Source organism: Amycolatopsis sp. NPDC051373 (assembly GCF_040689465.1).
Taxonomy (GTDB): Bacteria; Actinomycetota; Actinomycetes; order Mycobacteriales; family Pseudonocardiaceae; genus Amycolatopsis.
The window spans coordinates 114075-170275 of sequence record NZ_JBFBAE010000022.1 but is presented as its reverse complement, the minus strand read 5'-3'; the positions used below and the strand labels follow the sequence as shown (position 1 = coordinate 170275).

The 56201-nt window shown below is 67.3% G+C and carries 59 protein-coding genes and 6 pseudogenes (1 of these 65 only partly in view); 26 read left to right on the top strand and 39 right to left on the bottom strand.

All coding sequences use genetic code 11. From position 1 onward, the window contains the following. From AB0383_RS34835 to AB0383_RS34815, 5 genes are all read right to left on the bottom strand, one after another. Positions 1-86, bottom strand: partial view of a response regulator transcription factor gene (locus AB0383_RS34835; RefSeq protein ID WP_364188750.1) — the start only. It extends 586 nt beyond the left edge of the window; the window shows 86 of its 672 coding nt (coding positions 1-86); it begins with the start codon at positions 84-86; the stop codon falls past the left edge of the window. Further along, complete coding sequence (locus AB0383_RS34830) at positions 83-1309, bottom strand: GAF domain-containing protein (RefSeq protein ID WP_366189551.1); 1227 nt, start codon at positions 1307-1309, stop codon at positions 83-85. The genes AB0383_RS34835 and AB0383_RS34830 overlap by 4 nt, the downstream gene beginning before the upstream one ends. A 194-nt stretch (positions 1310-1503) precedes the next feature. After that, positions 1504-2463 (bottom strand): PDR/VanB family oxidoreductase, encoded by a 960-nt coding sequence (locus AB0383_RS34825; protein WP_366189564.1) that lies wholly within the window; start codon positions 2461-2463, stop codon positions 1504-1506. A gap of 92 nt (positions 2464-2555) precedes the next feature. Further along, positions 2556-3794 carry a Rieske 2Fe-2S domain-containing protein gene (locus AB0383_RS34820; RefSeq protein WP_366189550.1) on the bottom strand — a complete coding sequence of 413 codons (1239 nt, stop codon included), beginning with the start codon at positions 3792-3794 and terminating at the stop codon, positions 2556-2558. Then, positions 3788-4045, bottom strand: a complete 258-nt coding sequence (locus tag AB0383_RS34815) for a hypothetical protein (RefSeq protein WP_366189549.1) — start codon at positions 4043-4045, stop codon at positions 3788-3790. The genes AB0383_RS34820 and AB0383_RS34815 overlap by 7 nt, the downstream gene beginning before the upstream one ends. Before the next feature lie 406 nt (positions 4046-4451). On the opposite strand from AB0383_RS34815, the gene pcaD reads away from it, so the two are divergent. From pcaD to AB0383_RS34800, 3 genes are all read left to right on the top strand, one after another. Then, positions 4452-5621 carry a 3-oxoadipate enol-lactonase gene (pcaD, locus tag AB0383_RS34810; protein WP_366189548.1) on the top strand — a complete coding sequence of 390 codons (1170 nt, stop codon included), beginning with the start codon at positions 4452-4454 and terminating at the stop codon, positions 5619-5621. Positions 5622-5823: 202 nt separating this feature from the next. Further along, positions 5824-7206: an MFS transporter gene (locus AB0383_RS34805; RefSeq protein ID WP_366189547.1), complete on the top strand. Its 1383-nt coding sequence runs from the start codon at positions 5824-5826 to the stop codon at positions 7204-7206. A gap of 231 nt (positions 7207-7437) precedes the next feature. Continuing rightward, entirely contained in the window at positions 7438-8175 is a 738-nt protein-coding gene (locus AB0383_RS34800) for an alpha/beta hydrolase (protein WP_364188762.1), read from the top strand. Positions 8176-8206: 31 nt separating this feature from the next. On the opposite strand, the gene AB0383_RS34795 is transcribed toward AB0383_RS34800, so the two are convergent. Further along, complete coding sequence (locus AB0383_RS34795) at positions 8207-8707, bottom strand: hypothetical protein (protein ID WP_366189546.1); 501 nt, start codon at positions 8705-8707, stop codon at positions 8207-8209. A gap of 161 nt (positions 8708-8868) precedes the next feature. Further along, positions 8869-9462: a hypothetical protein gene (locus AB0383_RS34790; RefSeq protein ID WP_366189545.1), complete on the bottom strand. Its 594-nt coding sequence runs from the start codon at positions 9460-9462 to the stop codon at positions 8869-8871. Positions 9463-10071: 609 nt separating this feature from the next. On the opposite strand from AB0383_RS34790, the gene AB0383_RS34785 reads away from it, so the two are divergent. Further along, positions 10072-10542, top strand: coding sequence for a PHP domain-containing protein (locus AB0383_RS34785; protein ID WP_366189544.1), 471 nt, complete (start codon positions 10072-10074; stop codon positions 10540-10542). A gap of 456 nt (positions 10543-10998) precedes the next feature. On the opposite strand, the gene AB0383_RS34780 is transcribed toward AB0383_RS34785, so the two are convergent. The 4 genes from AB0383_RS34780 to AB0383_RS34765 form a co-directional block, all read right to left on the bottom strand. Continuing rightward, positions 10999-11931 (bottom strand): NAD-dependent epimerase/dehydratase family protein, encoded by a 933-nt coding sequence (locus AB0383_RS34780; RefSeq protein ID WP_366189543.1) that lies wholly within the window; start codon positions 11929-11931, stop codon positions 10999-11001. Positions 11932-12140: 209 nt separating this feature from the next. Further along, the gene (locus AB0383_RS34775; RefSeq protein WP_366189542.1) at positions 12141-13241 is read right to left on the bottom strand and encodes an esterase-like activity of phytase family protein; all 1101 of its coding nucleotides are present in this window, start codon (positions 13239-13241) and stop codon (positions 12141-12143) included. Positions 13242-13267: 26 nt separating this feature from the next. After that, a complete protein-coding gene (locus AB0383_RS34770; RefSeq protein WP_364188777.1) occupies positions 13268-13411 on the bottom strand; it encodes a hypothetical protein in 144 nt (47 codons plus the stop codon). Between the two features lie 144 nt (positions 13412-13555). Next, a complete protein-coding gene (locus tag AB0383_RS34765) occupies positions 13556-14074 on the bottom strand; it encodes a cupin domain-containing protein (RefSeq protein WP_366189541.1) in 519 nt (172 codons plus the stop codon). Positions 14075-14793: 719 nt separating this feature from the next. Between AB0383_RS34765 and AB0383_RS34760 the strand changes: the two are divergent. After that, positions 14794-15057, top strand: a pseudogene (locus tag AB0383_RS34760) (hypothetical protein); the annotation flags it as partial. Positions 15058-15129: 72 nt separating this feature from the next. Here the strand turns inward: AB0383_RS34760 and AB0383_RS34755 are convergent. The 3 genes from AB0383_RS34755 to AB0383_RS34745 all read right to left on the bottom strand — a co-directional run bounded on the left by AB0383_RS34755 (position 15130) and on the right by AB0383_RS34745 (position 18318). Then, positions 15130-15654 (bottom strand): general stress protein, encoded by a 525-nt coding sequence (locus AB0383_RS34755; protein ID WP_364188893.1) that lies wholly within the window; start codon positions 15652-15654, stop codon positions 15130-15132. A 266-nt stretch (positions 15655-15920) separates the two neighbouring features. Then, the gene (locus AB0383_RS34750; RefSeq protein WP_364188783.1) at positions 15921-16685 is read right to left on the bottom strand and encodes an oxidoreductase; all 765 of its coding nucleotides are present in this window, start codon (positions 16683-16685) and stop codon (positions 15921-15923) included. 67 nt (positions 16686-16752) lie between these two features. Beyond that, positions 16753-18318: an MFS transporter gene (locus tag AB0383_RS34745; RefSeq protein WP_364188785.1), complete on the bottom strand. Its 1566-nt coding sequence runs from the start codon at positions 18316-18318 to the stop codon at positions 16753-16755. 184 nt (positions 18319-18502) lie between these two features. Between AB0383_RS34745 and AB0383_RS34740 the strand changes: the two are divergent. Beyond that, a pseudogene (locus tag AB0383_RS34740) lies at positions 18503-18906 on the top strand (NAD(P)-binding domain-containing protein); the annotation flags it as partial. Between the two features lie 117 nt (positions 18907-19023). Further along, on the top strand, positions 19024-19395 hold the full coding sequence (locus AB0383_RS34735; RefSeq protein WP_364188895.1) for an NAD-binding protein: 372 nt from the start codon (positions 19024-19026) through the stop codon (positions 19393-19395). Here the strand turns inward: AB0383_RS34735 and AB0383_RS34730 are convergent, their stop codons facing one another. Then, a complete protein-coding gene (locus AB0383_RS34730) occupies positions 19396-20160 on the bottom strand; it encodes an SDR family oxidoreductase (RefSeq protein ID WP_364188788.1) in 765 nt (254 codons plus the stop codon). Between the two features lie 72 nt (positions 20161-20232). On the opposite strand from AB0383_RS34730, the gene AB0383_RS34725 reads away from it, so the two are divergent. After that, positions 20233-21591: an amidohydrolase family protein gene (locus AB0383_RS34725; protein ID WP_364188791.1), complete on the top strand. Its 1359-nt coding sequence runs from the start codon at positions 20233-20235 to the stop codon at positions 21589-21591. Then, complete coding sequence (locus AB0383_RS34720; protein WP_364188794.1) at positions 21588-22310, top strand: GntR family transcriptional regulator; 723 nt, start codon at positions 21588-21590, stop codon at positions 22308-22310. The genes AB0383_RS34725 and AB0383_RS34720 overlap by 4 nt, the downstream gene beginning before the upstream one ends. A gap of 61 nt (positions 22311-22371) precedes the next feature. Here AB0383_RS34720 and AB0383_RS34715 read toward each other — a convergent pair whose 3' ends face one another. Genes AB0383_RS34715 through AB0383_RS34685 form a run of 7 tightly spaced genes read right to left on the bottom strand, consistent with a single transcriptional unit; the run spans position 22372 to position 28227 of the window. Further along, entirely contained in the window at positions 22372-23133 is a 762-nt protein-coding gene (locus AB0383_RS34715; protein WP_364188797.1) for an SDR family oxidoreductase, read from the bottom strand. After that, positions 23130-23936: a sugar phosphate isomerase/epimerase gene (locus AB0383_RS34710; protein WP_364188800.1), complete on the bottom strand. Its 807-nt coding sequence runs from the start codon at positions 23934-23936 to the stop codon at positions 23130-23132. The genes AB0383_RS34715 and AB0383_RS34710 overlap by 4 nt, the downstream gene beginning before the upstream one ends. Further along, complete coding sequence (locus AB0383_RS34705) at positions 23933-24859, bottom strand: allantoinase (protein WP_364188803.1); 927 nt, start codon at positions 24857-24859, stop codon at positions 23933-23935. The genes AB0383_RS34710 and AB0383_RS34705 overlap by 4 nt, the downstream gene beginning before the upstream one ends. Positions 24860-24879: 20 nt before the next feature. Continuing rightward, positions 24880-25617 carry an SDR family oxidoreductase gene (locus AB0383_RS34700; protein WP_364188806.1) on the bottom strand — a complete coding sequence of 246 codons (738 nt, stop codon included), beginning with the start codon at positions 25615-25617 and terminating at the stop codon, positions 24880-24882. Continuing rightward, positions 25614-26174 carry a Gfo/Idh/MocA family oxidoreductase gene (locus AB0383_RS34695; RefSeq protein ID WP_366189540.1) on the bottom strand — a complete coding sequence of 187 codons (561 nt, stop codon included), beginning with the start codon at positions 26172-26174 and terminating at the stop codon, positions 25614-25616. Before AB0383_RS34695 ends, AB0383_RS34700 begins: the two co-directional genes overlap by 4 nt. Before the next feature lie 14 nt (positions 26175-26188). Continuing rightward, positions 26189-26593 carry a Gfo/Idh/MocA family oxidoreductase gene (locus AB0383_RS34690; protein ID WP_366189539.1) on the bottom strand — a complete coding sequence of 135 codons (405 nt, stop codon included), beginning with the start codon at positions 26591-26593 and terminating at the stop codon, positions 26189-26191. After that, positions 26590-28227: an ABC transporter substrate-binding protein gene (locus tag AB0383_RS34685; RefSeq protein ID WP_364188812.1), complete on the bottom strand. Its 1638-nt coding sequence runs from the start codon at positions 28225-28227 to the stop codon at positions 26590-26592. The genes AB0383_RS34690 and AB0383_RS34685 overlap by 4 nt, the downstream gene beginning before the upstream one ends. A 350-nt stretch (positions 28228-28577) precedes the next feature. Between AB0383_RS34685 and AB0383_RS34680 the strand changes: the two genes are divergently transcribed. The 6 genes and pseudogenes from AB0383_RS34680 (at position 28578) to AB0383_RS34655 (ending at position 33030) form a co-directional block, all read left to right on the top strand. Next, a complete protein-coding gene (locus AB0383_RS34680) occupies positions 28578-29525 on the top strand; it encodes an ABC transporter permease (protein ID WP_366189538.1) in 948 nt (315 codons plus the stop codon). A 25-nt stretch (positions 29526-29550) separates the two neighbouring features. Continuing rightward, entirely contained in the window at positions 29551-30447 is an 897-nt protein-coding gene (locus tag AB0383_RS34675; RefSeq protein ID WP_366189537.1) for an ABC transporter permease, read from the top strand. Between the two features lie 20 nt (positions 30448-30467). Beyond that, positions 30468-30974 carry an ATP-binding cassette domain-containing protein gene (locus tag AB0383_RS34670; RefSeq protein WP_366189536.1) on the top strand — a complete coding sequence of 169 codons (507 nt, stop codon included), beginning with the start codon at positions 30468-30470 and terminating at the stop codon, positions 30972-30974. Then, positions 30857-31429: pseudogene (locus tag AB0383_RS34665) on the top strand (ABC transporter ATP-binding protein); the annotation flags it as partial. The gene AB0383_RS34670 and the pseudogene AB0383_RS34665, both read left to right, overlap by 118 nt. A gap of 33 nt (positions 31430-31462) precedes the next feature. Next, complete coding sequence (locus tag AB0383_RS34660) at positions 31463-32485, top strand: ABC transporter ATP-binding protein (RefSeq protein ID WP_366189563.1); 1023 nt, start codon at positions 31463-31465, stop codon at positions 32483-32485. Beyond that, on the top strand, positions 32404-33030 hold the full coding sequence (locus tag AB0383_RS34655; protein WP_366189535.1) for an amino acid synthesis family protein: 627 nt from the start codon (positions 32404-32406) through the stop codon (positions 33028-33030). The genes AB0383_RS34660 and AB0383_RS34655 overlap by 82 nt, the downstream gene beginning before the upstream one ends. A gap of 536 nt (positions 33031-33566) precedes the next feature. Here the strand turns inward: AB0383_RS34655 and AB0383_RS34650 are convergent. The 11 genes from AB0383_RS34650 to AB0383_RS34600 form a co-directional block, all read right to left on the bottom strand. After that, entirely contained in the window at positions 33567-33812 is a 246-nt protein-coding gene (locus tag AB0383_RS34650; RefSeq protein ID WP_364188826.1) for a YrhB domain-containing protein, read from the bottom strand. 54 nt (positions 33813-33866) lie between these two features. Then, complete coding sequence (locus AB0383_RS34645; protein WP_366189534.1) at positions 33867-34571, bottom strand: hypothetical protein; 705 nt, start codon at positions 34569-34571, stop codon at positions 33867-33869. 102 nt (positions 34572-34673) lie between these two features. Then, positions 34674-36083 carry an allantoinase AllB gene (gene allB / locus AB0383_RS34640; protein ID WP_366189533.1) on the bottom strand — a complete coding sequence of 470 codons (1410 nt, stop codon included), beginning with the start codon at positions 36081-36083 and terminating at the stop codon, positions 34674-34676. 50 nt (positions 36084-36133) lie between these two features. After that, a complete protein-coding gene (locus AB0383_RS34635) occupies positions 36134-36928 on the bottom strand; it encodes an SDR family NAD(P)-dependent oxidoreductase (protein WP_366189532.1) in 795 nt (264 codons plus the stop codon). Further along, on the bottom strand, positions 36900-37799 hold the full coding sequence (locus AB0383_RS34630; protein WP_364188835.1) for an NAD(P)-dependent oxidoreductase: 900 nt from the start codon (positions 37797-37799) through the stop codon (positions 36900-36902). The genes AB0383_RS34635 and AB0383_RS34630 overlap by 29 nt, the downstream gene beginning before the upstream one ends. A 2-nt stretch (positions 37800-37801) precedes the next feature. Beyond that, complete coding sequence (locus tag AB0383_RS34625; protein WP_364188838.1) at positions 37802-38596, bottom strand: amino acid ABC transporter ATP-binding protein; 795 nt, start codon at positions 38594-38596, stop codon at positions 37802-37804. Positions 38597-38613: 17 nt separating this feature from the next. Beyond that, positions 38614-39273, bottom strand: a complete 660-nt coding sequence (locus tag AB0383_RS34620) for an amino acid ABC transporter permease (RefSeq protein WP_364188841.1) — start codon at positions 39271-39273, stop codon at positions 38614-38616. Between the two features lie 22 nt (positions 39274-39295). Continuing rightward, positions 39296-40096 carry a transporter substrate-binding domain-containing protein gene (locus AB0383_RS34615; protein WP_366189531.1) on the bottom strand — a complete coding sequence of 267 codons (801 nt, stop codon included), beginning with the start codon at positions 40094-40096 and terminating at the stop codon, positions 39296-39298. Between the two features lie 201 nt (positions 40097-40297). Next, positions 40298-40981: a GntR family transcriptional regulator gene (locus AB0383_RS34610; RefSeq protein ID WP_364188847.1), complete on the bottom strand. Its 684-nt coding sequence runs from the start codon at positions 40979-40981 to the stop codon at positions 40298-40300. 255 nt (positions 40982-41236) lie between these two features. After that, entirely contained in the window at positions 41237-41389 is a 153-nt protein-coding gene (locus AB0383_RS34605; RefSeq protein WP_366189562.1) for a LuxR C-terminal-related transcriptional regulator, read from the bottom strand. Positions 41390-41395: 6 nt separating this feature from the next. Then, entirely contained in the window at positions 41396-41707 is a 312-nt protein-coding gene (locus AB0383_RS34600; RefSeq protein ID WP_366189530.1) for a hypothetical protein, read from the bottom strand. Between the two features lie 446 nt (positions 41708-42153). Here AB0383_RS34600 and AB0383_RS34595 point away from each other — a divergent pair, with 446 nt between their 5' ends. Together AB0383_RS34595 and AB0383_RS34590 are read left to right on the top strand one after the other, a co-directional pair. Further along, on the top strand, positions 42154-42375 hold the full coding sequence (locus AB0383_RS34595; RefSeq protein WP_366189529.1) for a hypothetical protein: 222 nt from the start codon (positions 42154-42156) through the stop codon (positions 42373-42375). A gap of 103 nt (positions 42376-42478) precedes the next feature. Further along, a pseudogene (locus AB0383_RS34590) lies at positions 42479-43414 on the top strand (aldo/keto reductase). Here the strand turns inward: AB0383_RS34590 and AB0383_RS34585 are convergent. Further along, positions 43411-43875 carry a MarR family winged helix-turn-helix transcriptional regulator gene (locus tag AB0383_RS34585; protein ID WP_366189528.1) on the bottom strand — a complete coding sequence of 155 codons (465 nt, stop codon included), beginning with the start codon at positions 43873-43875 and terminating at the stop codon, positions 43411-43413. The pseudogene AB0383_RS34590 and the gene AB0383_RS34585 overlap by 4 nt on opposite strands. 266 nt (positions 43876-44141) lie before the next feature. On the opposite strand from AB0383_RS34585, the gene AB0383_RS34580 reads away from it, so the two are divergent. The 6 genes and pseudogenes from AB0383_RS34580 to AB0383_RS34555 all read left to right on the top strand — a co-directional run. Then, positions 44142-44369, top strand: a complete 228-nt coding sequence (locus AB0383_RS34580; RefSeq protein WP_366189527.1) for a hypothetical protein — start codon at positions 44142-44144, stop codon at positions 44367-44369. Between the two features lie 480 nt (positions 44370-44849). Next, a complete protein-coding gene (locus AB0383_RS34575) occupies positions 44850-45866 on the top strand; it encodes an alpha/beta fold hydrolase (RefSeq protein WP_366189526.1) in 1017 nt (338 codons plus the stop codon). Positions 45867-45937: 71 nt separating this feature from the next. Next, positions 45938-46639 (top strand): acetate uptake transporter, encoded by a 702-nt coding sequence (locus tag AB0383_RS34570; RefSeq protein WP_366189525.1) that lies wholly within the window; start codon positions 45938-45940, stop codon positions 46637-46639. 628 nt (positions 46640-47267) lie between these two features. Next, positions 47268-47657, top strand: a complete 390-nt coding sequence (locus AB0383_RS34565; RefSeq protein WP_366189524.1) for a VOC family protein — start codon at positions 47268-47270, stop codon at positions 47655-47657. 30 nt (positions 47658-47687) lie between these two features. Next, a pseudogene (locus tag AB0383_RS34560) lies at positions 47688-48027 on the top strand (amino acid permease); the annotation flags it as partial. Positions 48028-48227: 200 nt separating this feature from the next. Beyond that, positions 48228-48442: pseudogene (locus AB0383_RS34555) on the top strand (transcriptional regulator); the annotation flags it as partial. Positions 48443-49391: 949 nt separating this feature from the next. On the opposite strand, the gene AB0383_RS34550 reads toward AB0383_RS34555, so the two are convergent. The 3 genes from AB0383_RS34550 to AB0383_RS34540 form a co-directional block, all read right to left on the bottom strand. Continuing rightward, on the bottom strand, positions 49392-49571 hold the full coding sequence (locus AB0383_RS34550) for a hypothetical protein (RefSeq protein WP_366189523.1): 180 nt from the start codon (positions 49569-49571) through the stop codon (positions 49392-49394). 7 nt (positions 49572-49578) lie between these two features. Next, complete coding sequence (locus AB0383_RS34545; RefSeq protein WP_366189522.1) at positions 49579-49758, bottom strand: hypothetical protein; 180 nt, start codon at positions 49756-49758, stop codon at positions 49579-49581. Positions 49759-50038: 280 nt separating this feature from the next. Then, on the bottom strand, positions 50039-50341 hold the full coding sequence (locus tag AB0383_RS34540) for a hypothetical protein (RefSeq protein ID WP_366189521.1): 303 nt from the start codon (positions 50339-50341) through the stop codon (positions 50039-50041). Between the two features lie 142 nt (positions 50342-50483). Here AB0383_RS34540 and AB0383_RS34535 point away from each other — a divergent pair, with 142 nt between their 5' ends. From AB0383_RS34535 to AB0383_RS34525, 3 genes are all read left to right on the top strand, one after another. Further along, positions 50484-50819 (top strand): integrase core domain-containing protein, encoded by a 336-nt coding sequence (locus AB0383_RS34535; RefSeq protein WP_366189520.1) that lies wholly within the window; start codon positions 50484-50486, stop codon positions 50817-50819. A 1891-nt stretch (positions 50820-52710) separates the two neighbouring features. Then, positions 52711-53646, top strand: coding sequence for a hypothetical protein (locus tag AB0383_RS34530; RefSeq protein ID WP_366189519.1), 936 nt, complete (start codon positions 52711-52713; stop codon positions 53644-53646). Positions 53647-53668: 22 nt separating this feature from the next. Beyond that, positions 53669-54421, top strand: coding sequence for a sigma-70 family RNA polymerase sigma factor (locus AB0383_RS34525; protein ID WP_364189905.1), 753 nt, complete (start codon positions 53669-53671; stop codon positions 54419-54421). Here the strand turns inward: AB0383_RS34525 and AB0383_RS34520 are convergent. Together AB0383_RS34520 and AB0383_RS34515 are read right to left on the bottom strand one after the other, a co-directional pair. Then, on the bottom strand, positions 54395-54829 hold the full coding sequence (locus tag AB0383_RS34520) for a GNAT family N-acetyltransferase (RefSeq protein WP_366189518.1): 435 nt from the start codon (positions 54827-54829) through the stop codon (positions 54395-54397). The genes AB0383_RS34525 and AB0383_RS34520 overlap by 27 nt on opposite strands. Before the next feature lie 567 nt (positions 54830-55396). Then, a complete protein-coding gene (locus AB0383_RS34515; protein ID WP_366189517.1) occupies positions 55397-55762 on the bottom strand; it encodes a response regulator transcription factor in 366 nt (121 codons plus the stop codon). Between the last annotated feature and the right edge of the window lie 439 nt (positions 55763-56201).

Genomic DNA, 56201 nt, shown 5'->3' with positions numbered 1-56201 from the left:
TCAGCATACGAACGCAGGCCGGCCCTGACCACCGCGTGGTCGTCGACGAGCATCAGCCGGATCTGCTCGGAGGGCGGCTCGTTCACGGTTCCTCGCCCGTCGGGTCGCTCGGCTCCTGCCATTCGATCTCGGCGGCTCCCTCAGTGGGGCGTGCCCTGCTTCCGGTGTCGGCAGGGCAGAACTCGAGACGTACGAGGGTGCCGTTGCCGGGAGCTGTCACGATGGTGAGTTTCCCCCCGAGCCGCCCTGCGCGCTCGCTCAGCGAGATCAGACCCACATGGCCGGGGAGAGAACTGCGTTCTTGGAATCCCACCCCGTCATCCGATGTCTCGATGACCAGGAGCGTTCGAGATTCCTCGCGACGTTGCGCGAATCGAATCACCGCGTTCTTCGCCCGGGCATGCTTGGTGACGTTGTGGTACGCCTCACGAATGAAGTACCACAATTCCTCCTGTTGGTCGGGAAGCAGGTCCATCTCGCCGACTTCGTCGACGACCTTCACCGCGAGGTCGGTGTCGCGACTCGTCGCCGCGACCCACTCGCGGATCGACATCACCACGGACCTCTCCTTGGGCTGAGGTAGCCGCAATTCCGCGATCATCGCACGGAACGACTTCACCACCGACTGGGACAGATCTACCACCCGGGCGGCGTCGGCACGGATCTTGGCCACCGCCTCGGCCCCGGAGGCCTCGTTGGTGAGCCCGATGGCCCGGGCGTGCATCGACAACGAGAACATCTCTTGCACGATGGAGTCATGCAGATCACTGGCCAACTTACGGCGCTCTTCCATCGCCGCGCGGGCGCGGCTGTCGACGATCATCCCTGCGTGGTCGATGGTCACCGCGGCCTGGTCCGCGACGGCCGACAGGAAGTAGATCTCGTCGGGATCTGGGTTCCGCCCGGGCGGATAGAAGGCACTCAGGTAACCGAGCACGCCGTTGTGCGAGATCAAAGGCGCGGCCACGAAGCTCTCCCAGGAGATCGCCTGATGGATCGACATGATCGGCGCCCACGAAGGATCGTTGCGAAAGGTTTCCCAGCGACGGGATACGACGACGGGCCTGCGTTCCGCTATGGCATTAAGGGAGACCATTTCGGCGCCGAGAGCCTCGCACTGGATGAGCCGGTCGCGCAATTCATCCGCAGTTCCGGGTAGACCCGACAAGGCACCGATGGGCAGTGCGCTCCGGCCTGCGTCGCTGAGGCGGATATGAACGGCCGCAAGTCCGGCCAACTGCCGAACCTCGCTCGCCAATGCCGCGAGAGTGTCGGGCAGCGAACCCGATCCCGCCAGGGTCGCCGCCACCCGCGACATTGCATGAAAACCTCGATCAACAGCCATCATCGCCTGCCGCATTGACTGACAAGAGAGCCAAAGTTCCGATCTCCTCCCGCGGCAGGGCAACCTCACCACGCTGAGTGGACCTTGAAGGTTACCACGCCAAATGTCAGTGGACCCCGGAGACCAGATCGGATCTGTGACCGGCTGGTTGCGTGACGTCATAAATCGAGCACGAGCTTGGGACACGCGGCTCGAGAAACACAGATCATCATCGTCTTGCCTTCTTCGCGTTCCTCATCCGTGAGGATGGAATCGAGATGTTCCGGCGTCCCGGAAAGCACTTTCGTCTCACAGGTCCCGCACATACCCTGCTCGCACGAATAGGGAGGCCGGGCCCCGGCGCGTTCGACCGCCGCGAGAATGGTCTCGCCGGGCGATACCGTCACCGTACCGCCTGTCCGGGCCAGCTCGACCTCGAACGACTGGTGGTCTGCCGGATCGGGTACCGCCTTCGGGACAAACCGCTCCAGCCGCAGCGAGCCGGCCGCCCAGTTCGCACACCGGTCCTCGACGGCGAGCAGCAAGGGTTCTGGCCCACAGCAGTAGACGAGTACGTGGTCGGCCGGAGCCCCGAGCCACTCGTCCAGGTCGAGTCGGCCGGTCTCGTCTTCAGGGCAGACGACGACCTTGTCCCCGTACTTCGATACCAGCTCGGATCTGTACGCCATCGACGCGCGGGTGCGCCCGCCGTACACCAACCGCCACTGAGCGCCGGCCTCCTCGGCCGCGGCGACCATCGGCAGGATCGGCGTGATCCCGATACCGCCGGCGATGAACAGGTAGCGCGGCGAGGGCAGCAGCGGAAAGTTGTTCCTCGGCCCCCGAACTCGCACCGAGGCGCCTTCGGCCAGCCGATCATGGACGTACGCGGACCCGCCGCGCCCGTCGGGCTCGCGCAGCACCGCGACCCTCCACTCGTCGCGCGCCGGGCGACCGCAGAGGGAGTACTGCCGCACGAGCCCGTCATCGAGGAGAAGATCCACGTGGCTCCCGGCTTCCCACGCGGGAAGACCCTCTCCCGACCGGCTCGACAGCACCAGCTCTACGACACCCTGGGCGACGACGGTCCGCTTCCGCACCACAAGGTCGAGTTCGACCTCTCGCCGCGTCGTGTCCATCTCAGGCACCGTTCAACTCCACATCGTTGTCACTTCCGAAGGCCGGCCGACCAGCGAAGGTAGGACGGCCTTCGGAAGCGATGGTGGTTCGATCAATCAGTGACGTTCGTCGGGACCAGCGTCTGCCACGGGACCCCCTGGGCGATGATTCCCGATCCGGCGGTGAATTTGGCCCAGTCAACGGAACCGTCGAGGCCTTCGGGATCGCCGCCGGCCTCGACGCGGCGCGCCGCGTCGATCAGCAGGCGGCGCATGCGCACGACCGCGATGTCCGCCGCGACGAGGTGCTCTTTCGACCGGTCGACGATGGGTTCCATCGAATCGGTCACCAGTGCGTCCTGGGGAATGAGGCCGGCCACGCCCGAGAACGAGGTGCCCGCCACCATCGCCTCGCGATCCTGCTTAGGATTCAGGGTGTAGTCCGGCGCTTGGACATCCTCGAGGCTTCGCCACTTCAGCCATTCCGCCTTGTCGATCGGCTTGGCCGGATCGCCCGTCACCACGTACGTGCAGGTGTGCGTGTCGTCGATCGGGACGTACATGAAACCCAGGTTCATCGGGGGGATCAGCGCCTGGAACGGCATGATGAACGGCGTCACGCGAACGTAGGACTGACCTTCGTGCTCACCCTTGAGCTTCCGGATCGCCGCATAGTGGAAGCCGAACTTCGTGTCCTCGACCTCGAGTACCGGAGCGTCGTCGGTCGTCGGGAAGCGGTCCCGGCCAATACCCTCCGGGTCGTATTCACCCGTCCGGGCGAGGGCGATCTCGGTCTGATGGAGCAGGCCGACATGGGACGAGTCGATCTCTCCCTCGACCCCCTGGATGAAGTTGCCCTTGTGCACCATCTTCGTCGTCGCCAGGTGTCCCGGCGGCACGTTCATCCACACGTAGCTCGGCGGCGGAGGCTGCTTGTCCGCCGGGCCCAGGTACACCCACACAATCTGACCGGCCTCGTGCACCGGGTGAGCCGGCGCCCGCAGCCGGTTTCGGAACCGTGAGTCGGGGAGGTTGGGTGTCTCCTGGATCGACCCGTCCACCCCGAACTTCCACCCGTGGTACAGGCAACGGATACCGCAGTCCTCCACCCGGCCGATCGCCAGGGAAGCGCCGCGGTGCATGCATTTCTCATCCAGCACGCCGACGGTTCCAGAGGAATCACGGAACACCACGAAATCCTCGCCGACCAAGCGGAACTTCCTCGGGGGTCCGTCCGGCTCGGCCACGTCACTCGAGAGGCAGATCGGGAGCCAGTACCGGCGCAGCAGCGCACCCATCGGCGTGCCCGGCCCGACCCGGCAGAGATACGCGTTCTCCTCAGCACTCAGCATTGAGACTCCTGTTCCGGCGTTCCCGCCCACGTGATGGCCGTCTTGTCGCCCTCGAGCGAGCGATCGACGACAACATCGAGATCGAGCAGTACCAATGGATTTCCGCGGGACACTTCGAAGCGCTTCACCAGCGCAACGGATTCGTACCCGGAGGGACTGACGCGCAACTCCGACGGCTTCGTCCACCCGTCTCGGTAACCGTTGAGGATCGCAATGCACGCGTCATCCAGCAGATGGACGATCGATGTCAATTTGAGTCCCTCCTATCACCTACTGGATCGAACCTACGGCGCGCTCGTGGACGCAGCAATCGGTCTTTCCCCCCAGAGCGCACTAGGTCATTCGACATACTGCCTACGTCATCTGACGTAGACGATCGATTGTTCGCCCACCCCTTGCGGCAGCGCAGACCGCAGATCCCCCGGGAAATCTGAACCGTGCATTGACACCGACAGTCGTGACGCTTCAGAATCACGCAACTCGGCCGGTCCCACCAATGCGCCGGCCGAGTACGGCACTCTTGGGAAAGCCGGCTCCGGCGCGAGGAACGCCCTGGCTCTGCTGTGCAAATCGCACGGTGCCAAATATGTTCACGGTTCGTCAGTGGCCAGGTGCGTCCGGCACGCCACCCTGAAAACCCAGTCCGAGAGGCACAGCATGACCGTCCTGCACTATCGCGCAGCCGGCGCAGGCAGCGCGCCCCCATTGATACTCGGACCGTCCCTCGGCACCTCGCTGGCCGTGTGGGAGCCGCAGGCGGCAGCCCTGGCTCGTGGCCGCCAGGTGATCCGGTACGACCTACCAGGGCACGGCGGCTCCCTCGCCCGACTACTACCCGCCGTCCCCACTGTCGGTGACGTCGCCGGTCTCGTCCTCGCTCTCGCCGACCGACTCGGCATCGACCGCTTCGCGTACTCCGGGATCTCTTTCGGCGGCGCCGTCGGCATGTGGCTGGCCGTCAACCACCCCGAGCGCGTCACCTCGCTGATGCTCATCTGCACCTCGGCCCGATTCGGGGAGCCCGGCGGCTGGCGCGAACGGGCACACCTCGTCCGAACCGAGGGCATCGGTCCTGTTGCCGACACCGCAGCCGGCCGATGGTTCACCCCATCCTTCGTGGACGATCCCGCGGCCCGGAGGATGGTGGCCGACCTACGGGCCACCGACGCCACAGCCTACGCCGCGAGCTGCGACGCGCTGGCCTCGTTCGACCTCCGTGCCGAACTGGGCCGCATTACCGCGCCCACCCTGGTCGTAGCCGGTCGCGAAGACCTCGCGACACCGGTCGACCACTCCCGCCTCCTCGCCGACCGGATCCCTGGAGCGAGCCTCACCGAGGTGGCACACGCAGCGCACCTCATCACGGTCGAACGTCCCGGCTCCGTACTGACAGCGCTGCGCAGCCATCTCGACAACGACACCGAGGCACGCGACTGGGCTGCCCCCGGTGACGACGGCTCCCGCTATGCGGCCGGCATGGCTGTACGCAGGGTCGTCCTGGGCGACGCCCACGTGGATCGGGCGATCGCCCGGACCACCGAGTTCACCTCCGTCTTCCAGGACTTCATCACTCGCTACGCCTGGGGGGAAGTCTGGACCCGTCCCGGCCTCTCGCGAACAACCCGCCGGTGCATGACCCTGACAGCAATGATCGCCAACGGCCATCACGAGGAACTCGCCATGCACATCCGGGCCGGACTACAGGACGGACTCACTCCCGTCGACATCCAGGAAGTCCTGCTGCAGTCGGCCATCTACTGCGGAGTTCCCGCGGCGAACACCGCGTTTTCCATTGCCAATAAAATTATCCAGGAATACGACAACTGATCCGATCTGAGCCACTATAAGTTACGAACACGTCCATCCTGGGAAGATTTGCGGGCCGGCACAGCCACATTCACCTAAGAAGATCCACCAGGTATTTCACAAATGCTCGAACTGGCGCAAGCGGCGGTCGCGTAATTCAACGAAAGGCGATATCGCTATGTCTCAAGTAGCAGACCAGGGTCCCGAGGTACGCCTGGACGAAATGATCGACCATCGACCGGTGGGACGGTTCCATTACCTGGTCCTGGCGCTGACCGGTCTGGTCATGTTCCTCGACGGTCTCGACACCCAGATGATCAGCTTTGTCGCCCCGGCCGTGGCCAAGGAATGGTCTCTCCCGGTTGCCGCCCTCGGGCCGATATTCTCCGCGTCCATCGTCGGACTGATGATCGGTTACCTGGCCCTTTCACCACTGGCCAACCGCATCGGACACCGCCGACTGATCATCAGCTCCACCGTGGTGTTCGCCGTCTCCACCCTGCTGTGCGCAGCCGCCGTGAACGGGACCCAGCTGATCGCGCTGCGCACCTTGACCGGCGTCGGACTCGGCGCGACCATCCCCAGCGCCGTTGCCCTGGCCAGCGAGTTCGCCCCCACCCGTCGTCGCTCGTCATTCGTCATGCTGATCTACTGCTGGCTGGCCCTGGGATTCGTCGTCGCCAGCTTGATTTCCGGAGCGGTCATCCCGGAGTGGGGATGGCGCCCGATGTTCGTGCTCGGGGGCCTCCTGCCTCTGCTCCTGGTTCTGGTCCTGCTGTGGTTGCTGCCGGACTCCCCCAGCTACCTGTTGCCCCGTAACCCCTCCCGCGCCCGCTCCACCCTCCGCCGCCTCGACCCCGACCTCGCATCGAATATCCGGATTCTCCCCGCCGAACGCCGCGACGCCGGGGCGCAGACCACGACACGTTCCCCGATGGTCGAGCTGTTCCGCCGTCAATGGCTGGCCAGCACTGCACTCCTGTGGATCGCGTTCATGCTCAACCTCGGTGTCTTCTACGCCGTCCAGAGCTGGCTGCCTGCGATCTTGGGTCGACTCGGACACGCCCCTTCCACCGCCGTGCTCGCCACCGCCCTGACCACCATCGGTGGGATTGTCGCCGCCATCGTGATCGGGCCCTCGATGGACAGACGCGGCCCGTTCGGCACACTCGCGGTGGTCTACCTCCTCGGCGCACTGTTCGTCTCCGCGCTCGCGTTCGCCCTCACTGGAGCGAACTGGGTGGTGCTCGGCGCCGCGTTCCTCGCCGGTACCTGTATCACCGGCGGCCAGATGAGCGTCATCGCACTCGCCACCGTGCTCTACCCGCCACAGATTCGACCCACCGGCGTCGGTTGGGCGCTGGGCATCGGCCGAGTCGGAGGGATCGTGGGCCCATTACTGATCGGTTACGCCCTCGGCGACGGCGTAATCCCGCAAACCGTATTCCTGGTTATGGGCGCGGTGCTCCTCATCGCCGGCGTCGCCGTCCTTGCATTGGCCAGAATCTCCCGCGCCACCCGAACCCGCGCTCCACGAGCAGACCTCACCTCACCGGTCACGGCCGGCCCCGACGCACCGTCACCGGTGGCGAGCACCGAGGACTGACCGGCCACCCTTTCAGCACGTCACCTTCGCCGAGCAGCTTGACCCTTCGGCCATGAGGCCATGGCCACGGGCGCGATTGCCACCGTGTTCCGAGAAGGAAGAATCTCTCATCGAAGACGGATCCCACCCTGACGCGCCCGTTCCCGCGGCGGCAGATCCAATCACCAGGGTCCGGCCGGTCACCACGGTCTGACAAAAGTTCAGTCTGACTAAGATTCAAAGGGGAATCCCATGGCGAACTACTTGCTCGTGCACGCCGCCTGGTGCGACGGCTCGATGTGGCGGCACGTCGCCGCTGATCTGCGCCTCGCGGGCCACGATGCCCGCGTGATCGACCAGCTGCCCAGCGTCGGTGATGAACCCGGCGCACTCGGCGACCTTTACGCCGACGCCGCCTACCTCCGGTCCATTCTGGACTCGGCTACCGAGGACGTGGTGCTGGTCGGGCACTCCTACGGTGGCATGGTGATCACCGAGGTCGCCGACCATCCGCGGATCCAGCACAGTGTCTACCTCGCCGCGTTCTGGCCGAAAAAAGGCGAGACACTGCTCGACATCCGCTCGGCGCACCCACACGAATGGCTGGTGCCCCACGGCGAGGGCGCACTGCGGGTCACCGACGACATGGCGATCGCCCAGGAAATCATGGGCGCCGACCTCGGCGACGACTACGCCGAATTTCACCGGAACCTGCGACTCCAGTCGCGCGCGAGTTTCACTTGCACCAGCAACGCACCGGCACGCACACACCCGACCAGCTACGTCGTATGCGAGCAGGATCGGTCGATCTTCGTGGCTGACCAGGAACGCATGTCCACCGCCGCGAACATAGTCACCCGCATCGATGCCGCACACATGGCACCACTGTCCCGACCTGAGGCGGTCACCGCCGAGCTACTCCGATCCACGTCCTTCTCCGCCGCCACCCCGTCCGACAGCTCCGATAGGAGTGAGACCGGAATACGCTAGAAAGCTGCCGCGAAGGGTCGGTAGCCGCGGGTCAGCTGTCTGACGTCTGCGCCTCGGTGAGGTTGCGGTAGTGGGTGGCGCGGCTGACGCCGAACGCCGCCGCGACCTTGTCGACGGCCTGGCCGCCCTCCGTTGCAGGACAACGGGTTTCGTTACATTCGCCCCTGTTCTCGCTGCCCTCGTTGCGAAACTCGGTGAGGGTGGACAGGTCAGCCGTCGCGTCGTCTGTGTCGGTGGCCCGGAGTGGACGGTTGGACCAGAGAACCTCCGTGCGGTTGTGCCCAGGTTCCGCCCTAGCTGGTGGACGCAGGCAGTTCGTGCCGGTGCCACTCGCATACAGCTCGTGGTCGTCGAGGTCGCTGACATAGCGGCGCGCGCCACGGTCGCGGCGCAAACGTGCAGGGCCTCGGCCAGGGCGCGGTGTTCGGTGTCGGTGTTCATTCCGGCGAAGGAACGAATCGAGGGTGTCCTGGCGTACCGGCAGGATCGGCACCGGCAGCCGCCGCAGCGGCGTGGCCAGCTCCGGCCCCACCGCCCTCATGCGGCGCCGGTGCACGTCGACGCCCGGCGCTTCGCGAACTTCGCCGCGGGCGGGGGCGTGGACTGGGCGGCGTGGTCGAGGCGGATGGCGTCGAGGCGCCTTGGTGATCTTCTCGGTCCCGTCGAGGATCGCGTCGATCGCCGCACCACGGATCAGGTGCGGACCCGGCGCACGCGCACAATCCCGGCCGCATTCAGCCCGACGGCCCACAGCACCACTACGACACTCCATTGCGCCCACGCCAGCCCGTTCATCGAGCCCGACAGCAGGTTGCGCACGGACGGGTAAGGCGTGAGCCAGGCCTGCACAGGCGGGTAGACCACGCCGAGCACGAACCATAGGCCGAGCGGGAGCACGATGCTCGCCAAGCAAGCCGTAGCGCGGTGGCGGATCAGCAGACCCAGACCGGTACCGACGAGTTGCGCCACCACCTGCACCAGCACACCCCCGGCGACCACGGGTCCCGTGTCGTGCCAGACGAATGCAGCGGACGACGTCGTGGCGGCGAGAGCGCACACCACGGCGCCGAATACGCCGACGGCGGCGGCGAGCGCGGACGCCGCCAGGAGCCTGGGCAGGACGGGAAAACGCGACCGCAGCACGTCACCTGCTGTGAGGGCGCCCGTGAAGGGCACGAGCACCGACATGAGGCTCTGCACCGGATCCGACAGCGCGGCGAACGTCGGCGAGCCGTATACCGAAACGGCGACGGCGCCGAGCACACCGAGAAGAAGAGCGACAACCAAGATCCACCGCCGGACCGCGGTTCCAACGGTGCGGCGAAGCGCGCCCACGAACACTGTGAACCCCCTGCCCCAGATGCCGGAATTGTCGCAGGGGTCGGACTCAGCAGGAAGATTGATGGGTTCGACCCCAGTCCAGCGCCCGGCCACGGCGGTGTGACCTTGCACGGACTAGATGGCGGCCAGCGGCATTCCGATACCGGCAGATAGCGGCGGATCCCATTTCCCATTGAGACATCGTGACGGTCGGCCTGTTGCGATCAGCGCACGTCAGGCGGAGTACGCGAACACGCGTTCGATAGTCGCTGGTCGCTGGACTTCCCACGGCGAAGGAGTCGTTGTGGGAGTTCGTCGTGGCGTTCAACAACCCGCCGATGCCGTGGTCGGAGCTGGAACGGATCGCCTCCGGCCGCAACGCGCCGACGGTGCACGGGGATGGCGGGGATTCGCCGGCGTGGTCGCGCAAGCGCGACGACTACCGCCCGCCCGAGGGGCTGCGCCACCCCGCGGCAGAGGCCGGCACCGAGCGCGTCCTCAACGCGGAGCTGCACACCCACTCGTTCTTCTCCTTCCTCGACGGCGTCTCCTCCCCGAATCTCTGGTCGAGGAAGCGTGCGCCTCGACCTGGATGTGGTGGTGCTGACCGATCACGACGGCATGTCCGGCGCCGTGCGCTTCGCCGAAGCAGGCCGCGACCTCGGCATCCGCACCGGTCACAGTGTCGAGCTCTCCCTGGGCCTGCCGCAGCCGCAGGGCGACACCGCCGAGCCGGTCGGCACTCACCTGCTCGCCCTCGCCCGCGACCTGACCGGGTATCAGCGGTTGTGCCGGATGATCTCCCGCGCGCAGCTCGCCGGCGGGGAGGAAGGCCGCCCCCTCTACGGCCCCGACGAGACGGTGGAGGAGCTGCGCGGGCACGTGCTGGCGCTCACCGGTTGCCGCAAGGGCACCGTCCGCCAGGCCCTCGCCGACCGCGACACACCAGCTGCGACGACTGGTCGAGCAGTTCGGCCGCGAGCACGTCGCCTTCGAGCTGACCGACCACGGGCAGCCGCTGGACGACGCGAACAGCGGCCCTGCTGAACGCCCCAGCGGGTATGCCACAGTAACAATCGAACAGGCCCTGTCGTGTCCCGGTCTCGAGGCAGGACAGGGCTTCGCGTCGCGCACCACCGGAACATACAGCGAGCCACGAAACCCAAGGGATGTCTCGCGCAACCGCTCGGCCAGGTTGCTGTCACCAACGACGTTCAGTACGCGATCCGGTCGTACACACTCCCCGTGCCACGGCGGGGGTGAAGCCTTCCAGCCCCACAGCGAAAGAACCCACTCACGCCCACCGGCCCCCCATCAGCGCCGCACGGAGGGCGTGCTCGACATCGTTAACATCGTCGGCACGCCATGGCTGCTGCACCATGCCTGGCCCGGCCGGGGGCCTGGTGATGCTGGACAACGTCGGACACACGACGTCCGCCGCCTCGATGCAAGACGTGCTGGTCTGCGCAACGGTTCGCCCAGTGACAGACGGGCGCGGGTCTCTCAGAAGTCCGTATGCGCGATGTCGTCGAGGACCAACGGTCCCACGGGAGACCAGCCCAGTACACGCCGGGCCGTGTCGCCCGAAGCCTGCTGGTCGAGGAGAAGGGCCTTGCCGAGCAGCCCGAGCCGGTCGAGCGTCTGCATGACGGGTTCGGGCTCGACGCGTCCGGCCAGGCCGAGAGAGCGGCTTACCGCTTCGGTGATCTGCCGTACGGTCGGGTTCGCGCCGCTGGCGCCGATGAAGTACGAACCGCGTGGGGCCTTCTCCACCGCGAGCACGTATAGCTCGGCCAGGTCGTCCACGTGCACGGTGCTCCAGTGCTGGTCACCCAGACCGATCATGGTGAGCGCCGGGGCGTTTCCGGCGGTTCGAGGGCCAGCGGCGACGCGGTTCAGCAAACCACCGCCGTGGCCGTACACCACTGCCGGCGCAATAACCGAGGTCCGGACGCTCTGCGCTGCGCGCACGAGCTTGCCGAGCGGCACGCGCCAGGCGATCAGCCGCGGGGCGTTCATGCCGGTCGACTCAGTGATTCCCGAACCGCTGCCGTGCAGCCAGACGCCGGTGGTGTACACGAACGGCCGGTCGGTGTTCCGCAGCGCGCGCAGGAAGCTGGTGACCGCCACCTCTTCGACGGTCGCACTGGTCTGGTCGCCTGGCGACGCCAAGTGGATCACACCGTCGCTCGTCGCGGCGAGTCCCTCCAACGCGTCACGGTCTGCCAGGTCGGCAATCGCGGGCTGGGCGCCCTTGGCCCGTACCAACTCGGCCTTCTCGGCGGAGCGGACCAAGGCAGTGACCTGGTGGCCGCTGGAGACGAGCCGATCCAGCACCGCGGCTCCGATGTAGCCGGTACCACCAGTGAGCAGTACGTGCATGGTTATCCTCGTTGCTGACGTTTGTTGGGAATCACCGTAATACTCGCAGTGCATCAGGCGACTTTGCCCTACCAGCAGTGATCAGTCGTTGGCTCAGTGCTCGTTTGAACGACCACTACTGCAGACCGCCGCCGGACGCCGGGCCAAGGGGACAGCCCGGCGTCCTACCTGTTCACCCAGCGGAGGATACGTGACTCGCCCAAATGCGGACTATTACAGCCAACGTCGCGCACGCTTCGTCCTTGACATCGGGGCGTCCGGGCTCAGGGCAGATGTGCGGCCAGGTTCAGCACGCGCGTGGTCTGCATCGCGGAGAAGTTGTCGTCGCTGATCAGGCTCACGCCGATCAGGCCTGGGCCGTTGCCGGTGATGGCCATGCCTTCGTAATTGTCCAGCAGAGGGTTGGCCTGGGCCTCTTTCGTAGGTGCGCCCAGCGTGGGGCAGTTCACCAGATCGGCCAGGTGTTGCTTGGCGACGATGTCCGCACGCGGAGCGTCTGAAAGGTTCGGCAGCGCACCGACATCGGCAGCTTTTCTGAGACCGGTCACGGTGAAAAGGTCGACACTGTTGCCGGCGGTGCTGTCGAAGGCGGCCTCCTCGACCAGGATCGCGTCATCGCGGTATGCGGCGACCTCGGGGATGCGCATATCCGGCTCGGCCCGGTATCCGACCTGCTTGATGAGGTGCCATTGTCCGGTGCCGTCGACGGTGTACACCAGAAACCGGTGCAGGGAGGCGTCGCCGGTTGCAGAGACGTCGCCGGAGAGTGCGTCCTCCATGGAGGCGATGATCTCCCGCCCGGACGGCGAGACTGTCAGTCCTTCGAGGGTGGCGTTGGAGGCTGGCTCACCGTCGGGGGTGGTACCGGCGACCGCGAACCGCGCCGGAACCGGCAGCGACTCTTTCTGTACACCGTCGCGGTCGAAGATCCGGATCGACGGCTCGGTTTCCGAGCTGACCACGTAGTCGCCGTCCGGGAGCACGGCGAGCCCCTCATTGTCAGAGCCGGTCCCGGTATACGGCGTGCCGTCCGGCTTCCTGAGCACCAACGGGTCACGAACCGGCTTCGGGTCTCCGAGGTTGCGGAAGAACCAGATGCGCGCTGGATCACTGGCGTGATTGTCCACAGCAGACGCCCAGGAATGCGACCGGACGTCGAAGGCCAGCGAGGACAGCCCACCGACGTCGGCACCATTGACGACGCGCTTGTCCAGGGCGTCGCTGAAACCGAGCGCGGACACCCGCGGGGAGCACCGTGGGCCGGTTCCCGGCCCGTCGGCAGCACCCACCGCGGCGGCGGAGGCAGGCACTGTGATCGCCGTGGCCATAAGTGCCGCTGTCGCACCGGTGAGCACCACCGACATTCGCGGGATCCTGTTCATAATCATGATCACAGGAGGCCCGCGTCCTCGCCGGAGGGGATGGTGCGTGAGGTCGTGACGACGGCGTGGCCGAGCTTGCGGTAGGCCTCGACCAGGCCGGCGCCGATGCCCTGCGAGGGTCCGGCGATGACGGCGACCTTCTGGCTTTGCATGGTAATCACATGTCTCCAGTTCTTCGACTCGAGCACGAGTACGCGCCCGATGACGGGATGGGGGTTCTCGACCTCGGCTGCTGCCGCCGGTCGGCTCCTGGACAGTGGGCCACACTCGGCGGCGGCGCGCCCACCGTGACAGGGCTAGGTACGGTTGGGCGGTGGTTTGAGCTGGTACCGCGCGACGATGTCCGGCAGCCAATCGGGGGTGGCGAACTCCAATCCGTACTCGGCCGCGAGCCGTGCCAGCTCGCCTTCGGGGGGCGGGCCGCCTGCGAGCATGTCGGACAGGTTGTGGAAGAACCCTTCGAAACCGCCCGGGGTGATCACCTCGATCATCCGCGCGGGCATCTTGCCCGCGTTCCACATCGTGTGAACTTCTCCACGGGGCTTGGCGATGTACCCACCTGCGCCGAGTACGACCTCGCGGTCGCCCGACCGGAAACCGATCTCCCCCTCGGTCACGATCGAGTACTCGTCCTCACGGGTGTGCCGATGCGGAGCAACCAGCGCACCGACCGGGAAGGGGTGCTCCACGATCGACACAGCACCTCCTGTCTCGTGGCTCCAGAGCTTGAAGGCCACTCCAGTAGTTCCGAGATTTTCGGTCCGTCCCTCTCCTGGTTGCACGATCGTCAGCGGTGGAGGCGTTGTGTCGTCCATGGCAGCTTCTCCCGTTGTCATCGATCTGACTTGCCGCAGGCGTCGTCCGACTCACTCTGTGGCGAGTCCGGCTCAGCGGGCACGGCTTCGCGGGCGCGAGCGAGCTGAGCGATGAAGTACTCCGGGTCGTCTGGGTAGAAATTCCGTCCGGTGGTCTCCACCGACATCGCTGGCTCCGATCGCCGTAGGGGCTGCGGCACCGTTCGCCGCCCTCGTCCTTGATTGGCGTAAGCGCACGGCGAATCTTTCGGGGGGTCGGCGAAAACTCGCCCCGAAGGTCCCCGTGGGGTGCCCATCCGGGCAAGGCACCTGCTCGCGCGCCGGGGTGCTTTGCCGTACTCGGTCCGCTCCGCGTCACTGGAGCCGGACCACGGGCAAGTCCGTCGGGGCCTGCGCCGGGTCGGCCAACATCCTTCAGTCGCGCCGCTCTACCGCGTCCCCGCCGACAACGAGGGTCCACGAAGTACTCAGGAAAACTCCGGCGGATATGGCTGGGTAGGCCCTTGGCCAGGGGCCTTCGGGGTTCGGGTGGGAAGTCGCCGGTCGGCGCTACGGTGTTCACGGACGAGTAGCTGGAGGGTGCGGTAGTTCCCGGAGATCGGCCGGGAGGACTTGTTCCCGTTCTTCACCCTGGCCCCGGCGACCCTGGCGTTCGTCAATCCCGGCCGCGTCACACCCGCTGACGAGGCTGCACCAGGCCAACCAGCGCGGTCGCTGCGCCGCGACGGCACGGCCAGGCGTTCGTCTACGCATACGCGCTCGAAGGCACCGTGCGCAGCCAACTCGACGACAAGCCCATCAGCACCTTCCACCAAGGCCAGAACTGGGTCGAGCAGCCGGGCACCCACCACGTCCTCACACAGAACACCAGCCAGACGGCCCGCGCGCGGTTGCTGGTCGTGTTCGTGTCCGACACCGGAGACCCGCTCAAGGTCAACGACCCCCACTCCCGATGGCGACGGGTCCATCGGTGGCGAGTGTGATCAGTCTGTCGGGAAGCGCACTACATCGCACGATCATTGCTCGACCACCGCGACTACGAGCCTCGCCCGTCCTCAACTGCGGTGAGCCCCTACAGCGAGCTTGGTCAGCAGCTCCCGGCCCTTCTCCGCATTACGCGGCTCGCACAGGACGTCGTAGCGGCCGGCAACGAGCTGGCTGGCAGAGGAGAAGTCGCGACGCCCTCGCGACGCGGTATAGCCGAGCGCCGCGAATACGCCGCCGAACAGGGCCCCGGCGACGAGGCCGACGACCATCGGTGCCGCAGCCGTGCCGTTGGTGTTGCTGAACAGACCCAGCAGCAGGCCGACGAACAGCCCGAACCAGGCGCCGGACAGCACACCAGTGCCCAGCACTTTGCCCCAAGTGAGCCTTCCGATGACACGCTCGACGAGCATGAGGTCGACGCCGACAATCGTCAGGTCCTGAACAGTGAACTCGTTGTCGACCAGATACTCGACCGCGCGCTGTGCTTCTTCATAGGTGCCGTATGAGCCGATCGGCCAACCCGATGGTGGCGTCGGCAGGCTGGGCAGGCCCGGCGTCAGCCGTCCCGGCGAGAGTGGATTGGTCACGAACATCACCTGTGCTTCGTTCGACTGCGCTAAGGGTCTGGACGGGGTCGATTGACTTTGCGACGCGTTGCGCAACCGTCTTACTGAGCGCAAGCACGCGATCGGCCGTTACGGCGGAGACTGGAGCGCCAAGGACCACCCACCCCGACGGCGGCGATGGCCGGCCAGTGAGCGGGCCCACCAGGCTGGACAAGCGCCGATGTCCAGGCACCTGCGGATTCCGCCTTGGAGAGCTTTCTCTAGGGCAACATCAGCGGAGGGCCAATGGCTGATCACTGACCGCCGTTGATGTCGAAGTCCGCCCCGGTGATCCACTGCGCGCGAGCGGAGGCCAAGAAAGCGACGATCTCGGCGATGTCGCGCGAGTCGCCGAAGCGGCCGAGCGGGATGCTCTGCCCCACGGCCTCGATGGGCGCGCCCATCGCCTCGGCGATCGGCCGCAGGACGTCGAGTCCGCCTTCGGTCTCGACCGGGCCGGGGCTGACGATGTTGACCCGGATGCCTTCCGGGGCCACGGCCTTGGCCAGCGCACGGCTGTAGACGTTCAGCGCGGCCTTCGCCGCGGCGTAGTGCGCGACCGGCGGCGGGACGTCCTTGACCACACCGGTGCTGATGTTGACCACGGCCGCGCCGCGGCCGGATTCCTTCAGCGCCGGGAGCGCGGCGTTGGTGACGCGCACCGCGGCGAGGAAGTTGATGTTGAGCGAATCCAGCCACTCTTCGTCGGGCACGGCCGCAGGCCCAGCCAGGTGGGTGCGCGCCGCACCGGCGGCGTTCACCAGGATGTCCAGGCCGCCGAGTACGTTGGCCGCACGCTCGATGAGCTCCCGCGCTCCCTCGGCCGAGCGAAGGTCGGCGGTGAGGAACGTGGAATCCTTCGGGGTTTCGTCGGTCTTGGTGCGGGCGCTGGTGGCGACGACTGCGCCGCCGTCGATGAGGCGCTGCGCGATCGCGGCACCGATGCCGCGGGAACCACCCGTGACGAGCACGCGGCGGCCGACGAACTCGTCAGGCAGAGCGGAAGTGGGGGTGTACATGGTTGCTACCTCTCACGGATGTTTTCTTGCTGTACAAGGACGGTTTCGAATCAGGCGAGGATGAACGTCATGGCGTTTCCTTTCGCGTTGCTCCGAGTGCGCCAGGCCGGGCAGCGGCGGCGACGTGCTCGAAGAAGAACAAGACCAGGAGCGCGGCCGCGAGCATCACACCGGCACCGATGCGGAAGGCCAGGACGTAACCGTCCACAGTGGCCTCCTGCGGGTTCGCCCCGCCGGCGGCCAAGGCCCCGGCGTGCCGCAACGCGACGGTCACCAGCACCGCGAGGCCGAGACTTCCCCCGAGTTGCAGCGTGGTGTTCTGCACGCCGCCGGCCAGCCCGACCTCGGACGGCGTGGCACCGTGTAATGCGGCGTAGCGCAGCGCCGGGAAAATGACCCCCTGCGCAAACCCGTAGCACAGCGTCGCCGGCAGCACGAGCTGCGCGTAGTGCAGGCTGCCCCCGATCTGTCCCAGGGAGAGCATCGCTGCGGCGCCGATGAGGAACGCGCCGGCCACACCGAACTTGATGCCGATTCGCGGCAAGAGATTGGTGCTCACATAGATGCCGACGAGCATCGCGAGCCCGAACGGCAGGTAGGCCAGCCCCGACCGCAGGGCCGAGTAGTGCCCGAAGTCCTGCAGGTACAGCGTCAGCACGAAGAACATCGTCATGAACGACGCCATGCCGAGGATCGCCGCGACGTTCGCGGCCGACCGGGTGCGGTCGCGGAAGAATCCGAGCGGCAACAGCGGATCACGAACCAGCGCCTGCGACGCGATGAAGGCACCGAGCAGGACCACTCCCGCAACGACGGGCACGAGGACCGCCGCGCCACCCCACGCGTGGCTGCTCGCGTTTAGCAGGCCGTAGACCAGGGTCGTCATCGCCGCCGTGCCGAGGACCGCACCCCACGGCTCGATCCGCGCACGCCGTTCGACCGGGCTGCGCGGCACCAGCCGGACCGATGCGGTGAGCACAACGACGGCGATCGGCAGATTGATCAGGAAGATCCACCGCCAGCTGATCGCGCTGGTGACAACTCCGCCGATGACCACACCGAAGGTTCCGCCGAGGCCGGCCAACCCGCCCCACATGCCGATGGCACGGGCTCGTTCCCGGGCGTCCGGAAACATCAGCACGGCCAACGCCAGGGCAGCGGGGCTCACCACGGCGACCCCGAGACCCTGGGCGAACCGCGCCACCACCAGAGTCCCAGGGTTGGACGCGACCCCGCTCACCAGCGAAGCCCCGGCAAACAGGACGACACCGATCATGAAGAGCCGCTTCCGGTCGGCCAGATCGGATACCCGGCCCCCGAGCAGGAGGAAACCGCCCGCGGTGAGGCTGTAGGCGTTCATTACCCACGCGAGACCGGCCGGCTGGAACCCCAGGTCACCCTGGATCGACGGCAGCGCCACGTTCACTACGGTGCTGTCGATCGAGAGCATGAACTGCACGAGGGCGAGGACACCGAGCGCAAGCCAGCGGCGCGCATACGGCGCCTGCGGAACCTCGCAGAGGTCCACGCTCCTCACGTTCTCGGTGCTCACACCTTCTCCTACCGCCGGGGAACCAGCCGCCAATTTACTGGCGCTACTCACTAAAACTACTAGCGGGGTCCAGTATGTCAACCACAGGTGACCGCCGAGACATCCCCTTGACCTGGGGACAGCGGGAGAAGGCAGGCTCGATAGTTGAACGTTTTTCTACTTCAAACGCAGTGCGAGCAGAGAAGTACCCGAGCCATCGGAGCCAGCGTGAGCGCGAGCAGGGCAGGACGACGACAGCACGGCCACGACAGCACTCCCGAGAGGAGCCCGGATCGCGCTGGTCGGAGTCGGTCGGATGGGGTTGCCGATAGCCGGCAATCTGCTCGCCGCCGGCTTCGACGTCGTGGCGAGCGACGCGCGACCTGAGGCAGAGGAAGGCGTGGTCGCCCGCGGTGCGAGCTGGGAGCCCGACATCACTGAAGCCGTGGCACGCGCCGAAGTCCTGATCACGGCTATGCCGGGCGTGCCGGAGATCCCGGACTTGATGCACGGCGCCGAGCCGTTGCTGAAGGCGCTGACGGCGGGCACGATCTGGATCGACATGACGAGCAGCTCCCCGCTGGTCATGAAGCCGATCCAGCAGGACGCCCTCGCTCGCGGCATCGCGGTGCTGGAAGCACCGATGGCGGTGGGCCCGAAGCCGCAGAGGCGGGCACTCTGCAACTGTTCGCCGCGGGGGACGCCACGACGTTCAGTCGTGTTCTGCCGATCCTCGAGGCGGTCGCGGACGCGGACCGGATCGCGCTGGTCGGCGGTTCAGGCCTTGGCTACAGCGCCAAGCTCTTGGTGAACCTGCTGTGGTTCGGGCAGGCGGTGGCAACCGCCGAGGCGATGCTGCTCGGCCAAGCAGCGGGCCTCGACGTCGAAGCATTGCGCTCACTACTGGCCGGCAGTGCGGCCGGCAGCGAGTTCCTGCACCACGATGTGCAGCGCGTCTTCAGCGGTGACTACCTGCTCCTCTTCGGGCTTGACAGATGCACCGAGGAACTTGAAGTGGTGAGCGACCTGTTCGACAGCTTCGCAGTGCCGTCGGAGCTGTCGCAGGTCGTCACCCGAGTCCATCGCGAAGCCCTCGCCCGCTTCGGGCCGGTGGACGGAGAGCTGATGGCCGTCGCCCTCCTCGAGGAGCTCGCCGGTAGGCCGTTGCGGCCCGAGTAGTCACAGCGCGCGGATGGCTCCACCGTCGATGGAGACCAAGCTCCCGGTCACGTACGACGCGGCCGGCGACAGCAGGACCGCCGCCATGCGTCCGAACTCCGCCGGGTCGCCGAGGCGGCGCAGCGGGATCGCAGTTTCGGCTCGGGTTCGCGCCTCCGGGTCACCCTTCTCGAGTGCGAGAGTGCGGTCCGTCAGCACCTTGCCGGGCAGAAGACCCAGCACCCGGGTGTCCTGGGGGCCGAGTTCGTCGGACAGATCCTTCACCAGCATGCCCAGGCCCGCGCGCAGCCCGTTGGACACCGAAAGCCGCGGCAGCGGCGTCTTGGCCGAGCTCGACAGAACGAAGGCAATCGCCCCGCCGTCGGCTCGGTCCTCGCCCTTCGCGAGCAGTGGAGCCAGGTGACGCACGAGGCGGACCGTACCGAGGAAGATGCTCTCGAACGACTGCCGCCACACCTCGTCACTGACGGCTGTGGTGACCCCGGGCTTCGGCCCGCCGACGCTCACCAAGGCGCCGTCGACGCGGCCGAACGCCGCCAGTGCGGTTTCGGTGAGCAGGCGCGGCGCGTCGGGATCGGCGTTGTCGACCGCGACTCCGGTCGCCGTGTCTCCCAGCGAAGCGACGGCCTTCGCGACCTTTTCCTCGTCCCGTGACGACACGACGACCTTTGCTCCGTCCCGGACGAGTGCTTCCGCCGTGGCGTAGCCCAGCCCGCTCGTACCGCCGGTCACCACGTACACGCGTTCCGAAAGACCGAGATCCATGGGCACCTCTCACAGTGGGGACAGCGCATAACATATTCGCTGTATGAAGTTCCGTCATGCTAACCTCAGGGTGTGCACGATGTGAAGCTCGCATTCCGCGGCGGCCTGGTGACCACACCCACGGGCACGCAGCTCGCCGACGTGGCCGTGTCCGACGGGCGGATCGTCGCGATCCGAGAGCCCGGGACCGTGAACGCCGAGCGGGTCGTGGACGCCGACGGCCTGCACGTCCTGCCCGGCGGAGTCGATCCGCACTGCCACCTCATGGCGGGACTGACCCCGTCGACCCGCGCGGCCGCGCTCGGCGGAACCACCACAGCGCTGTCGTTCTCCTTGCCGGACGACGGCGAGGAGACCGTGTCCGCGTTCAAACGGGCTCAGGACCTCGTGGCGCAAGGCCTCGCGGCCGTGGACCTCGGCCTGCACGCGATGTGCTACCGCCCCAATGAGCTCACCGCCGCCGACGTGGCCGAACTGGCCGAGCTCGGCGCCGACGCCGTGAAGGTCTTCCTCGCCTACCCCGAGCTGGGGATCATGGCGACGGGGGACGGGCTGTACCGCACGATGCTGGCGGCGAAGGCCGCCGGCCTGCCGGTCCAGGTCCATTGCGAGGACGGCGAGATGGTCGAAGCGCTCGTCGAAGAGGCTTCGGCCGAGGGCCGCCGAGGGCCGCGCACGTTCGGCGGTGTGCGGCCACCGGTGCTCGAGGAGGTCGCCGTGCGCCGGGCGCTCGGGATCTCCGGGCTCGCCGGCGGGCGCCTCTACGTGACGCACCTGTCGAGCCGCGAGGCGATCAACCACGTGCGGTCCTCGCGCGCCGCGCGCGAGACCGAGGTGACCGCCGAAGCCTGCTTGCACCACCTCCTGTTCACCGAGGACGAGTACGACGGGCCGCGCGCGGGCGCGCTGCTCGTCGCTCCCCCGTTGCGAGCAGAAGACCACGTAGCCGCCGTGCGTGAAGCGCTGTGTGACGGGACCTTGGACACGATCGGCTCCGACCATTCGCAGGAGCGCACCGAGGTTGACCGGCGGATTTCGCCGTGCGGTGACGCTCACTACGGCATCCCCGGGATCGGGGCGCGACTGCCGCTGATGCTGTCGTGGGGCCTGGACAACGGCGTCCCGATGGAGCGCCTCGTGCACGTTTTGTGCACCGGTCCGGCCGACGCGTTCGGCCACCACCGCAAGGGCCGGATCGCGCCGGGCACCGACGCCGACCTGGTCTTGTGGGATCCTGATGCGAGGTGGGTGGCTGACGAGTCCTCGTTCGCGGACGGCACGAGCATCAGCCCATACGCGGGCACGGCTGTGCGCGGCAGGATCCGGTCGGTCTGGACGCGCGGGCGCGAACTGGTGCACGAAGGCGAGTTCACCGGTACCGGGGAGCCGGGACGGCAACTGATTCCGGAAAGGGGAGGGAAGACGCGATGACGGAGCTCACGCACAGGACCGAGGAGAACGAGGCCGAGGCTTCGCTCGGTCTCGCGCCCCGTCCGGACAGCCTCGCGATGTCGGTCTACAACACAATCCGCCAGGCCATCGTGGACGGGAAATTGCCCGCCACGAGCCGTGTCACCGAAGCCGGCCTCGCCAAACAGCTCGGTGTCAGCAAGACACCGGTGCGCGAGGCGCTGCTGCGCCTCAAGGAAGTCGGTCTGGTCGAGTCCGACGGCCCTCGCGCGGACCGCATCGTCACCCCGTCCGCGGTCCGGTTGCGGGACGCGTACGAGGTGCGTGAGGCGCTCGAGATGAAGTCCGCGCGACTGGCCGCCGAACGCGGTCATCGCGACGTCCTCCTCGCCGCGAGGCACGAGGCCGAGCGCACCGTGGTCGCCGCGGACCAGCGCGACTTCGCGGCGTACCGCGCCGCTGACGAGGCCTTCCACACGACGATCGCTCGGGCCACCGGCAATGCCCGGCTCGCGCGCCTCATCGACGACGCGAACGCGATGATCATCGCGCTGCGCCAGCGTGACCTTCCCGGCATCGATGCCTCGCCGGTGTGCGCGAGCCAGCACATGGCCATTTCGAAGGCGCTGCTGGACGGCGACGTCGAGTTGTCGAGCAAGCTCATGGAAGAACACGTGCGGTCCGTCGGGGACAACGTGGTGGCGTACTTGACCGACCACGGGGCTCCGCAGCACGCTTGACCACGTCCTCGTGGGGTGGACCGGTGGCGTGACGGGCTGATCGCCGAGCCACCGGTCCGCCTCAGCGGGCGGTCCAGCCGCCATCGACCATCAACGTCGTGCCCGTAATGTAGCTGGCGTCGTCGCCGGCCAGGTACAGCGTGGCGCGGGCGACGTCCTCGGGACTGCCGAGGCGCGGCCACGGAGTGCGGCTCGTCCAGTACTCCTGCCACACCGGGTCGCCGGCACGCGGGCTCGGGCCGGTTTCGATCTTGCCGGGCGCCACGGCGTTGCAGACGATGCCATGCCCCGCGTACTCGGCCGCGGTCTGACGGGTCAGCTGGCTCAAGGCGGCCTTCGACACCCCGTACGCGGTGTCCTCGCGGGCCGCCACGATCCCGTGCTGCGATGTCACGTTCACGATGCGGCCGCGGACCTCCGACCGCCCTTCCTGGGTCAGCATCTGTCGCACCGCCGCGCGGCTGAGCACGAACGGCGCCGTCAGGTTGACCGCGAGAACCCGGTTCCACTCGTCGTCCGTCGTCTCGAGGAGCTCGTGCCCAACGCTCGTCGCGGCGTTGTTCACGAGCACGTCAAGCCGCCCGAAGCGCGCGACGGCTTCGGGCACCAGGCCGTCCACCGCGACCGGATCGGCCAGATCGCACTCGACGAAGACGGCGCCCTCGGCGAGCTCGTCGGTCGGCTCGCCGCCGTGCCATGCTTCGCGCACCCGGTCCGCGACCACGACGTGTGCGCCAGCTTCGGCGAAGCACAACGCAATGGCGCGGCCGATCCCGGAAGCCGCCCCGGTCACCACAGCCACACGCCCGTTGAGGTCGCTCACGTTCGGCTCATCTCCGTCAGTTTCCTCAGATGGACAAGATCGGCGGCCAGACTGCCAGGCTCCTGGGAACTCAGGTGATCCAGCACGAACCAACCGGAGTAGCCGGCCGCTTCGAGCGCGTCCGACACCCGCGGCCAGTCGACGATCCCGGTGTCCAGCGCCGTGCGCCGCCACAGCCAAGTACCGTCCTCGGCCCGTTCGGGCGCTACGTTCTTCACGTGCACGTGCCGCAACAGCGGCCCCAGCACACCGGTGGCCAGGAACGGATCCTGCCACCCCTCGCGGGCGAGGCTGCCCGGGTCGTAGACAATGCCGACGCGGTCGACGTCCACTTCGGACAGCGCGCGGCACGCGAGCGACGGATCCGGCACCAGCGTGGTGGGAGCGGGCTCGAGCAGGAGCCGCACACCGCGCGCAGCGCATTCCGCGGCTTTGCCCGCCAGCTGCGAGCGCAGGCGGGTGAAGTCAGTGTCGAAGTCGGTGCCGTGGCCTGTCGCGTAGACCCGCACGTGCGGAGCGTGGAGTGCTACGGCCAGGTCGCACACCCGCTGCCACAGCGGGCCGGGGTAGGCGAGCGCGTCCGGTTCGTGCACCGCCACCCCCGCGCAGGCAATACCGGCTTCCTCTGCGGCACCGGCCACGGCGGCGAGCTGAGCGTCCGAAGCGGTGAGCTCCAGGGCGTGCCCCACCCCGACGCCCCACTCCACGCCGTCGAGGCCGTGCTCCGCGGCGACCGCGCACAGCCGCCGCGGATCCAGGTCCGGCAAGGCGGCGCTCGCGACGGCGAGCGGTACCGCGGTCATCGAGCACCCGTCCATTCGTCGTGGTGGTCCAGCCACCAGCGCGCGATGTCGAGGCGCCGCATGAAGGACACACCTTCCTTGCCCGACACGTACTCCAGCAGATCTCGCACGGCGCTCGCCCGGTTGGCCTGCCCGCTCCACCGCGGGTGGAGCCCGACCGTGAGCATCCGGGGCCCGAGCCCGTGGTCGATCTCTTCGCAGAGGTAGTCGATACCCAGTCGCATGCTCTCGAAGAACTGTGAAGGCGAGCCGTAGGTCGGGTTCAACAGGTAACGAGTGTCGTTGTAGACCTTCGAGTAGGGCACCATCAGCAGCTGCTGCCCCGAAACTTCCATGAAGTAGGGCAACTCGTCGTTGCACACGTCGGAGTCGTAGAGGAAGCCGCCTTGCTCGACGAGGAGGTCGAGCGTGTGCTCGCTCGGGAACGACCGCAGGTACCAGCCGAGTGGCCGCTCCCCCGTCGTGCGCTCCAGCGACTCGATGGCCAGCCGTAGGTGCTCGCGTTCCACCTCGCGGTCCACGCGGTTGTACTCGAGCCATCGGTAGCCGTGGCCGATCACATCGTGCCGGCTCTCCCGGACCCATTGGGCCACTTCGGGATTGCGCTCGAGCGCCGTGGCACACGCCCCGATCGTGACCGGTACGTCGAATCGGTCGAACAGCCGGGCCAGCCGCCAGATGCCGACACGGCTGCCGAACTCGTAGTGCGTCTCGCTGCCGAAGTCCCGGATCGCCGGGTCGACCTCGTAGTCGTACTCCCCCCAACCGTCGTTGTGGTCGTCGCCGTCGAGCACGGAGTACTCCGAGCCCTCCTCGTAGTTGACGACGATGTTGATGACCAGCTTCTCCTCGCCGGGCCACCGCACCCGCGGGGCGTTCCGCCCGTACCCGACGAAATCCCGTACGCGCGTGGTCTCTGCCACTTTCCGCTCCCTCTCGTGATTCACCCTGCGGTCCAGCCGCCGTCCACAGGGACGACGGCACCGGTCATCGAGGCCGATCCCGGCCCCAGCAGGAACGCGATCGTCTCGGCGACGTCCTGCGGCGGCGCCGGGGTGCCGAACAAGTTCCGTTCCCGTACGCGTTCGGCTTCGCGGCCACCGGTTTCGTCCCGGCCGCTGCGCGCGAGCATCGGGGTGTCGGTCGGCCCCGGACATACGCAGTTGACGCGGATCCCGTCCGGCGCGTGGTCGACGGCCATTGCCCGGGTGAGCCCGATCAGGCCGGCTTTCGCCGCGCAGTACGCCGGAAACCCGGCGCCGCCGACCATTCCGTACTGCGAACTCACGTGGACGACGGCCGCGCCCGCCCTGCCGCGCATCAGCGGCAACACCGCACGGGACACCAGGTACGCGCCGGTCAGGTTCACGTCCAGAGTTCGCCGCCAGGACTCCGGTGACGTCTCGGTCACGTCGCCGGTGTACCCGCCGATCCCGGCACAGTTGACGAGCCAGTCGACGCCGTCGAACTCGGTCCGAACCGCCTCTGCCGCCGCGCTCACCGAGCCTTCGTCTGACACGTCGGCCGCCAGTGCGAAGTAGGCATCCTCGTAACCGGGATGCGCAGCACCTGCGCCGAGGTCCAGGCCGGCCACGCGCGCGCCCGTGGCGAGGCACATCTGCGTCACGGCGCGCCCGATTCCCGAGGCCGCGCCGGTGACGACGACGTTCGGTGTGGTCACGACAACGTGACCGTTCGTCCGGTCGCGAGCGCTTCTTCTCCCGCGAGCGCGACCCGCAGAGTGGCCAGGGCATCGGCAGGGGTGCACGCCACCGCAGCGGGGTCGCCCGCCTTCACCGCGGCGAGGAACCGCGAGTTCGATGCGCTGAACGGCTCTTCGGCCACCCCTGCGGAAACTTCCAGGCCGCGGTTGCGTCCGGTCAGCCTGAACTCCGGGTCGAGCGCCACCCTCAGCAAGCCGGAGTCCGTGACAACGTCCAGGCCATAGCGGCCCGAGACGTCCGCCGGCGTCCAGGCGATGACGATGGTCGCGACTGCACCGTTGGTCATGCGCAGCACCAGGGTGAGCGCATCGTCGATGTCGCGCGCGGCGACGCCGGGCCGATCAACGCGCACGGTGCTGCCGACGGCGAAAACGGATTCGACCTCGCCGGCCACGGCCCGGGCCAGGTCGATCTGGTGGCTCCCGCGTTCCAGCAGGTTGCCACCGCCCTGGGCCTGGTCGAGGAACCAGGGCCGGGCTGCGGTCGGGCCCACGCTGTAGCCGGACAGGCTCACGACGTCGGAAGATTTCAGCTCCGAGCGCACAGCATCGAGCAGCTCGAGCGCGCGCCACTGGTAACCGACGGCGCACACCCCCCCGACTCCTCCGCGAGCCGAGTCAGCTCTGTCGCCTCGGCGAGATCGCGGGCGACGGGCTTCTCCAAGTAGACCGGGATCCCGCGAGCGAACGCCTGCCGCGCAGGCGCCAGGTGGTGTTGCGGCGGAGTGCAGATCCAGACGGCGTCGAGTTCCGTTGCGAGCAGCTCGTCGACGTCCTTGCAAGCGCGTGCGTCGTAGCGTCCCGCGAACTCCGCCGTTCGCCCGGCATCGAGATCGCACACAGCGCGGATCTCCACGTCCGCACGAGCGGCGAGATCCGTGAGGTGGCTGTCGCCGATCCAGCCGAGGCCGACCAGGCCGATCGCCGTGCTCATACTGCGCTCCAGAGGGTTCGCGGGTCGAAGTGGTTCGCGGGTCCTTCGGCGAGACCACCGATGGACACACCGGTCACACGCAGGTTCTTGATCCAGTAGCCGATGATCGCCGGCACCTGGTCATGCTGGATCACGGCCATCCGCGCGGCGGCCTTGAGCCGGGTCTGCTCATCGAGCGAGGCGTTCAGGTCGGCGAAGGCGCGGTCGAAGTCGCGGTTCTTCCAGTGCGCAGCGTTCCAGATGCCGCCCGAGGTGTACGCGGGCAGGATCGCCTGGCTCGGCACGCCGCGCGCACCCCAGTCGACGATGCCCATCGGCACTTCGAGCCACGGCTGGCTGTTTCCCGTGCCGTAGTAGGCGCTCTGCTGCTGCACGTTGAGCTGCAGGTTGATTCCCGCCGGCTTCAGGGCCTGTTGCGCGAGGACCGCGTACTGCGGGATCTCGAGGTACTGCTCGGTGGTCAGGGTGACCGGGAAACCGTTCGGGTGCCCGGCGCGGGCGAGCAGGGACTTCGCCAGCGCGTAGTCCTGCTTCCGTTGGGGGACTTGGGCAATCGCCTGCTTCGAGACCGGGAAGACGGGTGCGAACGAGTGGTCGTTGCCGAGCTCGCCGTCACCGCCGAGCAAGGCCTGAACGAGGGCGGGCCGGTCGAAGCACGCGGCGACGGCCTGCCGCACCAGCGGGTTGTCGAACGGCGCCTGGTCCGTCCGCATATGGAAGCCGCGGTACTCGCTGGACGGGCTCTTGATGATCTTGAGGTTCGGGGTCTCCTGCAGGGCCTGCGCACTTTGGTGGGGCGCGATCGGCCACACGTTTTCTCTGCCGCCCTGCATGTTGAGGGCGATGGCGCTGTCGTCCGCGTAGTAGGTGAGGCGCAGGCTGTCCAGGTAGGGGTAGCGCTTGTCCCAGTAGTCCGGGTTGCGCGCGAAGGTGGCGCCGGTCTCCGGCTGGTAGCCGGTCATCACGAAGGCGCCAGTCCCGACGTGCCCCTTCGCGAAATCGCCGATCTGGTAGTTCTTCGGCAGAATGATCGCGTTGAAGTTGAAGGCCGAGACGAGATAGGGGAAGTCCACGAACGGCTGGTCGAGATGGAACGTGACCGTGTGGTCGTCGACCTTCTCGATGTTGCCGTGCGAGAAGATCCCCTTGAACGCCGACAGCGCCGACGAGTTGACCTTCGGATCGGTCAGCAGATTCATCGTGTACACGACATCGTCCGCGGTGAAGGGCTTGCCGTCGTGCCACTTCACCCCCTGACGTAGTACGAAGGTCCACGTGTCCGGTCGCTTGGCCGACCACGACACCGCGAGCCGCGGGTCCAGGGTGTAGTCGGCGCGCGGGAAGCACAGGTATTCACCGGCGATCTGCGCTGTCGTCTGACCGCCCTGGTTGTAGAGCGTCACCGGGTCCACGAGCGAGGCCGGCCGGGTGATCGCGACATTCGCCGTCCCACCTCGGCGAGGCGGGCCCACCGCCGGCACGGAGTTGATGCCACCGCCTTGACCGCAGGCCGCGAGGATGGCCGACGCGGCCGGCAAGCCGAGCCCCAGCACACTGGCCCGGCGCAGGAATCCGCGCCTGCTCAGCCGCCGGGCCCGCACCTCTTCGAACAGGTGGTACTCGTAGTCGTCCATCGGCAGTTCCTCACTCGGGGCGCACCGAACGGCGTCACCGGGTTCCGATCCTGAGCTTCAGATCGGGATTTGATATTCCATATAAGTTAGCTCCCTGAGCCCGCAAAGCACAATCCCCCGCGCGGCAGCGCCTCCTTGCAATGCACGTTTTTGCCTTGACCAGCAGCATTGTTACACCGGGAGCAACAAGAACGTAACACGGCGAGACCGCAGCAGCCCGTTGCTTCCCTCTTGGGCGACAGATACGCTATACAGAATATCAACGGGCAGGGCGTGTTGCTCGCCCGTGACAAGCCATCCCCGGCGTTCTCCCCGGGTGCGCCCCACCAGACGACAGGCTGGGCTCAGACATGATCGGATTCATCACCAAACGGCTCGCGCTGAGCGTGCTGACGCTCCTGCTCGTGTCGATCATCGTGTTCGCGGTCTCGCAGGTGCTCCCCGGCGATGTGGGACGCACGATCCTCGGACCGTACGCGACCAACGACCAGGTCGCGCAGTTGAACCACACGCTCGGGCTCGACCGGCCCCTGCCCGTGCGCTACCTCGACTACATGTGGGGCTTCCTCCACGGCGACTGGGGCAAGTCTTACCTCCTGCAGGAACCGGTCACGGGCCTCGTACTCGGGCACCTCGGCGACTCGCTGCTGCTCGGCGGGTTCGCGCTCGTCATCGCCGTGCCGTTGTCCCTCGGCTTCGGCGTGGTGGCAGCCCTGAGGCGGGACAAGTTCACCGACCGCGCGATTTCCGTGACCGGACTGTCCCTCATCGCACTGCCCGAGTTCGTGGCGGGCACCGTGCTGCTCGTGGTGTTCGGCGTTTCGCTCAAGTGGTTCCCGGTGTCGTCGTCGGTGCCACTCCCCGAGATCACGGACGTCTTCCGCCAGCTGCTCCTGCCGTCGATCCCGCTGATGTTCGTCCTGTTCGGCTACATCTCGCGCATGGCGCGGGCCGGCACTGTCGACGTGCTCGACTCCGCTTTCGTGCGGACCGCAGTCCTCAAAGGACTGAAACCGGGCCGCGTCATCGGCAAGCACGTTCTGCGCAACTCCCTGTTGCCGGCGATCACGGTCGTCAGCGCCCAGGTCGGGTACGCCGTCGGCGGCCTCGTCGTGGTCGAGAAGCTCTTCAACTACCCAGGGATCGGCCAGCTCATCTACACCTCGGCCACCGGGCACGACCTCCCGGTCCTCGAGGCAGCCGTGCTCGTCATCGCGGTGATCTACACCGTGGCGAACCTGTGCGCCGACCTCCTCTACGGCGTGCTCAACCCCCGCATCCGGCTCGCTGCGGCGTGACCGGGCCGGACGAGAAGGAGCATTCATGACGTCAACGGAGACCATGGCCGCACCTGCCACCGGGCAGGCGGCGCCCCGCCAGGCGTCCACGGCTGCGAAGGCCCGCCGACGCGAGATCGTGCGCGGGCTGCTGCGCTCCCCCACGTTCCTGATCGGTGCGGTGATCCTGCTGTTCTGGGTCGTCGACGCAATCTTCTGGCAGTCCTTCGCCCCGCACGATCCGCAACAGATCTTCCCGCAAACATTGCAGGGGCCGTCTGGTGCCCACTTGTTCGGGACGGACAACCTCGGCCGCGACGTGTTGTCGCGCCTGCTCGCCGGCGCCTCCCCCGTGCTCACCGTCGCCCCGGCGGCCACCGCGCTGGGGCTGGCCGGCGGCGTCGCGCTCGGCCTGTTCACCGGGTACTACCGCGGCGTGCTCGACGATGTCGCGATGCGCATCGTCGACGCGGTGCTCGCGTTCCCGCTCGTGATCATCGCCGTGCTCGTGCTCACGGTGCTGGGCTCCGGCGAGCTGCCGGTGATCCTGCTGATCGCGGTCACCTTCGTCCCCGGCGTCGCCCGGACGGTGCGCGCGGCGGTGCTCACCCAGCGGGAGCTCGAGTACGTCGCCGCCGCCAAGCTGGCCGGCGCGTCGGGCCCGAAGATCATGTTCACCGAGATCCTGCCGAACGTGACCGGTCCGATCATCGTCGAGGGCACGGTCCGGCTCGGCTACGCCATCTTCACCTCGGCAACGCTGTCGTTCCTCACGCTCGGCATCCAGCAGCCGTCCCCGGACTGGGGTCTCACGATCTCGCTGGGCCAGATCTACCTGCAGGTCGCGCCGTGGATCGTCCTGTTCCCCGCTTTGGCGCTGGCGACGCTCGTCGTCGCCGTCAACCTCGTCGCCGACGGCTTCCAGCGCGTGCTGGACGCTTGATCCCCCCGGAAGGCACCGTTATGACCACCACGCTGGAGCAGCCGACGCTGGCCGTGCGCAACCTGGACATCAGCTACCGGAGGGGTTCGCGGGTGTCGCCGGTCGTGCGGGACGTGTCGTTCACGATCCGACCGGGCGAGGCGTACGGCCTCGTCGGCGAGTCAGGCTGCGGCAAGACCACCGTCGCCATGTCGATCATGCGGTACCTCCCGGACAACGCGGTCGTCAGCGACGGCAGCGGCATCACGTTCGCCGGTGAGGATGCCCTGTCCGCAGGCAAGGGCCTCCTCCGCCAATGGCGTGGTGGGCGGATCGCCATGGTGTACCAGAACCCGGGCGCATCCCTGAACCCTTCATTCGCATCGGAGCGCAGGTCGCCGAAGGCATCAGGGTGCACAGTGGACTGTCCACTGCAGAATGCAAGGAGAAGGCCCTCGAGATGCTGGCCAAGGTCCGGATCCCGGACCCGGCCGCGTGCGCCCGCCGCTACCCGCACGAGCTCTCCGGCGGCCAGCAGCAACGCGTGATGATCGCGATGGCGCTCTCCGGGAACCCCGATCTCCTGGTGCTCGACGAACCCACCACCGGCCTGGACGCGACCGTCGAAGCCGAGGTACTCGAACTCATCAAGCAGCTGCGCGAAGAATTCCACACCGCCGTGCTCTTCATCAGCCACAACCTCGGCATCGTGGCGCAAATCTGTGACCGCGTCGGCGTTCTCTACGCGGGCCGGCTTGTCGAGGAAGCTCCCGCGGACGAGTTGTTCGCCTCTCCTCGGCACCCGTACACCCGGGACCTGCTCCGCTCGGTGCCGCGCCACGGCGTCACCAAGTCGGCCGGTCTTCTCGCGACGATCCCCGGATCACTCCCAGCGCCCGGCACCGCACTCACCGGGTGCCCGTACGCCGCGCGCTGCGAACTCGCCACCGACCGCTGCCACACCGAAATGCCGCCGGCGGAATCACTCGGCACCGACCACGCGGTCAGCTGCTTCCACCACGACCGGACCCGGACGGTGGGCGAAGTCGAACAGTTCTCCGCAACCGAGCGGACGACCGAGGAAGTGCTGCTGGAAGTCCGCAACCTGACCAAGCGCTACCGCACCGGCGGACACGAGTTCACCGCCGTTTCCGACGTCTCCTTCGACCTGCACCGCGGCGAGGTCTTCGGTCTGGTCGGCGAATCCGGGAGCGGCAAGACCACCATCGCCAAGTGCATCGCGGGCATGACCCACCCGTCCGAAGGCACGCTGCAGTTCGAGGACGTCACGCTCTCCAAGAGGCCTGGGCGCGCCGAGCAGACGATGCGCCGGAAGATCCAGATGGTCTTCCAGAACCCCGACAACGCGCTCAACCCCCGCCACCCCGTGCGGCGGATCCTGAGCCGGGCCGTGACCCTGCTGAACGACCGCCTCCGCGGCCGGGGGCGCGAAGACCGCGTCGAAGAGCTCACGTCGTCGGTGCGGCTCGAACCGCGCCACCTCGACGTGCGCCCCAGCGCGCTGTCCGGCGGACTCAAGCAGCGCGTGGCGATCGCGCGGGCGTTCGCCGGGTCACCCTCGCTCGTGCTGTGCGACGAGCCCGTCTCCGCACTCGATGTCTCAGTGCAAGCGGCGATCCTGAACCTGCTGGTCGAACTCCAGGTGGCCAAGGACGTCGCGTACCTGTTCATCTCGCACGACATGTCCGTCGTCCGGTACCTCGCCGACCGCATCGGGGTGCTCTACCTCGGCCAGCTCGTCGAAATCGGCACGGCCGACGCCGTGTTCCAGCCACCACACCACCCCTACACCGAAGCACTCCTCTCGGCGGCGCCCGACCTCGACCCGGACGAGACCCGCCAGCGCATCCGCCTCGACGGCACCTACCCCAGCGCCTCCGCTCCGCCGAGCGGGTGCCGGTTCCACACCCGGTGCCCCCGGGCGCTCGGCGACGTCTGCCGCACGCAGGAGCCGCCGTGGCAGGACACCGGGAAGGGCAACCGATACCGCTGCCACATCGCGCCGGAGGACCTCCTGCGGAGGATCAAGTCCGAGTAGGACAGACTCAGGCGGTTCCGGCCGACCCCCGACCCCGGCCGGAGCCGCCTGTCCCCCGGTGTGCGCTCCGCGTCGCGGCCGTCATCTCCAACCCGTTCGCCCGCCGTGCCGACGACGACCTCGACGAGCTCATCCAAGCCGGTGAGGACCTCGGGGCGCTCCTGGTCGCGCGCGCCGTGGATGCGCTCGGCGTCAAGCCTGCTGACGTCGCCGGCTACGGCAAGGGCGCGGTCGTCGGGACCGGCGGCGCGATCGAACACGCAGTTGCGGTGCTGCACCCGCGGTTCGGCAGGTCGGTGCGCGCACTCGTCTCCCCGGGCAAGGCGATCATGAGCAGCAGCGCCAAGGCGGGCGCGCCCGGCTCGCCCCTCCTGATCCCGCTCGCGAACAAGGAGGAGATCTGGGCTGCCGACGACTTCGACGCCGCCGAGATCACGATCCCCGATGCGGCGCACCCCGACGAGATCGTGATCGGGCTCGCCCTCTCCGTCGGGGGCCGGCCGGGGCACCGGATCACCCTCAGCCCTCCGGCTTCGTCGAACTAGCGGCGGTCGCCGACCGCGTGAGTGTCGGGCGCGATCGCCGGGACCTGTCACGGATCTTCAGCTCCCAAGCCAGGTCGGTGACGTCGAAGAACATCCAGCACTCGTCCTCGGCACTTTGCTGTCCGAAGCAGAAGCGCCGGCACTTATACCCGGCCCGCACCAGCGCAGCGGCTCCACTGCGCCGACATGCCCACCGACCCCCGCCAGGAGCTCCCACTCGCCTACGGTGCAGAGAACAGGTGCTCCACATTCGGTCCGGTCGTTGGGGCTCCGCTGCTGGAGGCATCCTGGCGAGCCGAAGCTCCGCGCGACAGAGCGCTCGATGGTGTCGTTGATGGTGAATCGATCGCTCGCCGCAGGTGTTCTGCGGTCGATCGTTGTATGCGTGAGCGGAGAGGGTGCAGCGGTGGCCATCATAGGCTTGGCACGCCTGACGATGCCGAGCCGGCGGCATCCTCCCCGGCTTGAACGACACCGCACCGACTCAGGACGAGTCCGGTGAGGGTGAGCAGGGCTCGAGGCCGTCACATCGCATGTCAAGCGGGTCCGAAAACAGAGCCGATGTAGGGCTCCGCCCCAGACTTGGGAACGACGACAGGGCCGTTGCCGACGAGCGCCGATGAGATGTCATCCTGTTCCAGGAAGGCGCGGCTGTTGTAGTCGAAATACCATGCGTCGGCGAGTTCTTTGCACTCGCTGATCACGATCTCGGCGTCGTTCTGGGCCCGAATCCCGGCATCGAGAAATCGCTGGGCGGCCTCGAATGCGTCCTGAAGTACCACGTCAGTTCGTCCTCGCGGAGTAGAATCTGCCCCATTGGTTGAAGGAGGCCGGGCTCACAGCTGTTCGGTCGCATCTTCCGCCCACCGGCAGAAGTCTCGGCCCAGAACTGTGATCGCGAAGCTTCCGCCCTGCGGCGCGCTGGGTTCGTCATCTAGGTTCGAGTAGGACGTGGGGTACTGCGGCGACAGGAACTGGTCCACGCCGCGGACCAGCCCGTTGCTAATCAGGACGCTGAGCGTGAAGTCCACGAACTGAGGCGGATCGAGAAGATTGGCCCGGCCGACCAGCGTCGCGGTCTCAACCGACGCCAACTCACTCAAGATAGCGAAGTGCGGCTGTTCAAGGTCATTGAGGATGCGCGCCATGTAGACCCTGTTCTCCAGCTTCGACTGGTCCGCCTCGCCGTAACCCTCGGCCAGCAGCCGGGCCAGTATCCGGCGCTTGACTCGCAGCGGAGTCCGAGCCGACGCCTCAACACACACTCCGAACAAATCCAGCAGCCCCTCAGTCGCGAGAATCGCCGTCAGCATTTCCTCAGTTGGGATGCCGGCCATCGCCGCCGCGTCATCACAGGTGTCGATCGCACGCCTGGCCCGCAGCTCTCCCAGCTTCCGCAGCCCGGCATCGATACCCACGGCTGCCGAGGCTGCCGCGCCCACGACGAAGGGCGAGCCAGTTGCGTCCGCGAGCCCTGCGAGCGAGCCGGCGACCGCAGCGGTAACCGCCGGCACCCAGGGCCGATCATGTTCTTCTGGCACAGGGCAATGTCTACCTGACCAACTTGTGGCCTGGCTACCCATCAGGTCCCATCCTTGCTCCTGACGAGGAGTCGCCGCAGGGCTCAGCTGAGGGCTCGCGTGTCAGCTCGCCGCGGCGCGGCGAGCTGACACGCGAGCCCGATCGGGCCTGACGAACCGGCCGTGGCCGGGTTCGGCCACGATCTGCCCTCGATCGAAAACACGCTGCCCGCGTACGAAAGTGGTCACCACGCGCCCGGTGAACCGGGAGCCGTCGAGGAACGTGGCGTTCGGTGCGGCCTTCGAGAAGCCCTCAGGGCGAAACGTCCATTCGCTGGTGGTATCGACCAGCACCAGGTCCGCGTCCGCGCCCGGCGTGATCCGGCCTTTGGCCGGCAGGTCGAAGATCTCCGCGGCCCGGCCGGACGTGAGCCTGGCTACGTCGGGCAGCGTGAGCCGGCCCTCGTGCACGGCGGTGAGCAGGATCGGCAGCATCGTCTCCAGCCCCGGAAGCCCGGGTGGCGAAACGAAGATGTCCTCCTCACCCGTGGCGATCTCCTCTGGCCGGTACGGGCAGTGGTCGGTGCCGATCACGTCGATCCGGCCCGCGCGCAGCTCGTCCCACAGCCGCTCGACCGTTGCGGCGCTGCGCAGCGGCGGATTGCATTTCGCCCAAGGGCCGAATTCGAACAGGGCTTTCTCGTCGAGCTGCAGGTAGTGGGGGCACGTTTCCACAGTCACCTGCACCCCGCGCGCCCGCGCCTCTGCGGCGAGCACCACCGATTCGGCACTGGACACGTGGACGGGCTGTACCCGGGCGCCGATGGCGGCCGCGAGCGCCAGCACCGTCGCCACCGAGGCGTTTTCGGCGATTTCCGGCCGAGCCGCCGCGTGGACCGCGCCCGGCAAGCCGTGTTGCCGGCGGGCGGCTTCACCCGCAACGGTCAGGATCTGCTCGTGCTCGCAGTGCAGGGCGTGCACCAGTCCGGTGCGCGCCACGTCGCGCATGACTTCGTGCAGCCGCCCGGCGTCGGGGCAGGACAGCCCGCGGAACTCCGCTTCTCGTCCTGGCGCCGGTGCGTGCAGCCAGGTCTTGAACGCCACCGCGCCGGCGTCGGCCATCGCGGCTATCTCGTCGCGGTTCTCCCATGCCGCGCCGCCGTAGAGCGCGTAGTCGACGAGGGCATCGGGCCGCAGCTCGACCGCGCGCCGGGCGAGCGTGGCGCCGGAGTTGACCGGCGGATCCGACGTCGGCATCTCGCAAATAGTGGTCACTCCCCCGGCCGCGGCAGCCGCCGTGCCGGTGCGGAACGTCTCGCGATCGGGCCGTGCCGGCGCTCGCAGGTGCACGTGCGTGTCGACAAGGCCGGGAAGCAGGTGCAGCCCGCCGGCGTCGAGGTGTTCGGTCGCGGAGGGCCGGGTACCGGCATCCAGTACGTCGGCGACCTGCCCGCCGGAGATGGCGACCGTCGCCCTGCGGACGCCGTCTGTGCTCACCAGCTGCACGTCGTGCAGGACCAAGTCGTATTCCACAGTACTCCTTGTCGATCCGCCAAAAGTCTTGCCGGCAACCGGTTTTGCCGTCACTGTGCGACGTAGCCACCGTCGGCAACGAGGGTGGCGCCGGTGATGAAGGACGCCTCGGGCGAACACAGGAACACCGCGGCGGAGGCGATCTCGTCCGGCCGCCCGAAGCGGCCGAGTGGGACCCGGCCGAGCGCCGTCGCCCTCGCCGCCGCAGCGTCGCCAGTCCGCGCGAAACTGCGTTCGAGGAATGGCGTCTCCGTCGGTCCTGGGCAGAGGCAATTGACCCGGACGCCGTCACCTGCGTGGTCCAACGCCAGCGACCGAGTCAGATTCACGACGCCGCCTTTGCTGGCCGTGTACGCGACGGAACCGCGAGTGCCGACGAGTCCCAGCTGGCTGGCGATGAGCAGCAACGCTCCGCCACCGGACCGGGCGAGGTGGGGAATGGCAGCCGCGGCAAGGTGGAACGCCGCGGTCAGGTTGACCGACAGCACTCCGCTCCACTCCTCAGGCGCGAGTTCTGGCGCGGTGCCACCGACAGACATCGCTGCGCTGTGGACCAGGACGTCCAGTCCACCGTCCGCAGCCGTCTCCTCAACCACCTGTCGCGTCGCGGTTCCATCGGCGAGGTCGAGCAACCGGCCGCGATGGCCGTCGCCCGGGAGCTCCTGCACGACGACCTTCAAGGCGGCGGGATCACGGTCGAGAACGGTGACCGAGGCGCCCTCGATCGCGAGTCGCCGGGCGATGGCCAGGCCGATACCGGCCGCTCCTCCGGTGATCACGGCACGCCGACCGGTGAACCTCGCCGCGATCGGAATTTCAGCAAGCATGGTCACGAAGCCATTCAAGGTAGGCGGCCAAAGCATCGGGGAGCGGCGTTGCCGCGCGTCCGGACAGCTCGCGCAGCCTCGTCACGTCGAGGACACCGCTGCGGTGCTCCGGCGGCAGGCTGAGGAAAAACGGGGGGTCTGTCGGCTCAACTGGCCCGACCGCGGAATTCACGGCGTCGGCCAAGGCGGCCAGGGTGATCGCGGTTCCGGAGCCGACGTTGTAGAGCCGGTGCGGCGGGTCCACCGTGGCGAGTGCGGCGATGCCTTCCGCGATGTCCCCGACCCACGTCGGGTCGAAAGCCCGCCCCGCCTGCCCCGGTTCCACCTGGACTGCGCGGCCGGCGAGCGCCGCCCGGATCGCGGTGTAGGGCAACGACATCACCTGACGGGTCCCGGTGTCGCGTTCGAGCGGTCCGTAACACGCCGCCACCCGCGCGATCACGGCTCCGGCTTTCACCGCCAGTCGCTCGGCCGCGAGTTTCGAGGCCGGGTAGCCACCTGGATCGGTCCGAACCGAACTGTCCTCGTCGAGCACGGCACCGTCCGCGTACACCGATGCCGACGACACGTAAACGACCCGCGCCGTCGCCGCAGCGGCGAGCACCGCCGCCGTGCCACCGACGTTGACCTCGTCGAGGATCCGGCGATCACCGTTGGTCACGGCTGCCGCGTGGACCACCACGTCCGGCCGCACGTCGGCGAACACCGCCGCCGGCTCCCGCACGTCGAGCTCGCGGAATTCGACGACGTGATCAGCCCACAGCGCCCGGACGTCTGGCGGCGGCTCCGCCAGATCCGCCGCGACGACAGGGCCATTCCGCGCGGCCAGAGCCCGGACGAGGTGAGCCCCGAGAAACCCGGTGCTGCCCGTCACGATCGTCCCGGCCACGATCACACGGTCCAGGACGATCGGCGCACGTGGTCGAAGAACGCTCTCGTGCGGTCATGCACCGGGTTCTCGAACACCACTTCTGCGGGACCCTGTTCGGCGATGTGACCACCGTCCATGAAGACGACGCGATCAGCCACTCGCCGCGCGAAGCCCATCTCGTGCGTCACGACGAGCATGGTCAGTCCGTCGTCCGCGAGCTGCTTCATCGTTTCGAGCACCTCACCCACGAGCTCGGGGTCGAGCGCCGACGTCACCTCGTCGAACAGGACCAGGCGAGGCCCCATGGCCAGTGTGCGGGCGATCGCGACCCGCTGCTGCTGACCACCGGAGAGCTGGCTGGGGTACCTGTCCTCGAAGGCCTCCATCCGAACTCGGGCCAGGAACTCCCGAGCCTTTGCCTTCGCCTCGCCCGGATTGGTGCCGAGCACGCGCACCTGACCTTCGGTCACGTTGCGCAGCACGCTGAAGTGAGGCCATAGGTTGTACTGCTGGAAGACCATTCCAACGCGGCTGCGCAGCGCGCGTATCGCCTGTTGTTCTTCCTTTCCGGTCATCTCGGCGCGCAGGCGCACGCCGTCGAGCATGACTTCGCCCGCGCTGGGCTTCTCGAGCCAGTTGACGCATCGGAGCAGCGTCGACTTACCGGTGCCGGACGGGCCGATGATTGCCACGGTCTCGCCTGCGTGGACCTCGAGGTCGATCCCCCGGAGGATTTCGTTGGTGCCGAAGGACTTGTGCAATCCGCTGAGGTGCAACAGCGGGAGCGCGGCTTCGGTGGCCGGCTGCTGGGTCATGTCTTGCTCCGGTCGGCTCATCGGTCAGGAAGGGCGAAGCGGCGTTCGCTGTAACGCTGCGCCAGCATCAGCAGACTGGTCACGACCAAGTACAGCAACCCGGCGGTGCCGAGGATCTCGACCGCGCGGTAGGTGCTCGAAACGATCTGCTGCGCGTTGAGCATCAAGTCCGGCACCGTGATCACGGAGACCAGCGCGCTGTTCTTCACCAGCAGAATCGCGTTGTTGATGTACGGCGGGATGACGATCCGCACGGCTTGGGGGAGCACGATCCGATGCATCGTCTGCACGTAGGTCATGTTCACCGCCAGCGCCGCTTCCGTCTGCGTCCGCGGAATCGCTTCGATGCCGGAGCGGATGATCTCCGCCTTGTAGGCCGCGGAGTTCAGCGTCATGCCGATCACTGCCGCGGCGAACGCCGGCAGCTGCAGTCCGAAACTCGGTGCCGCGTAGTAGATGAAGAACAGCACCAGCAGCACCGGGGTGCCGCGCATGATCCACACGTAGATTCCCGAGAGGACCCGCAGCCACTGACGGTGCGAGATCCGGGCCATGGCGATGAACGTGCCGAGCACGGTCGCCAGCACCAAGGTGATGGCCGAGACCTCCACGGTGACCAGCAATCCGTCGAGCAGTAATGGGAAGTACTGCGCCACGACGGAGAAGTCGAGATTCATGGGTGATTCCTCTTCGTCGCGCTCACTGCTTGAACGGTTGGCCGAGCCATTTCTGCGCGATGCTCTGGTACGCGCCGGCCTTCTTGGCGTCTTCGATCGCCTTGTTGACGGCCTGCAGCAACGCGTCGGAACCCTTCGGGACACCGACGGCCAGCGCGGTCCCGTCCGTGCCGTTCTGGGACACCGCGTATCCGGTACCGTCACCCGACTTGATCCAGTACAGCGCAAGGATCCTTCCGGTGACCATCAGGTCGCACCGGCCGTTCTTCAGGTCGGAGAACGCTTCAGCCTGGCCGGGGTAGCGTGTCACCTTCGCCGCTCCGCCGATGCGCTGGACGGGAGCCTCGCCGTTGGACGAACCCGCGACGACGCACACGCTCTTGCCCTTGATGCTCTCCGGACCGGTGATCCCGGTTTCCTTCTGCGGATACACCGCGACGGCGTCGTCGTACCCGATCGGTTCGGAGAAGTCGACGACCTTCTGCCGGTCGGGCGTCACGCGCAAGCCCGACATCGCGATGTCGAACTTCTTCGCCTGCAGCCCGGGCACGATGCCGGAGAAGTCGAGAGTCTTCCACTCGACCTTCGTTCCGAGGCTCTTCGCGATGAGGTTCGCCCAGTCGGCGTCGATGCCGACGAAACCTCCGGAGGGATCCCGGAAGATCGTCGGTGCGTTGTTGCCGGACGTGCCGATCGTGATGGCGCCGTGGGACTTGATGTCGTCCAGGTTCGACCCGCCCGACGAACAGGCGGACACGGAGGTGAATGTCAACCCCGCGGCGAGGACCGAGAGCCAGATACGCAGGGTGCGGCGTGGATTCATGATGTTCTCCTCGACGGTGAGGATCGGTGGGACGGGGAAAGTCGGGCGGGGAGGACGAACAAGGGAGCACGGCAATGTGTTTCTGGGGAACGACATTGACCAGGTGAGCCGCAGCAGGCCCGAGGAAAGTGGTTGTACTGCACGGCACGGTGACTGTCACTACGCCGCGTGCCGGCGGGAGTCTTGCGATTCCCCGCCGGTTCAGCTGAAGATTTCCGCCGGCCGCGGGATCTCCAGCATGGCGAGAACGCGTTCGCGCAGAGTGTCCAAGTGCTCCGCCATGGCATTTTGGGCAGCCGGCGCGTCGCCGTCGGAGATGGCGGCTGCGACACGCTGGTGCTGTTCGCCGCAGCGAGCACTCTCGGACATTTCCGGTACATCACGCTGCCGCAGGGCCCACGTCAGCACGTAGTAATTCTCGATGTCGGCTGCGAGCTTGATGTTGCCCGAGCCCGTCGCGATGAGGGTGTGCAAGATCCGGTCGGCGCCGCGGCGCCCGGACTCGTCGCTGGCGATAGTGCAAGCGAGCCCTTCGTCCGCGGCTTTTCTGATCTTGCTGCAAACGTCGTCGCTCGCCCGCTCGGCTGCGAGGCCCGCAGCCAGCGACTCGAGACCACGGCGCACCTCGTACGCGTCCTGAACGACCTTGATCGAAGGTTGGACAACCCGGAGTCCGCTGCCAGGCCCAGGCTCGACGAGCCCAACGTGCTCGAGCCGGATCAGTGTCTCGCGCACCGGGGTCTTGGAGACCCCCAACATCGAAGCCAGTTTGGCCTCCGACAGCCGCTGCCCTGGCAGCAGCCTGCGATCGACGATCGCCTGCCGGATCTCGTCGAAGACGCGGTCGGTGATGCTGTCCCGCTGAACGTCGAGTGGATCGAGCATCACCGGCTCCGTATCTCATATCCGTATCTCGTATCTGGATACGGGACTATAGGCTCCCCTCCGACTAGGGTCAATAGGGTTTTACCTGGATGTATACGGACGAGCCAGCGTTCGACATCGTTTGCCGGTCCCGGCGATCGGCAACCGCCTTGCGCCAATCGGGTGACGTAATCACGCAGGCTTGAAGCGATCGATGTCGAGCCTGTCGAGTGATCACCGAGCCCGGAGGGCGCTACGCCGGTGGAGTCACAACACCTAGATCCAGCCGCGCCGCGCTGCTTGCAACCCGGCCTGGAACAGATTCGTCGCGCCGAGGCGGCGCCGGAGGACGGTCACGTGCCGCAGGATTGCCCGCTGGGAAAGGTCCAACCGACGCGCGATAGTGGTGTAGGTCGCGCCGGCTGCCATCATCGTCTAGATCGTCCGCTCGCGTTGGCTGAGCCCTGCCGCCGTCTCAGCGGGCTGCCGCTCGCGGCTCAACGGGATCACCATCTCACAGAGGGTCTCGAAGAAGTCAATCAGCAGGGTCAACAGACCGGACCGGTAGACAACGAGGTGCGCCGAACTGTCGTAGTCCGCGGTGTCGAGGTGCACCATCGCCAGCCGGCCGTCGGCGATCATGCATTTGAGCGGGAGGTCGATCGGGAGCATGCGCGAGCGATCCCCCGCGTCCATCATCCGCAACGCGGCATCACCGACCAGCGGATCGTCGAACAGCCCGTTCAACGAGATCGACCGTACGGCCACGTGCGCCCGGGTGTAGCCGCGTGGTCGGCGACGAGCACGTCGACGACGGTCGCGTCTCGCGGCGTAAGGAACGGCGACCGGTTGCACGCCCGCACCTGGGTTGTGGCACGAGACAGCACCGACATAAAGAAAGGCCAACTCCCTTTCCCCGCGCACGACCCCGAGGCCGGCGTAGTCTCCCGCCGTGCCATCCAGTAGAGCCGCGTCAGGTCCTGGCTCGCCTTGCGTGCCTTGATGAGAGTCTGTTCCTGTTACTCGATGAGCCGATCGACAGTGAGGTCTGGCGGCACCGGTTCCCAGGTCTTTTCATCGTCCGCCACGTCGAGGCCTGCCAGACCCTGCTCGCACAGGGTTTCGAGTGATGCGCGCACCTACTCCGCAGCCAACGACGTCACAGAGACGAGTTCGTGTTGCGTGGAGCCGGGATGAGCGATGAGAGCCGTGTACACGGCACCGGTCACAGTCGACGCGTCGAACGTCCACAACACCACGTCAGCGTCGGACAGACAAACCGCGAACGGGGCCGGTTGCGGTCTTTGGTGGGGGTGTACGGCAGGCAGGCGAGCGACATGCAGAACTTCTCCGACTACGAGCGGAAAACCAAGCGCGCCATCCCTGTCATCGAGCTTGTTCGCGACGCCATCTGACTGGCCAAGTCTTCAGTTGCCGGCCCGTGGCCGCGGGGCCGGCCGGTGGACTCGGCGCCCCCACCGATCGGGTGAAGAGCCACGACACAGGAAGGGTAGCCGAGTGCGGTACCGGAATCTGGGCGCCAGCGGCCTGCACGTATCGGTCGTCGGCTTGTGTTGCAACAACTTCGGCCGAAAACTCGACAAGTCCGAGACGCGGCGGGTGGTCGACGCAGCCCTCGACGCGGGCGTGCCGCTCTTGGACACAGCCGACATGTACGGCCGCAAAGGCGGTTCCAAGGAGTTCCTCGGCGAAGCGCTCAAGGGCCGGCGTGATCGAGTGGTCCTGGCCAGCAAGTGGGGCCACCAGGAGGTCGACATGGGATACAGCCCAGCTGCGGGTGCCAAGGGCGGCCGGGCCTAGATCCGCCGATCGATCGACGGGTCAGTGCGTTGGCTCCAGAACGACCACATCGACCTCTGCCAGCTGCACACACCCGATCCGGTGATGCCCATCGGGGAAACCATATCCGCGCTCAGCGAGCTGGTCGCGGAGGGCAAGGTGCGCTACGTCGGACATTCGAACACGGCCGGGCGGCAGATCGCCGAAGCCGCCCACGTCGCGCGCGAGATCGGCGGCGTGCCATTCGTGTCTGCACAGAACCAGTGGTCACTGCTGGATCGCGAGGCCGAGAAGGAAGTCGTTTCCGCGGCGATTCACTACGGACTCGGCGTGCTGCCGTACTTCCCGCTGGCCAACGGCCTGCTGACCGGAAAGATCCGGCGCGGCGGCGATATCCCAGCTGGGTCGCGACTCACTGAACAACGACACGCGAGCACCGTGACCGACGAGCGGATCGACATCGTCGAGCGACTGGCCGCCTGGGGTCAGAATCACGGCCGCACGGTGTTGGAGATCGCCATCGGGGCGCTGGCAGCGCGACCGGGATGCGGCTCCGTCATCGCGAGTGCACGCTCCGAGGAGCAGAGCTTGCTGCGTAGTGCTGAACGAGGAAGCGTCCGCGAAAGCGGCCCCTTCCTCGTTCTCGGGGGCTAGTCCACGGCTTTGGCCGCAGTCCGAGCGCGCAATGCCTCGGTCAGTTTGGGTGTGATGTCGAGCAACTGTTTCCGCAGCTCGGGCGGCAAGTCGCCGAACGCCTCGCGGACTTCGGCTTGGAATTGCGCCCAGTTGCGCTCGAGGTGCTCCCGACCCAGGTCGGTGATGCTGATGACTGTACTGCGCCCGTCGTCCGGGTTGGGCCGGCGCTCGACGAACTGCTCGTCGGCAAGCGCGGCCACCAGCGAAGTGATGCGGCGCTGCGTGACGTTGAGCGAGCTCGCCAGGTGAGTCATGATGCAATCTCCGTGCTGGTCGAGCGCACGAAGCAGGCGTAGGCGTATGTAGCTGACGGCCTCCGGCGGGGTGCACACGGTGACCCAGCGGCCCCACGCCGGCCCGAGATCGGTGAACGCGTCAGCGAGCGCGGTCAGCCTCGCTTGCGTGGATGGACGCCCCATGAACGGACTCTATCGCATCCACACCGTAGGCGACCTGCACTCTAGCTGGTGTCGCAGCTGAGCGGCGCTGAGTGCCGCGTGCGAGTTGATCCTGGCGTGCGACATGCGGGTGATGGCCGACAACGCGAAGATCGCGCAGCCGGAAATTTAGCTCGGTGTGATCCCCGGGGGCGGCGGGACGCAGCGCCTTCCGCTGCTCGTAGGGCCCAGTATCGCCAACGACATCATCTGCTCCGGTCGGCACGCGCAAGCCGAGGAGACATTGCGTGGTCTCCGAAGCCGAGCTGGACGCCACCGCACTGGAACTCGCTCGCGACTTCGCGCGCGGCGCGGTCGTTGCCCAGCAGATGAGGCTAATGCGGCTGCTGGCCGCGTGGCGCCGCGACGTCAAGACCGAACCCTTCGCGCCGTCGCTGGACGTCGGGACGATGCACTACCGCTGGTCGGTCCCGCACCGGATGTCGAGGCTGACCACTCATCCTGCGGGCTGGTGACCAGCACTTTTCCCAGGTGGGTTGCTCCGCCCGGGTTACGTTCGCGGGCAAGTGTCGCCGGGTGGGCGCGGTCCCGCTGGCGGGTGAGCCAGGAGGTTGCGATGGCTGCGCCGGTGCAGTTCGAGCCGCTGGCGCGGTTCAACCCAGCACCCACGGACCTAAAAGGCCTGTGAGCTGCAGTTTTCTGGTGTTGCCGACATTGAGCGACACCGGCGTGGAGGTACCTCGTGACCTCGAACTGGACCCAGAGTGGCCGATTGTCACTCTGGGTCCAGTGGAGGATCGAAGTCCATCGTGGACCGACCGCGAACTGCTCGACGTGCACAACTTGAACATCGAGAATCCCACCGGTATCAGCGCAGGTCGACCGGGGCGGGAACTGGCGCGATACAGTTCGGCCGGCCGACACCGCCTACCCGCTGTCGGCGTACCGTAGACCACGAAGAGGGCGCAGCCGAAGAAACCGGTAGGGAGGCTCTCGTGGATTACGAAATATTCGACCTTGGTACCGTCCGGTTGCAAGAAGGCGCCACACTCACCGATGCCAAGCTGGCGTACAAGACATACGGCGAGCTCAACGGTGACAAGAGCAATGCGATCGTTTACCCAACGTGGTATTCCGGACAGCATTACGACAATGAATGGCTGATCGGCGAGGGGATGGCGCTCGATCCGGCTAGGTACTTCATCATCATTCCGAATATGCTGGGCAACGGGTTGTCTTCGTCGCCGAGCAACACGCCCGCGCCGCATGACCGCGCGTCGTTTCCCCGGGTGACGATGTATGACAACGTCCAGTTCCAGCACCGGCTGGTGACCGAGCGCTTCGACATCGGGAAACTGGAGTTGGTCACCGGCTGGTCGATGGGCGCCGGGCAGACCTACCAGTGGGCGGTCAGCTTCCCCGACATGGTCAAGCGGATCCTGCCATTCTGCGGATCGGCGAAGACCAGCCTGCACAACTTCGTGTTCCTGGAAGGGGTCAGGACGGCGCTTACCGCGGACGCGGCCTACAACGGCGGCCGGTACGACAAGCAACCCGACATCGGGCTCCGCGCGCTGGCGCGGGTCTACGCCGGCTGGGGCTTCTGCCAGCAGTTCTACCGGGAGACGATCTACGAGCGCGAGCCACTGGGCTACGGGTCCCTGGAAGACTTCCTCGTGGCCTTCTGGGAGGGCCTGTTCCTCAAGCGCGACGCGAACAACCTCCTGGCCATGCTGTGGACCTGGCAGCACGCCGACATCGGCAACACGCCGGGAATGCGCAGCCTCGAGGACGCACTCGGCGCGATCCGGGCGCCCGCGATCGTGATGCCGGCGCAGCAGGACCTGTACTTCCCGCCCGAGGACAACGAGTGGGAAGTCAAGCACATGCACCGGGCGGAACTGCGCGTCATCCCGGGAGTGTGGGGACATTTCGCCGGTGGCGGCATCAACCAGGAGGACACCCAGTTCATCGACAACGGCATAAAGGAACTGCTCGCCACGGAAGTCTGATCCGCCTGGCCTCGGCGCGGTTCCACCCGTTCCGTGTCGAGAGCACTCCTTTGCAGCCTGGAGGGAGCATCATGACCAGCGCAGAATATGCACAACGAACCGCTCCTCCGGGAGCCGCCCCGAAAGTGCCGCCGCCGCGTGCGGGTGAGCCCGTTTCGACCGCCTTCGCCCCCACAGCCAGCGGGGTGCCCCTGGCGCTGGCGGGGTTCGGATTCTCGCTGACGATTCTGTCGTTGGCAAACACAGGCGTCGTGGACCAGCGGACGGCCACGATGTTCGTTCCCGTCGCGATGGGCACCGGCGCGCTCGCCATGCTCGTCGGCGGGATCTGGGAGTTCCGCCGCAACAACCTGTTCGGTGCGACGTTCTGTTCGGCGTATGCCTGCTTCCTGTTCACCACGGCGCTGATCGTGCAGTTCTACGCACCGATGATCACCGACACGGCGGGAGCAGCGAACTTCGCCCGCATGTTCGGCGCTTACCTGATCGTGTGGGCGTTGTTTACCGCGATGCTCGCCGTGGGGGCGCGGGTGGTCAACGCACCCGCGTTCACCGCGTTCGTGTTGCTGGTCGTGGTTTACGTGCTGCTGGGCCTCGCCAACCTCATCGGATCGGGAGCCACCGCGATCGCGCTGACCAAGGCCGGCGGCTGGGTCGGTCTCCTCGACTCCTTCGTCGCGTTCTACCTGTGCTCAGCCATCGTCCTCAACGACGTCAGCGGGCGGGGCCTGCTGCCGATCTGGCCGGCCAGGCGGACGGCGCATTCGGCCTGAGTGGACCGCGCGCGGCAACTGGAGCCCTCCGGTGGGCCGGTGCCGAGCGCCGCCGAGATTTCCCCGGCGGCCGGGTGCCGCCGGACCGTCGCCGGGCGTTCTCGAGGAAGGCGACGACGGCCGGGTTCGTCTCGTCGGCGCGTTGGACGACGGAGAATTCGGCCCTCGCCCCCAGTCCGGACAGTGGGCGGTAGACGACGCTGGGTACCGCGATCCGGTCGACCCGATTGCTGTCGCGGCTGTGCCTGGGGAGGCGTTGCTGCGCCACCGTTCGGAGGGGCGGGTCGAGGTGGCCAGCGCGGGCAGCCGCCACCCGAAACCGTCGCACCCCACGCCGTGCGGGCGGCCGCCGAGTACGGGATCACGCTGGACCACGAGCCCACGCACCTGGATTCGATGCGCCGCCGGCGGTTCGACGCCTGATCAGCCTGTGCGACCGGGTCCGGGAGGTCTGCCCGGAGTTCCCCGGGCGGCCCGTGGTGATCCATTGGAGCCTGCCTGACCCGGCCCACGAGCCCGCTGCCGACGGCGACACGTTTCCCGCGTTCCAGCAGACCGCAGCCGAACTCGACAACCGGATCCGATTTCTGCCGTCCGCCCTTACCACTGATGTTGAGGAGAGCCGACCATGACCATCGATCCGAACAACCTCGTGAGTGTGCGGTACCTCGTCGACGACGTCGTAGCCGCGATCGCGTTCTACACCAGGCACCTCGGGTTCACCGTGCGCACCGACGTGTCCCCGGCGTTCGCCGACGTCGTCAGCGGCAACCTGCGCTTGCTGCTGAGCGGCCCCGCCAGCTCGGCCGGCCGCACGCTGCCTGATGGCAGCAGGCCCGCTCCGGGCGGCTGGAACCGCATCCACCTCATCGTCGAGGACATCGAGGCCGAGGTAGCGCGGCTGCGCGCGGAGGGTGTCGGGTTCCGCAGCGACGTCATCAGCGGCCCCGGAGGCCGGCAGATCCTCTTGGACGACCCCGCCGGGAACCCGATTGAGCTGTTCCAACCGAAATCCTGAGACACCCGACCGCCGGAGGCGAGCCAGGGCATGGCCACCGACAACTCGTCCGCACCCCCGCAGCTCGCGCGGCGATTGGGCACCGCCGACGTCGTCGTCATCGGGCTCGGCTCGATGATCGGCGCCGGGGTGTACGCGGCGTTCGCCCCGGCGGCCAATGCGGCGGGCACGGGCCTGCTGATCGGACTCGTCCTTGCCGCGGCCGTGGCGTGCTGCAACGCGGCGTCCTCGGCCCAGCTGGCGGCGCAGTACCCCGCATCCGGCGGCACCTACCTCTACGGGCGGCAACGGCTGGGGCCGTGGTGGGGTTTCGCCGCCAGGTGGGTGGGGGTTCGTCATCGGGAAGACCGCGTCGTGCGCGGCGATGGCCACGCTGGCTACAGGCCCTGGGGCTCCTCGGGTGCGTCGCGCTCGCAACCACCCTGCGGTGGCCCTCCATCGTTGCCGGAGCCGCCGTGCTCGGCATCGGCATCGACGGGCGGCTGACCGTGCTGGCCCGCCGCCGATCGCATAACGACCGGCGCGGAAACGCCATAGACGCAGACTCCCATGCCGACCTGAGGTACCGGCTCGAACGTGTCGAACCACCTCGCGTGCCTGCGCGGATGCGGGTTGATGGTGGCGACCTACGAGGCCGGCAGGTGCGATACGAGCTGGTGGACGCGCATTTGGCGAAGGCGTTGAGCGAGCTGGTGCATGTGGTGCTCGCGGTGGACACCGACGAGACGTTCCTGAACGACGTCGAGCCCGCGGCGTCGTCGGCGAGCGCGGAGGCGATCCGATGAGCGAATCGCGTGAGCACCTGAACCTGCCATTGGCCACACCGGAAACGGACGGGTGCGCCGATGACTGCTGCGCGCCGGTGTCGCAGCCGACGACGTCGGTTTCCACCGCGCGCCGGGCAGTCCCAGGATGACCCCGTGCGCCGTCACGATCGCCGTCCGGACTTGCCCGCGACTCCCAGCGAACCGCGTTGTCACCGAGTCGAAACGATGTTCTGTCATCGGCTGCGGCGATGGGCCGGTTTCCTTGACTTGCCAGCAATAGTGTCGCGGCCGCTGCGACAAGTGGTGCCGCAACGGCGACGATCAAGGCCGCGATCACTGGTAGCCCGGCTGACGAGAGCTGCTCGATAGCGGTCAGCGCCTCGAAGCGCTCAGACTTGTGCGGACGGAGGCACTGATCTTGGAGCGCAAGGAGCCAAGGAGTACGTCGAGGCCGTGGCGGCTGGGGTGCCCATTCCTGATCATGTACGCTCGCGCTTGCCTCAGCCGCCGGTCAGGCGCACGGTACGTTGGGCTTTGTCCGCGCCGAACCGCGAGCCGGGCGCGTGATGGCCGAGGCTTGCCTCCTCGCCACCGCACTTCTAGACCCCAACACAACCCCACCCGTCAGAGGCGCCGCCGGCGGCGCGGCTGCCGCGCGGAATGGCATGGCCTATCGCCGTCAAGCGGTCAGACGCAGACGTGTGGTTAGTGCGAAGGGCGTCCTCGGACACACGCACTAACCCTGCGGGGCGGGCGGATGGTCACATCGACCATCCGCTCTTTTGCGTTATAGGCCATTTCCAGGCCTACCTCCTCGTACAACTCTTGCAACCGAGCGGGACTGGCATTGAAGTACTTGCCGACCGGCGTCCGAGAGGGAGTCCGCGCCAACTCTTCCTCTGCGGCATCGCATTCTTCCTTCGCCCGGTTGAGCGGGTCGATCAGCGCCATCGGATCTGTGCCCGCTTTAAATGGCCTGCGTCAGCCGCGCCAGCCGCGTGTTCGCCTGGTTGAGACGGCGCTGGGCGTCAGCGGTGCACTCCGGGTTCACGTTGGCGTCGCCGGCCACACCCAGAATGGCTTCCACGGTGGCGTCGCGCTGGTCCTCTGAGAACACGTGGTTGATGTAGGCGTGGAGCGGCAGCATCGGTAGCTCACTGTTGTTGATCCGTGAGGTTGAGCGTGGACCAAAACAGGACGGCGACGACGAGCAGGAACGCATCTGCGAGGCCTGAGGTGCCTGCGACGAGCACGACCGCGAGCACGAGGGGAATTAGCACGGCTTCGCGACGCGAAATGGCCAACTGGCCTGATGGGGTCTGCTGGGGCGACACGGGATCTCCTGTGGGCGGGCGACTGCTGCGGATGGGTGGGGCGGGAGCCACTGCGGCGGCTGGGCTTGGGCATGGTTCGCTGGGTCTGCAGCAGAGGGATCGGCGGCGACGCGGGCTGGTGGTGTCGGTGGGTCGTTCGCGAGCGAGTACAGGGCCTTGGACGGTGGCGGCCGTCGGCTCAGACCCTGGTGCGGCGGGTCATTCCGGCGTCCGGGAGCACCAAGCCAGACGCCGCCCGTCCGTCGGGGCGGCGCAGGGGGCCGCGCGAACGCCACGCGCTTCACCTGTTTCGGCCCCCGAGCACGGCGCGCGATGCCGACAGGCCGTCGGCGACGAGCTTCAACACCTCGAGTTCCCGCGCGCCCAGCTGCTCAGCGACCTCGTCCTGCGGCGCCGCCCTGAGCGGGGCCACACGGTAATGCTGAATACGGCACAGCCTGTCCGGCCCGGTCGGCTGGGTGACGCGGTCGAGCTTCGCTCGCACCGTCTCGTCCGCGGCGGCGGTCACGAGCAGCACGGCGATGTAGTCGTGCCACTGCGCGGTTGGAGGTGACGAGGACTTCGTTTCAGGCTCTACAGTCATGGGGATCTCCTGATCTCGCTGGATTCGCGGCAGTGAGTGGCGGCCCACAGGTCGAGCTGCTCGCGCTCGGGCAGCTGACGCGGCCATGGTCGGCTTTTGAGCAGCAAGCGAACGCAGTGGGCGAGGTGGCGCCACTGCGCGCGTGACAGGATCACCTCGGCGTCGGGCCACCCGCCGGCGACAACCAGACCGAGCAGCAGTGGTCGCCTCGGTCGGTTCGCGCGGAGATTCCTACGATAACGCGATGGCCGAGGCATTCAATTCGCTGTTCAAGGGAGAATTGATCCATAACCCTGTCGTCCGTGGCCGCGGTTGGCAATCAGTTCGCGATGTCGAGATCGCCGTCGCCGAATACGTCGACTGGTACAACCATCGCCGCGTCCACGGCGAGCTCGGCCAGCGCACTCCAGCCCAGACCGAAGCCGGCCACCAAGCGTCACGCTACGATCAACCCTTCGAGCCTGCCCGGGCTCGGTGACAGACAACGAGACCTGCACCAGACCCGGGGCGTATCAATCGGTATTACGCGCCATTTCCGGGACGCGGCACGGGGCGGCGCGGGTCTCGTCTTCGTCTCGGTCGCCGGGTCGCTGGTCCTGGGTGTTCTGTGGCATTTCGTGCTCGGCGGGCCCAGCAGTCTCCGTGTCGCCGTCCGGTCGGGGGTGCCCGTCGTGGCGAGGGTCTTCGAAGTCTCCGTGACGCTCCACGTGGCCGCCGCGGCGGCGGCACTGTTACTGGCCGCACTCGCGTTTCGCCGCCGGACTTCGATCTTGTCGATCGGTCGAATACCTGGAGTAGGCCGACGATGATGTCGGAGTCTCGTGTCGATGCCCCGTCGAACCGAGCGGGGCATACGCTCGAAGCCGTGTCGTCGCCGTCTTCCGCCCTCATCCGGCTTCGAGGCCCCGGAGCCCTGGCGACCTCCGCTGTGAACGATTGCGACCACCGCCGTTCCGAGCAAGCCCAGACCGTAGAGAACCGTCACCCTGTCGGTGCAGTTCCTGCTGACCAAACTTCGTGAACGATGCGGTCCGGACGGCCATCGACTTCCCGGCGGCGAGCCTCGCCATCGCCGGATGAGTCACTGCGGCTGTGCGGGGCCCGGACGGCCCCACACCGCCCCAGTCCACGAGGGCTGCCGTTCGGACACCGTCTCCACAGGCTCTCCGTTGTGCCACTGCTCGGCCCGAACCGTCGTATCGGCGATGTCGGGAACGTGGTACGGCACAGTCAGCTCGACCACAGCGCCACAGCGCCACAGCGCCACAGCGCCACAGCGCCACCGCGTCGGCCGCGCCTGACCGGCGAGCTGTCATGGGGGTACTTGGCCACGTCCACGAAGACGTCGGTCCCGCGGGGCGGCGAGGTGGGGCTGTAGAACTTCCTGTGTTGTGAGGGGCCAGCTGGACCTGCTCGCCGTACCGGGGACGCCAGCTCAGCTGTGCACACCTGCTACACGATGTCTGTCCGGAGACGGCTCAGCCACCTGCGGACCAGCCGATCCATCCGATGACGGCTCAGCCACAGGATCACCCGGTAGTTCACCACGCGGAGGCGTTCCTCAGACAACGTGTCCGGTGGCCGGCCCCATGCCGGTGGCAGGGGGCGCGAACTCCAGGTGGCAGGAATGCGAAGTGAGCCCCACCACCGCGATGCTGGACAGGCTCGCCAAGCGCGGGTACCCGGTTCCCGGCCACGTCGCCGGGTGTTCCACCGCCAACCAGCTCCGGACCGGAAGGTGGAGTCTGATGCGGAACTTCGGCCTGCCCGGTGCCGGACGCCCGGCATTTTCCCGTTGCGCGACCGCGATGCCGCCCTCGTCCCGCACGTCTCGCCGGCAGCCGCCGCGTTCACGTCGAACGCCTGTTCCCGCGCCGGATCCGTGTCGAACGCGGGTGGATTCCGTGAACCTCGAACAGATTCCCTTCGCTCGCTGGCGCATGCCCCTGATGGGTTCGGCGTGCTCCGTGTGCGACCGCCCCCACCGCCGCATCGTCCAGGTCGTCGAGGCGTGTTTGCTCCTGGACCTTCGGCTCCTGGCGGGTTCATGGCTCGCAGTACACATGTGTTCGTGTGGCCGTCATGGATGCTTCTTGTTCCGAGCGGGGTCGGGCTGTTCGGTGTGGCGGCGGTGATCGGGGCCGGCCATGACGCTGCGCATGCGGGCGTCTGTTGTGGTCCTGGTCCGTTTCCAAGGCATTGCGCCAGCCACGGGTCTCGGCCACCTGGGAATGCTACGGGCCCGTTCCGGGGCCCCTTGTTGGGCTCACTGGAACCTGGACCCGGCGTACTGAGGCGATGGGGCAGGGTCGCGTCCCTCGGGCGCCCGCGAACGCATGAGCAGGAGGTGTCCGACGAGCGCGGATTCGGTGGCTTCGTACGCCCGGGACATTCCCGTCCTGGTCGGTGCCGCTGTCACGGAGTCGGAACCGGCCTACGGACATCTCGTCGGGCACAACCCGGTCATGCGCTACCTCGTCCGCAGGCTGGGCCAGCCGGAGCCGTTCGGGCGCCACGAGGAGGCCGGGCTTGGCGATAACTTCTCGGTGTTGGTTCGCTACTCGGTCCTGTGGCCGTTCCACGCGCCGTCGACTTGTGCCGTACACGTACGGACCCGCGGCGAATCCTCCGCCGTCAAGGTCGCCGACCCTGGTGCCGAGCGGCTGGCCGCGCCAGGCATGCCCGCCGCGGACGCCGATCGACTCGCACGGCTTGCACGGCTTGCACGGGCCCAGCTGGTCGGTGACGTCAATCTGGACATGTTCGACGGGCGTAACGACCGGCAGATCCGTGAGATTCTCGGGTGCTCTGGGATGTCCCGACGCGTGACGGATCGGTTCCTCATCCGCCGTCTGCATCAGCCGGACGTGCTGCCGGCCGACGACCCGGTCCTCGCCCGCGTTGTTCGGCGGATCTGGGCTCTCGGCGGGGCCGACGACGTATTCGTCCGGCGCTGGGCGCCGTTCCGCACGTACGCGGCTGCCCTTCTGTGGGCACTGTCCCGGGACATGACATCGCAGGTCGAACTGGAAGGAGCAGCTGATGACGGCAACCAGCGGGCGTTGCCTGCGGCCCGGCGCCCGCAAGCACATCCGCGTCCCTCTCGCCAAGGCGCTGCGACACGTCGCGCGCAACCGGGCGACGTGTCGCAGCGCGAACTGACGCGCACCATCGGGTGGTGCTCCGACGCCTTTCGGGCCGCGCAGCTCTCCTCCGGCTTCCCCCCGGGCTTGCGCACTCATCGTCGATGGCCATGGACGCGTTGGTGGACAAGTCCGTTTAGGTGCCGTCAAAGGGGCGGGTGAATGCTTAACAGGGAGATCGAAAATGCAGAAGACGGTCACCGGAGAGAAGGTGAAGCCACATGAAACCAGGCGCGTCCCGCATCCAGACGGCATACACCGCGGACACTGGACGGAAACCCCGGCCCGCATGACCACGTCGAAGATCAGTGGACGAGTCCTGGTCGGTGGACGGAGCTTTGACCCCGAGTCCGCCGCCTGGGTCCAAGAATTGAGCCCTGGCAGCACGAACTTCGAGAATGCCTGCCGCAGGCTGTACACGATGCTCATCAGGTTCGCTAGGAGTGAGACCGCGCGCAGGTCTCCGGGCTCACGGATCAGCGGCCCCGAAGTCGAAGACCTCGCCCACCAGGCCGCAGCCGACGCCCTCATGCGGATCACCTACAAGATCGGCGAGTTCCGAGGCGACGCGCAGTTCAAGACGTGGGCCTTCACATTCGTCATCTTCGAGGTCTCGACGAAAATCGGCCGGCACTTCTGGCGGGACCATTGCGTGTCCCTCGACGAGCACGACGAAAATCGCGCACGCGCCGCCGTCGGCGACGAACCACCCCACCAGGTACAGGCCCTCGAGCTCCAAGCCGCCCTCGCCCACGCCATCGAGAACGCATTGACTGAACACCAGCGACGCATCTTCGCCGCCGTGGCGATCGACCACGTTCCCATGGACGCCCTCGCGGCGCGACTGGGCACCAGCCGAAACGCCATCTACAAAACCATGTTCGACGCCCGCCGCAACATTCGCATCTACCTAGAGGAAAACGACTTCATCACCTGACCGGCAGAACGCACAGAACGGCCTCGTGTCGTAATGCTTGTCGGTTCGTCCGACCCAGCCCATCCCCATGCGCCGCGCGGCGGCCGCGGCGCGCTGGTTCGCCGGACGCGAGACAGCGAAGATCTCGTCCGCGCCGGCGAAGGCATAGTGAGCGATCGCGTCACCGACTTCACCAGCATAACCACTCCCCCACCAGCCGCGAGCGATCTGGACGCCGATCTCGGAGTCGATGTCGCCGGGAGGCAAAGGCGGCAGGGAGACCGCTCCTACAATGTGGCCGGTGGCGAGATCAGCGACCTTCCACCGGCCGAGCGGCGGCTCGATGGCCGCGCCGTCTACGACCCATCTGGAACCGGATGCTGCAGGGCAGCCATGTCCGGAACGCGGTCCATAGCCGGCGCCAACCACCGAGCAACCTCTCCGTCACCGAAAATGCCCACAGCCGCTTCAGCATCGGACATCGTCCACGGAGCAAGCTGCAGGATCACCGAATTCGACTTGCGGAAGTGGAAACCTGGAGTCATCGCGAACTCTCCCCTCCTCGAACTCCCCGGGCTCGGTTCGGACGGGCGAACCGACCGGCGACCGCAGGATGCCGATCGCTAACTCGATGCAACCAAGCGAGGAGAGCGAGTTCGGCCCCGAAACGTGGACGAGGAGTCCCCATGATGGGGACGAACCGCGGACAGTGCCGCCCAACGGTGTGCACTTACGAATAGGACGGCCCCACGACGTTGAACGAGACGGCGACCACCTTCGGAGCCGACCTGCGTTACTGGGCGCGGCGAATCGCGGCGGGGTGGCCGACCCGGTCACGTCAGCCGCTACTCCCCGTCACCATCGAGGTTTCCCGGCCAGGCGGCAACGCTGGCCGCCGCACGCGATCCATGACCTATTCGGGGACCGGGTAACTGGCCTCAAGAAAGGTGACCACGGCCAGCACCCGGCGGTGGTAGTCCTCGGTCTCCGGCAGGCTCAGTTTGGCCAGTATAGTGTGGACGTGCTTCTCCACCGTTCCTTCGGTGACCCACATCCGGTGCGCGATCCCTGCATCGGATCTGCCCGCTCCGCTTCGATATGCGCCGACAGCACAAGAACTCCGGTGCCTGGAAGCTCCTGGCGGATCATCTGGGCCGCATCCAGACCCTCCCGGGTGTGTGTTGGTGGCATCCGGGCGTCCACCACTACGAGATCCCGTCGGTGCTGCCGCGCCAGGCTGAGCATTTCAGTGGCGTCGCCGACCTGCCCCATCACCGTGAACCCCGAGTGAACGAGCAGGCTGGCCAACCCCTCGCGGAACAGCACGTCGTCCTCGGCCAGGATCAGCCGCTGAGCGGTCATACCCGGCGTTGTCGGGAGTCCGGCGGTGTGTTCGTTCGTCCCTGCACCCTGTGGGCGGCGAGATGGTTTGCTCGATCTCCCGCCATACGGGCGAGGTCGACTTCCGGAGGCGTGCAGAGCGTTGTACATGTCAACGCTCCTCAATGGAGAAACAAGGCCGGGCGGCTCGTCGCAAAGAGAACGGTCGCTTTCGACTACTCGGCAGTCGGTTGGGACACAGTTTGCCCGATGGCACACCCATTCGCGATACCGGCACACTGGAAACCCTCGTCCCACTAGCTGGAAGACAGGTTTACCTGTCCTCCACGAAGATGCGCGAAGCGCTCGTCGACTGGTCGACGCTGCGATCACACCCCCAGAGACGTTGTGCTGGCGGTGCCGACTGGGCTCTCGCATTGGTCGAGTCGGGAGATGGCCGCGTTCATCACCCACACTGAAG

Coding starts and splice junctions, on each gene's coding strand:
- AB0383_RS34780 (WP_366189543.1), bottom strand. CDS start 11,931: ATGCACTGCGAGTATTACGGTGATTCCCAACAAACGTCAGCAACGAGG.
- AB0383_RS34550 (WP_366189523.1), bottom strand. CDS start 49,571: ATGCTGCCGCTCCACGCCTACATCAACCACGTGTTCTCAGAGGACCAG.
- AB0383_RS34595 (WP_366189529.1), top strand. CDS start 42,154: ATGAGCGATGAGAGCCGTGTACACGGCACCGGTCACAGTCGACGCGTC.
- AB0383_RS34765 (WP_366189541.1), bottom strand. CDS start 14,074: ATGGACGACACAACGCCTCCACCGCTGACGATCGTGCAACCAGGAGAG.
- AB0383_RS34515 (WP_366189517.1), bottom strand. CDS start 55,762: ATGACCGCTCAGCGGCTGATCCTGGCCGAGGACGACGTGCTGTTCCGC.
- AB0383_RS34805 (WP_366189547.1), top strand. CDS start 5,824: ATGATCGACCATCGACCGGTGGGACGGTTCCATTACCTGGTCCTGGCG.
- AB0383_RS34675 (WP_366189537.1), top strand. CDS start 29,551: ATGACGTCAACGGAGACCATGGCCGCACCTGCCACCGGGCAGGCGGCG.
- AB0383_RS34570 (WP_366189525.1), top strand. CDS start 45,938: ATGACCAGCGCAGAATATGCACAACGAACCGCTCCTCCGGGAGCCGCC.
- AB0383_RS34540 (WP_366189521.1), bottom strand. CDS start 50,341: ATGACTGTAGAGCCTGAAACGAAGTCCTCGTCACCTCCAACCGCGCAG.
- AB0383_RS34680 (WP_366189538.1), top strand. CDS start 28,578: ATGATCGGATTCATCACCAAACGGCTCGCGCTGAGCGTGCTGACGCTC.
- AB0383_RS34620 (WP_364188841.1), bottom strand. CDS start 39,273: ATGAATCTCGACTTCTCCGTCGTGGCGCAGTACTTCCCATTACTGCTC.
- AB0383_RS34585 (WP_366189528.1), bottom strand. CDS start 43,875: ATGGGGCGTCCATCCACGCAAGCGAGGCTGACCGCGCTCGCTGACGCG.
- AB0383_RS34730 (WP_364188788.1), bottom strand. CDS start 20,160: ATGGATCTCGGTCTTTCGGAACGCGTGTACGTGGTGACCGGCGGTACG.
- AB0383_RS34610 (WP_364188847.1), bottom strand. CDS start 40,981: ATGCTCGATCCACTCGACGTTCAGCGGGACAGCATCACCGACCGCGTC.
- AB0383_RS34720 (WP_364188794.1), top strand. CDS start 21,588: ATGACGGAGCTCACGCACAGGACCGAGGAGAACGAGGCCGAGGCTTCG.
- AB0383_RS34820 (WP_366189550.1), bottom strand. CDS start 3,794: ATGCTGAGTGCTGAGGAGAACGCGTATCTCTGCCGGGTCGGGCCGGGC.
- AB0383_RS34770 (WP_364188777.1), bottom strand. CDS start 13,411: ATGCAAAGCCAGAAGGTCGCCGTCATCGCCGGACCCTCGCAGGGCATC.
- AB0383_RS34565 (WP_366189524.1), top strand. CDS start 47,268: ATGACCATCGATCCGAACAACCTCGTGAGTGTGCGGTACCTCGTCGAC.
- AB0383_RS34690 (WP_366189539.1), bottom strand. CDS start 26,593: ATGAGCACGGCGATCGGCCTGGTCGGCCTCGGCTGGATCGGCGACAGC.
- AB0383_RS34750 (WP_364188783.1), bottom strand. CDS start 16,685: ATGTACACCCCCACTTCCGCTCTGCCTGACGAGTTCGTCGGCCGCCGC.
- AB0383_RS34755 (WP_364188893.1), bottom strand. CDS start 15,654: ATGTTCGTGACCAATCCACTCTCGCCGGGACGGCTGACGCCGGGCCTG.
- AB0383_RS34710 (WP_364188800.1), bottom strand. CDS start 23,936: ATGACCGCGGTACCGCTCGCCGTCGCGAGCGCCGCCTTGCCGGACCTG.
- AB0383_RS34685 (WP_364188812.1), bottom strand. CDS start 28,227: ATGGACGACTACGAGTACCACCTGTTCGAAGAGGTGCGGGCCCGGCGG.
- AB0383_RS34605 (WP_366189562.1), bottom strand. CDS start 41,389: ATGGCAGCCGGCGCGACCTACACCACTATCGCGCGTCGGTTGGACCTT.
- AB0383_RS34615 (WP_366189531.1), bottom strand. CDS start 40,096: ATGAATCCACGCCGCACCCTGCGTATCTGGCTCTCGGTCCTCGCCGCG.
- pcaD (WP_366189548.1), top strand. CDS start 4,452: ATGACCGTCCTGCACTATCGCGCAGCCGGCGCAGGCAGCGCGCCCCCA.
- AB0383_RS34670 (WP_366189536.1), top strand. CDS start 30,468: ATGACCACCACGCTGGAGCAGCCGACGCTGGCCGTGCGCAACCTGGAC.
- AB0383_RS34775 (WP_366189542.1), bottom strand. CDS start 13,241: ATGTCGGTGGTGCTCACCGGTGCGACAGCGGCACTTATGGCCACGGCG.
- AB0383_RS34625 (WP_364188838.1), bottom strand. CDS start 38,596: ATGACCCAGCAGCCGGCCACCGAAGCCGCGCTCCCGCTGTTGCACCTC.
- AB0383_RS34800 (WP_364188762.1), top strand. CDS start 7,438: ATGGCGAACTACTTGCTCGTGCACGCCGCCTGGTGCGACGGCTCGATG.
- AB0383_RS34525 (WP_364189905.1), top strand. CDS start 53,669: ATGCAGAAGACGGTCACCGGAGAGAAGGTGAAGCCACATGAAACCAGG.
- AB0383_RS34825 (WP_366189564.1), bottom strand. CDS start 2,463: ATGGACACGACGCGGCGAGAGGTCGAACTCGACCTTGTGGTGCGGAAG.